This is a genomic window from Volucribacter psittacicida (assembly GCF_004339025.1).
Classification (GTDB): domain Bacteria; phylum Pseudomonadota; class Gammaproteobacteria; order Enterobacterales; family Pasteurellaceae; genus Volucribacter; species Volucribacter psittacicida.
In genome coordinates this window covers 230,686-288,356 of sequence record NZ_SMFT01000001.1, presented here as the reverse complement: position 1 = coordinate 288,356, position 57,671 = coordinate 230,686, and the positions used below count along the sequence as shown (strand labels likewise).

Sequence of the window (57,671 nt, the reverse complement as noted above, 5' to 3'; positions counted from 1 at the left end):
GATAAAATGAAAATTTTAGCAAACGAAGTAAAAGTTGGACGGCGTATTCAATCAGGAGGTTGTGCCATTCATTGTCAAGATTGTAGTATCAGTCAACTTTGTATCCCTTTCACATTAAATGAACACGAACTTAATCAACTTGATAATATCATTGAACGCAAAAAACCTATCCAAAAGTCGCAAATTATTTTTAAAGCAGGCGATGAACTTAAATCCTTATATGCCATTCGTTCCGGCACAATAAAATCCTACACAATCAGTGAAAGCGGCGAAGAACAAATTACTTCTTTTCATTTACCTGGTGATTTAGTGGGATTTGATGCCATTATTAATATGCGCCACCCTAGTTTTGCCCAAGCCTTAGAAACCGCTATGGTCTGTGAAATCCCTTTTGATATTCTTGATGATTTATCAGGTAAAATGCCAAAATTACGCCAACAAATTATGCGTTTAATGAGTAATGAAATTAAAAGTGATCAAGAAATGATTTTATTACTTTCCAAAATGAATGCTGAAGAGCGTCTTGCCGCTTTTATTTTAAACCTATCTAATCGCTACTCAGCTCGTGGTTTTTCAGCGCGTGAATTTCGCTTAACTATGACGCGTGGGGATATTGGTAATTACCTTGGTTTAACCGTTGAAACCATTAGTCGCCTATTAGGACGTTTTCAAAAATCAGGATTGCTAAGTGTACAAGGAAAATATATTACGATCAATAATATGCCCGAACTTATTGAATTAGCTGGAACCACTAAGCCTAAAATAAAAATGGTAAGCTAATTTCTATAAAGCACAATATTCATTATTGTGCTTTTATTTTTTATTGTTATGCTTGTTATTATTCTTAATATCCCCTATGCTATTAACAGTCGTTTTTACGGAGGTTATTATGAAATTTAAAAATATCCTTGTGGTATTAAATCCCGAAAGTGAAAAACAATATGCACTTGCACGTGCTGTACGATTAGCGAAAGAACAAGCCTATTCTAGCCCAATTAAAATTACCCTTTTTCTAGCCGTTTATGATTTTTCCTTTGAAATGACCGCACTTGTTTCTTCTGAAGAACGAGAAGAAATGCACAAAAAAGTCATTCAACAACGCTTAGCTTTAATCGAACCTTATTTGCATAAATATGCCGATCCTATGATCGAATTTAACGCCTCTGTGGTATGGAATAGTAACGAAGCGGAAGCTATCGCCGAGCAAATTGAACAAAAACACTATGATCTGGTAGTGAAATATACCAAGGAGCAAGAAAGTTTAACTTCGCTATTATTTACCCCAATGGACTGGCAATTATTGCGTAAATGCCCTGTACCTATTTTAATGGTAAAAGACGGCGACTGGAAACATCAACGCCGTATTTTGGTCGCAGTGAATGTTGCAGGCGATCAAGAATATCATCAAGCCTTTAATCAAGAATTGGTCAATATCAGCCTTGATTTAGCGGAAAGTTTTGATCGTGGTAATATCCATTTAGTCAGCGCCTACCCTTCCGCTCCTGTTAATATGGCCATTGATTTACCTGAATTTAATACAACGGAATATAATCAGAGTATTCGTGGGCAACATTTAATTAATATGAAAGCCCTACGCCAACAATTTGGTATTGATGAAGATCATACCCATGTGCTTGAAGGCTTCCCAGAAGAAGTTATCCCACAGGTTGCACAAGAAATCGGTGCAGAACTGGTGGTATTAGGTACTATCGGACGTACAGGATTATCCGCAGCGTTCTTGGGAAATACAGCAGAACACGTAATTAGTAAATTAAGCTGTAATTTACTCGCGGTCAAACCAAGTAAAAATGAAGAATAACTTAGCTTATTTAAGATAAACATAAAACTAGGTTAATAACCTAGTTTTTTTGTTGCTGTAGCTCCCTTAATTGCTGAGCAACAAGACGAATAGCCTCGCCACTACTCATTCCCTGCGCCATAAATTGCTGAATTTTTTCCACCGCCTGTTGCTGTTGTTCGTGAGTTAGATTAAGAAGAGAAGATTCATTCATTGTTTTAAGCCTTGTTAATTTAATAAGGGGTAACTATATCAAAGAATAAGTTTTTTGTCGTCATCAAATAAAATAGGAGATAAATATATCTCCTTATACTCTGTATTAAAAGTGAGGTTAAGTTTTAGTATTATTTTTCTTTTAATTTACAATGAGTTATATTCATTTTTACAGTCTATCATAACTGCTAATCTAATACAGCCCCAAATTTTTTAATTTTCCACCGCACTTTATTTATGTCTAACTACGCAGCCCAACGCCTCGACTAATCAAATAATAATCTAAACTATATAACAGTAAAATAAAGAGGCTTAATACCATAATGGCATACATGGGAGTAACATCACTGACGCCGAGAAACCCATAGCGAAAACCGTTAATCATATAAATAATCGGGTTAAATTTAGACACCATTTGCCAAAATTCAGGGAGAAGGGAAATGGAGTAAAACACACCGCCTAAATAAGTGAGTGGGGTTAAGACAAAGGTGGGAATAATGCTAATATCATCAAAAGAGCGAGCAAAGACGGCATTAATTAAACCGCCCAAGGCAAAGGTTGCTGTTGTCATAAATAGGGTGATAAGGAGCATTGACCAAGAATGAATGGTTAAATCTACAAAACATAAGGCAACCAGCGTAACTAACACACTGATACATAATCCTCTTGCCATACCGCCCATCATATAACCTAAAATAATAATATGGGGAGAAACAGGGGCTATGAGTAACTCTTCCACATTTTTAGCAAATTTTGTACTGTAAAAAGAGGACGCCACATTAGCAAATGAATTCGTTAATGAGGACATCATAATTAACCCCGGCACAATAAACTGCATATAGCTAAATCCCCCCATTTCACCAATACGGCTACCAATTAGCTGCCCAAAAATGACGAAATATAGGGTCATGGTAATCACTGGTGGGACTAAGGTTTGCACCCAAATGCGCATAAAACGGCGAATTTCTTTATGTAAAATGGTATAAAATGCTATCCAAGCTAATTTCATTTTATTCTTCCTCTGTAGGCTTTGTTAATGCCATCGTTAAAAATAATTCCTCTAAGCGATTGGCTTTATTTCGCATACTTAATACTTTGATGCCCTGTGCTGAAAACTGGGCAAATAAGCCATTTAATCCTTGTTCTCGTTTCACTTCCACTTCAATGGTATTGCTATCTAATTGTGTCAGGTTATAGCCTTGAATTTGTGGCAAAGGTGTTTTTTCTGCGAGATCTAAAATAAAGGTTTCACTTTCTAATTTAGCTAATAGGGCTTTCATTGAGGTATCCACCACAATCTTACCATGCTGAATAATACCAATGTTACGGCATAACATTTCCGCTTCTTCAAGATAATGGGTCGTTAAAATAATGGTTGTCCCTTGCAAATTCAGCTCTCGCAAAAACGTCCACATTGTACGGCGTAATTCAATATCCACCCCTGCGGTAGGTTCATCTAAAATCAATAATTTAGGATCATGCATTAAGGCTCGAGCAATCATTAAACGGCGTTTCATTCCGCCCGATAAACGCATCGCCTGTTGCTTACGCTTATCCCATAAATCTAATTTTTTCAACCATTTTTCTGCTCGCTCTAAGGCTTCCGCACGAGGAATACCATAATAACCCGCTTGATTAATCAAAATATCAATGACGTTTTCAAATTGGTTAAAATTAAATTCTTGCGGAACAAGTCCGATATGTTTTTTGACCTCCGCCAAGTTATGATCCAAATCATAACCGAACACCTTGACTTGACCGCTGGTTTTATTGACCAAGGAACTGATAATACCGATTGTGGTAGATTTCCCAGCACCATTATGTCCCAATAAGGCATAAAAATCGCCTTGTTCAACGCTGAGATTAATTCCATGCAGGGCTTGGAAACCATTTTTATATTGTTTTGTTAATTGTTTAATTTCTAATGCTTTCATAACATCTACAAAATAAAATTGTGATAATAAAAAATATTGCCTATACTTAATCGGCAAAAAATTATAGCAAACACAGGTAAAATATGAAAAAAATTGACGCATTATTTGAAAATAACTACCGTTGGGCAATGCAAATGAAAGAGGAAAACTCTGATTATTTTGAACGCCTTGCCAATAAACAAAAACCCAATTATTTATGGATTGGTTGTTCCGATAGCCGTGTCCCTGCCGAAAAGCTAACCAATCTTGGCCCTGGGGAACTCTTTGTGCATCGTAATGTGGCGAATCAAGTTATTCATACGGATTTAAATTGTTTATCTGTGGTGCAATATGCTGTTGATGTACTTAATATTGAACATATCATTATTTGTGGGCATACTAATTGCGGCGGTATTCATGCTGCTATGGCAAATAAAGATTTAGGTCTAATCAATAACTGGTTATTACATATTCGTGATCTTTGGTATAAACATAGCCATTTGTTAGGAAAAGTCCCTGCAGAATATCGTGCGGATGTACTGACCAAAATTAATGTGGCGGAACAAGTATATAATCTAGGGAGTTCTTCCATTATTCAATCCGCTTGGCGTAATGGAAAAACCCTATCCTTGCATGGTTGGGTTTATGATGTGAATGATGGTTTGTTAATGGATCAAGGTGTAAGCGCTACCAGTCGAGAAAGTTTGGAAATTTCCTATCGTAATACCATTGCAAAATTAATGACGGATATTACCGCACTTTATCCGCAACCTAAGTAATCATACAAAAAGGGAATGAAGCCTCATTCCCTTTTATTATGCTTATGTTTTCAATTAAAAAATCAATGATGCTAAAAAAACAATCATCGCTAATGCGAAAACCACTGTTAGCATTGAATAACCAAAAGTACCCATAATCATTACCTCTTAAAGTGAAATATTTCGCCAAACTTTACCAAATTTTTGGCTAAAAAGCCATTAATTTGTGTTAAACAAGAGCAAACAAGCAAATTATTTCACTACCTAATCAGCATATTGTATGCCATAATTAATCATTTTATACAGCATTCCATACGATAATAACAAAGACTAAATTGGAGAAAATATGGCAACCATTAAAGATGTCGCCAAAATGGCTGGGGTATCCACCACGACAGTATCCCACGTCATTAACAAAACCCGCTTTGTCGCCGAAGACACCGCAAAACAAGTGCTTGATGCCATAGAAAAATTAAATTATTCCCCCAGTGCGGTGGCTCGTAGCTTAAAAATTAATACCACAAAATCCATTGGTATGATTGTTACCACCAGTGAAGCCCCTTATTTTGCCGAAATTATTCATGCCGTAGAAGAACATTGTTATCGCCAAGGCTATTCATTATTTCTCTGCAATACTCAAAACGAACCTGAAAAAATTAAAAACCATTTAGCCATGTTGATTCAAAAACGGGTTGATGGCGTTTTAATTATGTGCTCCGAGTACAATCCAGACTCTTTAGATCTCTTTAGCCAGTTTAGCCAATTACCTATGGTAGTGATGGATTGGGGATTAGATAATGGCAAAACCGATGTTATCCAAGATAACAGTTTTGAAGGCGGCTATCTCGCCACTAAATATCTCATTGAGCATGGGCATACAAACATTGGGATCATTGCTGGAAACTTACATAAAGTTACCGCACAAACCCGTTATCAAGGCTTTATCAAAGCCATGCAAGAAGCCCAATTAACCATTAATCCTGATTGGATAATGGAAGGCTCTTTTGAGCCTGAAGATGGTTACGAATGTATGAATAAAATCCTAAACCAAACCACCTTACCCACCGCAGTATTCTGTTGTAATGATGTTATGGCATTAGGCGCAATTTCTGCCATTACTGAACGTGGTTTATCTGTACCTAAAGATATTTCAATTATTGGTTACGACAATATTCACGCTTCACGCTTTTACGCTCCCCCACTCACCACCATTCATCAATCTAAAACCCGTTTAGGGGCAAAAGCCATTGAGTTATTATTGGCAAGAATCCGAGGTGAAGCCACTCAGCCTACGACCATTGAAATGTATCCTGAATTGGTTGTACGTCAATCTGTACGCCATATATAGTCGTCCCACTTTAAATATAAAAAGCTAAACCTATTACTCTAATATTTTGCTTTTATAAAAAATACGTTAAAATTAACAAACCTAGTATCTACTAGGTTTTTTATTAATCTTTTATTTAGGAGAAAAGCTATGGGCTGGATTGCCGCAATTATTATAGGTGCTTTAATTGGTTGGATCGCTGAAAAAGTAATGAAAAGCGATATGGGCTTATGTATGAACATCGTAATTGGTATCATTGGTTCATCATTAGGCCGCTGGATTTTTGGTGATTTATTAGGCATTGGTTCTGCCCACGCCGCAGGACAATTAAATATCGCCGGTTTACTCTTTGGGGTAGCGGGTGCCTGTATTCTTATTGTTATTTTGCGTTATCTTAATATTATGAAAAAATAATGAGATAACCACAAAAAGTGCGGTGAAATTGACCGCACTTTTTTATTATCTATTTTAGTAAATATTCTATTCCTACATAATTATAGTTGTCCACTTTAAAATGATACAGTGTTACTACGTCTCTCTATACTACTCGTACTGTCTTCGATGTACCTTACTCATTTTAAATTGAAACAAATATAGAATCGTTATAATTAAAACTGTCATAATCAACCCCACCAACTAAATTTCTTAAAGTACCATTAAATAATTAACTTTATTTTAACTTATTGTTATTTTTATCAGATTTCATAGAAATTTTTCACCAAATTTCAAATAAAAATAGATCTAAAACAACTATTCACTATTTTTTTATTTAATAAATTAAATGATATTTGCGTCCTTTCTCCATTTTTGTTATATCTACTATCAGTTATCTATTTTTTACTTTATGAGGGTATTTCCTATGATTGAACAGTACTCAGCAATGCGAAACAATATCAATATGCTTGGGCATTTTCTTGGCGAGACCATTAGTGATGCACAGGGTAGTGATATTCTTGATTTAATTGAAAATATTCGTGTACTATCACGTAATTCACGCAATGGTGATGATCAAGCCAGAAATCAGTTGCTTGATACCTTAGAAAATATCTCTAATGATAATATCATTCCTGTTGCACGTGCCTTTAGTCAATTTCTTAATTTGACCAATATTGCCGAGCAATATCAGGGCATTTCTCGTCATCATCAAGATAAAAATGCGTCAGATCGTTCTATTTCTGCTTTATTTCAGCGATTAAAATCCCAAAATCTCTCTCAACAGCAACTGTTAGACACCGTTGAGAAATTACTTATTGAGCTGGTTTTAACCGCTCATCCTACGGAAGTCACTCGCCGTTCTTTGGTGCATAAACATGTGGAAATTAATAAATGTTTAAGCAAGTTAGATCATGATGATTTGACTGAAAAAGAGCGTAAACAAATTGAAAGCCGTTTATTACAACTTATTGCTTTAGCTTGGCATACCAATGAAATTCGTACTCAACGTCCAACCCCGTTTGAAGAAGCAAAATGGGGATTTGCGTTTATTGAAAATAGCCTGTGGCAAGCTGTGCCGGCATTTTTGCGTCAATTAAATGAAAATATGGTAGAGCATTTTGATCTACAATTACCTGTTGAATTAACGCCTGTGCGTTTTTCTTCTTGGATTGGTGGCGATCGTGATGGTAATCCTTATGTAACCCATCAAGTGACTGAAAAAGTATTATATTTAGCACGTTGGAAAGCTGCCGATCTCTTTTTAAAAGATATTCAAGCCTTAACGGAAGAATTGTCTATTGTGGAATGTACCCCTGAATTTAGACAGAAATATGGCGATCATATTGAACCTTATCGAGTGTTAGCAAAAGAATTGCGTAGTAAATTAATCAATACCTTAGCTTATTACAATGATTTACTGTCCGATCGTAAACCGAGTGTTGATGAAAGTACGATTATTCGTTATGACGAGCAACTTTGGCAACCGCTTTATGATTGTTATCAATCTTTATTAGCTTGTGGTATGCGTATTATTGCTAATGGTTTATTATTGGACTGTTTACGCCGTATTCGTTGTTTTGGTGTTACCCTTTCTCGCTTGGATATTCGTCAAGAAAGTACAAGGCACACTGATGCTATCGCTGAAATCACTCGCTATATTGGTTTGGGCGATTATGCACAATGGACAGAAGAGGATAAACAAGCCTTTTTAATCAAAGAGTTAAATTCTCGCCGTCCGCTTATTCCTTTAGATTGGACTCCTTCAGAGGAAACCAAAGAGATATTGGATACCTGTAAGGTCATTGCCAATCAACCAGAGGGAGTTATTTCTTGTTATATTATTTCTATGGCTCGCACTGCATCCGATGTACTTGCTGTCCATCTTCTATTAAAAGAAATGGGGGTACCTTACCATTTACCTGTGGTGCCATTATTTGAAACCCTTGATGACTTAGAAGCCTCAGAGCAAGTGATGACCCAATTATTTAATATTGGTTGGTATCGTGGGGTTATTAATAATAAACAAATGGTGATGATTGGTTATTCCGATTCCGCTAAAGATGCAGGTATGATGGCAGCGTCTTGGGCGCAATATCAAGCACAAGAATCTTTAGTTAATTTATGTGAACAGCTTGGCGTAGAATTAACCTTATTCCATGGACGTGGCGGTACTATTGGACGTGGAGGTGCACCTGCCCATGCCGCATTATTATCGCAACCACCTCGTTCGCTTAAAAATGGTTTACGGGTAACGGAGCAAGGCGAGATGATTCGCTTTAAACTCGGTTTGCCTGATGTTGCTGTAGAAAGCCTTGATTTTTATGCTAGCGCCATTTTAGAGGCAAACTTATTGCCACCGCCTGAACCAAAAGGCGAATGGCGTGAGCTTATGCACGAACTTTCTCAATCCTCTTGTCAGATTTATCGTGGTGTGGTGCGTGGAGATAAAGATTTTGTGCCTTATTTCCGTAGTGCTACCCCTGAGCAAGAATTATCTAAGCTCCCTTTAGGCTCTCGTCCTGCGAAACGTAATCCAAATGGTGGCGTCGAAAGCCTGCGAGCCATTCCTTGGATCTTTGCTTGGATGCAAAACCGTTTAATGTTGCCAGCTTGGTTAGGGGCTGGGGCTTCTTTACAGCGTGCCATTAGCGAGGGTAAAGGTGAAATTTTAGAAGATATGTGTAAAAATTGGCCTTTCTTCTCCACCCGTATTGGTATGTTAGAAATGGTTTATAGTAAAGCCGATACTTGGTTAGCTGAACATTATGATCAACGTCTTGTGAAACCTGAATTATGGTATTTAGGCAAACATTTACGAGAACAACTCAATGCGGATATAAAAACGGTATTGTCTTTGTCTCACGAAGATAATTTAATGACAGATTCACCTTGGATCGCAGAATCTATTGCACTACGCAATATCTATACTGATCCATTAAATATTCTGCAAGTGGAATTATTATACCGTTTACGCAAACAAGGGGATAAACCTAATCCTGATTTAGAACAAGCCTTAATGATTACCATTGCAGGCATTGCCGCAGGTATGCGTAATACAGGTTAATTTCTTGATTTAACGTAAAAAAGACTAGCCAGATACCCTTATTGGGGTATCTGGCTTTTGTTTATAAAACAACCAATCCTTAAGCAATCATCATAATTTTCCATAAATCTTGCAAAAACCCACCGACAAGTGATCAAAACTAAAGTACAATATGCCCATTTACATCACAATCTAGGATCGCTTATGGTGACGAAAAAAAATAGCAAAAATTCCCTTGATTTTGAGCAAACCTTAACACAATTAGAAAATATTGTTATGCGTTTAGAAAATGGTAATCTTAGTTTAGAAGAGTCTTTAGCTGAATTTGAACAAGGTATTGCCCTAGCCAAACAAGGACAACAACGTCTTGCCCAAGCAGAACAACGTATTCAAATTTTATTACAGAAAAATGATAACGCCGAACTCAGCGATTATCAATCGGAACAATAATTCACTAATAAGCGATTTATGGCTAAATATGTATCAATTTAATCAAGATCTACAACAATTACAGCAACGCATTAATCATTTTCTTCATCAACAAGTCAATAATGTGAGCCCCTCTCATTTATTAGATGCAATGAAATATGGTTTATTACTCGGTGGTAAACGTATTCGCCCATTTCTTGTTTATGCCACTGGGCGTATGCTCAATGCTGAAATGCAACATCTTGATTATGCTGCCGCTGCCATTGAAGCAATTCATGCTTATTCCCTTATTCATGATGATTTACCCGCAATGGATAACGATGAATTACGGCGTGGCCAACCCACTTGTCATATTGCCTTTGGTGAAGCCTCGGCGATTTTAGCTGGCGATGCGCTGCAATCCTTTGCCTTTGAATTAATTAGCCATATTCCTACTTTATCTGCCCAACAACAAATTAAGTTAATCCAACAACTTTCCGTAGCTTCAGGTATAAAAGGAATGTGTTTAGGACAAAGTTTAGATTTAATGGCGGAACATAAACAGATTACCTTAGAAGAACTAGAACGTATCCATCGCAATAAAACAGGGGCATTATTAACTGCCGCAGTGATGATGGGCTTCTATTGTTCGCCTTACTATCAAGATAAACAATTAGCCACACAATTAACCCATTATGCTCAAGGGATAGGCTTAGCTTTTCAAGTGCAAGATGATATTTTAGATATAGAAAGCGATAGCGAAACCTTAGGTAAAACCGCTGGTTCGGATTTAATGGCGGATAAAAGCACTTACCCTAAATTATTAGGTTTAACAGGGGCAAAACATAAAGCCCAACAACTCTATCAACAAGCTATACAAGCACTGGAAAATATTTGTTTTGATACCACCGCACTTCGTGAACTTGCGGCATTTATTATTCATAGAAAACATTAATGTGGGACAACAATAACTATGCAAAAGTATCCTCTTCTTTCTCTCATTGATTCACCAGATGATCTTCGCTTGCTCAGTAAAGATCAACTACCACAAGTTTGCCAAGAACTGCGTGATTACTTGTTAGAATCAGTGAGCCAAACTAGCGGACATCTCGCTTCGGGTCTAGGTACAGTAGAACTTACTGTTGCACTCCATTATGTATTTAAAACGCCTTTTGATCATCTTATTTGGGACGTTGGACATCAAGCATATCCCCATAAAATTCTCACAGGTCGTCGTGATCAAATGCACACCATTCGCCAAAAAAATGGGCTACATCCCTTTCCATGGCGTGAAGAAAGTGAGTTTGATGTGCTTAGTGTTGGGCACTCCTCTACTTCCATTAGTGCTGGGCTAGGACTCGCAGTTGCAGCACAAAAAGAAAATGCAGGACGCAAAACTGTTTGTGTCATCGGTGATGGGGCTATTACAGCAGGTATGGCTTTTGAAGCCTTAAACCACGCAGGTTCATTACATACCGATATGCTCGTTATTCTTAACGATAATGAAATGTCAATTTCAGAAAATGTTGGAGCATTAAATAATTATCTCGCACGTTTATTATCTGGCTCCTTTTACTCCTCTATTCGAGAAGGGGGCAAAAAAATTCTTTCCAATCTCCCCCCAATCAAAGAATTCGTACGCAAAACTGAAGAACATGTAAAAGGTTTTGTTTCGCCTGTTGGCACAATGTTTGAAGAGCTTGGCTTCAATTATATTGGTCCTATTGATGGGCATAACATTGAGGAGCTCATTACCACACTCAGCAATATGCGTACATTAAAAGGTCCGCAATTTCTCCATATTATGACCAAAAAAGGCAAAGGCTATGCCCCAGCCGAACAAGATCCCATTGGTTTTCATGGCGTCCCTAAATTTGATCCCCTCAGTGGCAAATTGCCTAAATCTAGCACAATCCCCACTTATTCAAAAATTTTTGGCGATTGGCTCTGTGAAATGGCAAGTGATGATGAAAAACTTATCGGCATTACCCCTGCAATGCGAGAAGGTTCAGGTATGGTTGAATTTTCTCAACGTTTTCCACAACAGTATTTTGATGTGGCTATTGCCGAACAACACGCCGTCACCTTTGCCGCAGGATTAGCCATTGCAGGCTATCGCCCCATTGTCGCTATCTATTCAACCTTTTTACAACGTGCTTATGATCAAGTGATCCACGATGTTGCCATTCAAAATCTCCCCGTTCTCTTTGCTATCGATCGAGCGGGTATTGTAGGAGCGGACGGACAAACCCATCAAGGGGCATTTGATATTAGTTTTATGCGTTGTATTCCAAACCTCGTCATTATGACCCCAAGTGATGAAAATGAATGTCGACAAATGTTATATACCGGTTATCATTGTGGCAAACCTGCTGCCGTACGTTATCCTCGAGGGAATGCTATCGGTACAACATTAATGCCTTTGCAATCCTTACCTCTAGGAAAATCACGGCTTCTCCGCCAAGGCGAAAAAATTGCATTACTAAATTTTGGTACCTTACTTCCAGCGGTAATGACGGTGGCTGAAAACCTTAATGCCACTGTGGTTGATATGCGATTTGTTAAACCTATTGACGAAACGCAAATTATCGCGCTTAGTCAAACCCATCAGCTTTTAGTCACCGTTGAAGAAAATGCCATTCAAGGCGGCGCAGGAAGTGCGGTCAGTGAGGTGCTAAATAAATTCAAAAAAACCACCGCACTTTTACAACTTGGTTTACCAGATTATTTTATTTCACAAGGTACTCAACAAGAAGTATTAGCGGAATTACAGCTTGATAGCCAAGGAATACAGCAACAAATCCAGCACTTCCTTGATCAGCAATAAATGGAAATAAAGCGAAAAAGGAGAGTAAAAAAATTTATTTTTATTGAACTATTTGCTTAAATCCGAGTCTGAGTTAATGCTAGTGTACTGCATATTGCAGATGTCTTTTTAATCTTATCATTAAGACCTCGCCGATATCTCTCTTTTTGGATATCGGCTTTTTTATTATATAAAATTTTTTAATTAATAGAATTTCTCAAAAACGTATAAAAATAAACAGGCGAAATTAATTCGCCTGTTTATTTTTATGGTTTAGATATTATCCTAAAATAGGAATTATTTTAGTGGCATGGGAACCTTTATCGCCATGTACTACTTCAAAATTAACCTTTTGTCCAGCTTTTAAAGAACGGTATCCTTCCATCTCAATGACTGAATAATGAGCAAAAACATCCACTTCACCACCTTCAACAGAAATAAAACCAAATCCTTTGGCATTATTAAACCATTTAACTGTACCAACTTCCATAATGACCTCTATTGTTTTATTGATTCCTTTTTGTAAAAAACATCATATATCACAACATAATCTCTTTAAATATATTGCTTTATTATTCAATGTTAAATTTACATAAAGAATACTCAACGAATTCACAAGATAAAGCAAGTATAAAATTCTAAAAATGTCGCCTTGATCACAAAAATTTTTAGGTTATGTCCCTCAATATCTCTAAGCGTTCCAATTTTTAGAGAAAACTCGCACCTTTAGCCATTTTTATTTATACTTATTTAACATTAAATCTGAAATTAAAAGAGGTTATTATGAAAATTTCTGTTATTGGTGCAGGGGCTGTTGGTGTAGAAATCTGTAGTTTTATATTACATATGGGGCAATGCCGAGAGTTAGTGTTAGTTGATTTAAATAAACAGCGTTGTCAAGGTGAGCAAATTGACTTTAACCATATGAGTGCATTGACCTTTGCAAAAAATACTAAGGTGATTTCTGGCGAATATGCCGATACAGAAAATAGCGATATTATTGTTATTACTGCTGGCGCTCAAATTCAAGTTGGGCAAGATCGTTTATCTTTAGCACAAATTAACGCTCAAATTGGTGTAGAAATTGCTCAGCAATTAGAACATTATTCACCACAAGCGATTCTTATTGTTGTGACTAATCCTTGTGATATCGTCGCACATTTTATTGCTTGTAACACAAATTACCCTCGTCAACGTACTATTAGTTCGGGTTGTGTAATAGATAGTGCGAGATTAATGCGCCTTGTTGCAGATAAAGTGCGGTTAGATCCTAAGAATATTTTTGGTTTTATTCTGGGTGAACATGGTGCCAATAGTATTCTTCCTTGGAGCTTAATGAATATAGCGGGGCAAAAAGTGGAAGATTATTGTCGTAATAATGGCTTTGATCCTATTGATCCCGAACAACTTTTAGATGAAGTAAAGCAAGAAGGATTAAAAGTATTTGCGCTAAAATTAAATACCAATCATGGGATTGCGGCAAGTGTATTTCGTATTATTCGCGCGATTTCTGTTAATGAACATTCTGTTCTTCCTGTTGGTACGTTATTAAATGGCGAGTATGATATTCATAATATCACTTTAAGTGTTCCAGTAATTATAAATAGCCAAGGCATTGGCGCTATTCCTAAATATAATTTTACTGAAAATGAGCTTTTGCAATTACAACAAAGTGCTAAAAATTTAAGAAAAATTGTAGAAGATGTGGCGTTGAAAACGGGGCTTAATGCCAATGGTAAATAATAAGTATTAACCAACAAAAATAGAAAAAACCAGTAAGAAAGTGCGGTGCGTTTTCAAAAAATTTCCTAAAACTCACCGCACTTTTAATGAGATAAAATCATCAAACTAAATATTCTCAATTTCTAGATCTTGGGCGAGATAGTTTTCGTATTGTTGGAGAATATCGGCGATAAGCCCATTTTTTGATAAATATTGTATTTCATAGGCGGACTCATTAATATTGGTTTTCGCTAATATTTGATAACGTTTTTCTTGTTCATAATTGATGCTTTTTTCTAGTTCTAATTTATATTCAAATTGTTGCTCATTTTGTAATTGTACAATAAATAAAATATAAGGATTTATCTGTTCAAAATCCGTTTCTAAATGTACATTTAATTCATAAATGCCAATTAATTCTTGGCGTAATTCTCGCATTGCTGGCAATGCGATATGTTTTAGGTAAGTCATAGCGTCTTGCTTATTATGTTGAGTCAGCAATTCTGTTAATTGTCCTCGCCAATCTTCATTTCGCCAATGTTGGCTATTATGCTCGCTGTTGTGATAATAATAATCTAAACGTAGGCCTTTTAATAAGCTCATTGCCATAACGATCATTAATAATGCAAAAGGCAAAGAAAAAATAAGCATGGTAGCTTGTAATGCCTCTGTTCCTCCAATTTCAAATAGAATAAAGGTTACCGTTGCTAAAATCGCTCCCCACATTATGGCTTGCCAGCGAGGTGCAACAAGGCTTTTATCTTTTGAGGAAATGTTATTGAGAATATAAATACCAAAATCAATGGTGGTAATAAAAAATAGGCTAATAACAGCAAGAGCAATAAATTGTGAAAGGGTTGATAGGGGTAAATAAGATAAAAAAGCAAATAATAATTTACCTGATTGATCGATAAAATCTTTTAATTGCCCCTGAGCAATATATTCATTGATCCATATAACGCCATTACCAAATACGGTAAACCATAAAATAAAAAATAAACTTGGCACGACTAAAATGCCAAAGATAAATTCCCTTACTGTTCTTCCTTTAGAAATCCTTGCAATAAAAATGCCAAAAGCGGGCGCCCAAGAAAACCACCACGCCCAATAGAGAATTGTCCATTGTTTGAACCATTCTATGTTTTCGGGTTGGTAAACATAAGTACGAAAGCCAACATTGACAAAACTACTAAGATAATAGCCAATATTTTCTGTGAAAGCGGACAATAAATAAGCTGTTGGCCCAACTAGTAAAACAAAAAGCATTAATAATAAAGCCAAGACTAAGTTAAGTTCACTGACTAAACGCAAGCCGTTGGCAAGGCGTTTCATTGACACCAATAGGGCAATGATAAAAACACCGGCCAATATCACTTGGGTGGTCAGTCTTCCCTCTGGGAAAGCCATGGTTAAGCGGATCGCACTATAAGCTAAGGTGCAGATAATGCCAAATAAGCTGGTGCAAAGCCCAAGAATATCAATCATATCCCCTAACTTGCCGTCAATTTTTTGTTTAAAAAAAGGATAAAAGCAAGAGCGTAAAGAAAGCGGTAATTTATAGCGAAAACCAAAATAGGCAATGGCTAAGGCGATCACGCCATAAATTGCCCAAGCATTGACGCTCCAATGGAAGATACTTTGAAAAACTGCATTGCGTTCTAATTGTTTATGGCTAAGGGGATCTAAAAAATGGGATAGAGGTTCCGCTACGCCGAGAAAAACGATACCAATTCCCATTCCTGCAGTAAATAATAATGCGAACCAAGATCCTAAGGAAAATTCAGGCTCATCATCATTGTCCCCCAGTTTTATATCGCCATAACGGGTTAAAGCAAGAAAAATAAGGAAGAAGATAAATCCTGCACTGGTTAATACATAAAACCAACCAAATTGAGTAAAAATAAACTCTCTTATCCAAGCAAGATATTGCAAGGCTTGTTGCGGTTGCCAAACCACTAAACCAATAATTATGCCGCAAAAACATAAACTGGTTAGCACTACATTGAGATTAAAAATAGAAGAGGGAAATCGGCGCATAATGATTTTGATAAGTTTATTTTTATTCAATTTTTATCCATAAAAAAGCACTTGGTGCTATAGCACCAAGTGTCTCTATAAGATTTTGCCTACTCAGCAAGCTCTGTTTGTTCGTGAGCCATTAATTCTTGGCCTACATCATCAAGCAAGGTGAGATAACGTTCATATTGGCGTAATATGTCGGCAATAAGTTCATTGCGTGTCATATATTGTACGTCATAACCTGTCCGCCCATCAAAGAAGTAGGTGATTGGCTGATAGGTGGTTGCGTGCTGAATATGTGGTAAATGTTCATCATTAATTAATTGCTCAGATACCTCATAACTTACCGATTTTATGCCATACATAAAATCACGCATTGATTCTTTTTTGATAATAATTTCAACGCTAGGTTCTTCCTGCTCAAAATTATGCACCACCTCTACATTAAGGTTATGTACCCCAATTAACTCTTGTCTTAATTCACGCATTGCCGGCAACGCAGTATGTTTTAAGAATTTTAAAATATCTTTTTCTTGCGTCTGATTAAGCATTTGGTTTAGGCGTTCTTTCCATTTGTCGCCTGTCCAATAAATACTGGTTGGTGTTACTTTTGCGTCAAAATATTTCTTATCTGCACTTAGCCCTTTCCATAAGCTAAAGCACATAATCAACATTAAGAAAGCAAACGGAAGTGCGGTAATTAAGGTCATTGTTTGTAATGCCCCTAAGCCCCCTAAGCCCATTAATACGATTGCCACAATCGACATTAAAACGCCCCACATAATGGCTTGCCAACGTGGAGAAGTAAGGCTTTTATCACGAGAAGCGATATTATTTAATACATAAATGCCTGAATCCGCCGAAGTAATAAAGAATAAGGCAATAATAACAAGAGCAGAAAGGCCTGTGATTGTTGAGAATGGTAAATAATCTAAATATTTAAATAATAGTTTTTCTGGTGCGGAAATTAACTCGTGTAAGGCACCATTAGCGATATTGGTATCAATCCAGATTGCACTATTACCAAAAACAGTAAACCAAAGTATGGAAAATAAACTTGGCACTGCTAATACGCCAAAAATAAACTCACGAATGGTTCTACCACGAGAAATACGGGCAATAAATAAGCCAACAAAAGGCGCCCAAGAACACCACCAAGCCCAGTAAAGGATTGTCCAGCCTGTAAACCAACCTGTATTTTCGGATTCATAAATATAGGTTTTAAAACTTAGTCCAATTAAGCTACTTAAATAAGTCCCTAAATTATCACTAAATGAAGACAACAAATATAATGTTGGCCCAGCAATTAATACAAATAACATTAATAAAAAGGCTAAACTTAAGTTAATTTCACTTAATAATTTTACCCCTTTACCAACCCCACTAATAGCAGAGAAAACCGCCAAGCTCATAACAATGGCAATAATCACGATTTTTAACGTAAAGCTATTATCGGAAATTAACCCCATTTGTTCTAGCCCCGCACCAAGCTGAGAGGCACCAAAACCAAGCGTAGTAATAATACCGAATAATGTGGCGACCAATGCCAAAATATCAATCATATCGCCTAATTTACCATTGATACGATCCTTTAATAACGGATAGAAACAAGATCTTAAGGCTAAAGGCAATTTATAACGGAAAGTAAAATAAGCCAGCGCCAACGCGATAACACCATAAACAGACCAAGCATGTATGCCCCAATGGAAGAAAGTATGTAATAAGGCTTCTTGCTGTTTATGTTCGGCACTGCCCGTAGTAATAGAAGAGAAATAATGGGTCAACGGCTCGGCGACACCAAAGAACATCAACCCTACCCCCATACCGGCGGCGAATAACATAGCGAGCCAAGAGAGAAAAGAAAATTCCGGCTCATCTTCATTCATACCTAATTTAATATTACCTAAGTTACTGATCGACAAAATAAATAAGAAACTTAAGAAGATTGAAAAGGCAATAATATAAAACCAGCTAAAATTAGCAAAAATACCTGATTTAATGCTATCTAATATGATTTGGCTATCCTGTGGTAAGCCTACCGTTAAAACAACAAGCAATACCACAATCGATAACGTTACCGAAATCACAAAAGGATTAAAAGAGGATTTATTTTGAAAAAACTTTGTAATAAACAAAAAATGCTCCTATTCATTGTTATAGCATTTTATGACTTATATCATAAACGCCACTAAAATCTAAAAATGAATAACCACAAACCTTCTCGTTTGTGGTTCATTAAATGTGGATCTTTATATTTATCGTCAAATAGAATAATAAAGATCTTATAGAAAATGTGATTATTCTTGAGAATGTTTCTCAGCGGTTTGCTTCAGTAAAGTCTGCAACTCGCCTTGTTGAAACATTTCTAAAATAATATCACAACCACCGACCAATTCGCCCTCTACCCATAATTGTGGGAAGGTTGGCCAATTCGCATATTTTGGCAACTCAGCACGAATATCAGGGTGTTGCAAAATATCTACATAACCAAAAGGTACTTGGCAATTAATTAATGCTTCTACCGCACGTGCCGAAAAGCCACAAGAAGGAAATTTTGGTGATCCCTTCATATAAATTAAAATAGGGTTTTCACTGATTTGTTGTTTAATTCTTTCTAACGTTTCCATTTTTTACCTCAAGATAAATAATATATGTCCGTAAATGAATATCGGTGCAAAAGTATAGCATAGAGATTGATAATCACAAAAATTACCAGCTTCCCCCAGCACCACCGCCGCCGAAACCGCCTCCACCGAAGCCGCCGCCCGATCCGCCTCCAAAGCCTCCACCACCAAAACCACCGAAATGGTTATGATTTCTTCTGCTTGATGTGCGGTTATGCGTGCTTGAACTAATATAAACTTGATTACCGCCTAACAGCTTAAACAGCCAAAATGCCACAATAAGAGCAAAAATAATCAAGGGCAAAGCCTCAACCAAGCGAGATTCTTGTGCGGGTTCATAAGCCTCGTATTCCCCTTGGCTGGCTGCAATAATCGCCGATAAACCATTAGCAATGCCTTGCGCATATTGATTCTGTTTAAAATAAGGGGTAATTTGCTGACGAATCAGTTGCGATAAAAACGCATCAGGCAATGCCCCTTCAAGCCCCTGTCCTGTTGCAATAAAAATCTTGCGATCATTTTTAGCAATTAACATTAATACGCCATTATTTAATTGCTTTCGCCCTATCCCCCATTTATCGCCAAGTTCAAAAGCATATTGGGCAATATCCATATCGCCGACCGTTGGCAACATTACCACCGCAATCTGTGAACTTGTTTGCTGGCTATATTGTTGCAATGCCTTTTCCAACTGAGCAAGTTCTGTTTGTGATAGGGTATGGGTATAATCATTAACATAACGAAAGGGTTGAGGCGGCGCAGGAAATTGTGCCGCCCCTAATTGAATTGCCCAAAAAATAATGACAAAAACCACCGCACTTTTTTGCCAAAAGGATCTAATCATGAATAATCACCTCATTAGGCAACTCATCAATATCATCAGCTTGAATAGGAAAATACTTCGCTAACTCAGCACCAATCGCCCCTAAAGCCTCAAGAATGCCCTGCGTATATTGCTGTTGTTTGAAATGTGCAATCATTTGCTGATTTACCTTCTGCCAAAAATCATTCCCCACATATTGATGTATTCCCTTATCGCCTAATACACCACACAAATGATCATCAAAAGCTAAATAAACTAATACGCCATTACGCTGTGCCGTTTCCTGCATGTTTAATTGGTCAAATAACACCAAAGTGCGGTCTAAAACAGAAGTATTTTTTGCTATCTTACGTTCAATATAAACCCGCAACTCAGCAGAAGTCTTTTGTTCTATTTCCCCAATTTTCTGCTCAATCAAGGACTTATCAATGGGAATAGGCTTACGAAATAATGGCATATTAGCGAACCTTTTTCACACTTAGTTAAAACTTACCACAGGTGCATTCTCAGCCCCTTCACTGGATTTAAAATAAGGTTTTTCTTTAAAACCAAATAACATTGCCACCAATTTTGTTGGAAATTGACGCACTTTTTGATTATAAAGGCGAGCCGCTGCATTAAAATCATTACGGGCTTTATTAATACGGTTTTCTGTCCCTTCTAATTGTGCCTGTAAATTCATAAAACCTTGATTAGCTTGAAGTTCAGGATAACGTTCCACCGTTACCAATAAACGAGATAAGGCTGATCCTACCTGATTTTGACTTTGTTGGAATTCTGCTAATTGTTGCTCTGTCATATTAGCAGGATCGATTTTTGTTTGTGACGCATTGGCTCGCGCCTCAATCACTTGCGTTAAGGTTTCTTTCTCAAAATTTGCCTGCCCCTTAACCGTATTGACTAAATTAGGAATTAAATCCGCTCGACGCTGATAAGAAGATTCCACATTTGCCCAAACCGAATCAATTTCCTCCTCAGCTTGCACCAAATTATTATAACTTCCCATCACAGTAAAAACTGCTACAATAACAACCAAAGCAATCACTAGCCATTTTTTCATTATTAATACCTCTAATAAATGTCATTTTGATAAAGAACTGCGAACTATATCACAAAATCATTGAATTTATCTCTCAGTTTAACAATTTATTTGATAGATTATATAAACATTTTTATCACAAACGGAGAAACACCTATGAAACATCTCAAACAAACCTTTATTGTCGCCAGCTGTGTCGCCTTATTAACCGCCTGTGCGAATAGCGAACAACGTGCCGAAGCACAATTACAAAACCAAGCCGCACTTGGCATTGTTTGGTTACAACAATCCGGCGAATATCAAGCCTTAGCCCATCAAGCCTTTAATGCTGCGAAAGTTGCCTATGATCAAGCTAAGGTGAGCAAAGGCAAGAAAAAAGCTGTTGCAATCGATCTTGATGAAACCCTTATTGATAATAGCCCTTACGCTGGCTGGCAAATCAAAAATGGACAACCTTTTACAGGCGAAACTTGGACAAAATGGGTAGATGCCCGCCAATCTGGCGCTATTCCAGGCGCAGTTGAATTCGTCAATTATGTTAATGCCACAGGGGGAACTGTCTTTTTCGTCTCAAATCGCCGTGATGACGTAGAAAAAGCAGGCACGATTGATGATATGCACCGTCTCGGTTTCAGTAATGTTAATGAGCACACGCTTTATTTGAAAAAAGACAAGTCAAATAAAACACCACGCTTTGAACAAATTGAACAACAAGGTTATGACATCGTCCTCTACATTGGCGATAACCTTAATGACTTTGGCGATGCCACATACCGCAAATCCAACGCAGAAAGACGTGATTTCGTTCAGCATAACGCCAATCTCTTTGGTAAAAAATTCATCATATTACCTAATCCAAACTACGGGGATTGGGAAGGCGGTCTAGATCCAAACTACTTTAAAGGCGATAGCCAAAACAAACTCAATATTCGTCATAATGCCATCAAGGCTTGGAGTGGGGAGTAAACCTTTTAAGACCAGCCTTACAGAGCTGGTCTATCTCATAGAAATTTAATTTGATCAAAATCAAACCTTACCAAACTATCCTTTTTTTCCGTTGAAAACTTTATCGCAATAACCTAGTATTATAGTCAAGTATTTATATGAGGAAATTTTCAATGAGCCTAGATCTTATTTGCTATAAAAAAATGCCTGTTTGGACTAAACAGACCTTGCCTAAAATGTTTCAAGAAAAACATAATACTAAGGTCGGTACTTGGGGAAAAGTGACGGTTTTACAGGGAAAATTAAAGTTTTATGTACTAACGGAAGATGGCGATGTGCTTAGTGAGCATATTTTTACTGCCGATCAAGATACGCCTTTTGTGGAGCCACAGCTTTGGCATCGTGTTGAGGCGTTATCTGATGATTTGCAATGTTATTTGGAATTTTATTGCCAAAAAGCAGATTATTTTAGTAAAAAATATAATATGACCGCCACCCATTCTGAAGTGAGAAATGCAGCGGATTTATTTAAGGCTAATAGCCAAGTGCTAGATTTAGGTTGCGGACAGGGGCGAAATAGCTTGTATCTTGCGTTACTTGGTCATCAGGTTACCGCTTTGGATCATAATCCGAATAGCATTGCTTTTTTACAGCAAACTGCTGAAAAAGAAAATCTTGCGATTCAGACCGCACTTTACGATATAAACCTTGCTAATATTCAGCAACAATATGATGTGATTATTTCTACTGTGGTATTGATGTTCTTAGATCGCCATGCCATTCCTCAAATCATTGCTAATATGCAAGACCATACTAAATCTGGTGGTTATAATTTGATTGTAGCCGCTATGTCCACTGAGGAAGTGCCTTGTCCTTTACCTTTTTCTTTTACCTTTGCGGAAAATGAATTGAAAAATTATTATCAGGGCTGGGAATTGGTTAAATATAATGAAAATATGGGTGAATTGCATAAAACCGATGAACAAGGTAATCGTATCAAAATGAAATTTGCCACATTATTAGCCAGAAAACCTTAATTGATTTTAGCCCCAATTTGGGGCTAATTTATAGCCGTCCCACTTTAAAATAATACTGTGTTGGCACGCCTCGCCGTACTATTTGTACTGTCTTCGGCGTACCGCCTTGTCTTATTTTAAATTGAAACGACTATATTCTTATTTCACCAAACGTTGTGGGCGAATAACGTTATATTGATCAATGGTGGCGACACCGAGAAATTGTTGGCTAGCTTGTGCAAATAATCTTACTTGCCCTTGTAACTGTTGAGGATTGTCAAATTTTATCCGTTGCCCAAAGCCAATGGCTTTGCTTTGTTGTTCATCAAGTTGTAAAGCAGGTAAACTGGCTACTGCGGTATCCATCGGTAATAAATATTGATCTAACTCGGTTAATGGCTTTTCTGTTGCCATTTGCTGTAAATCTTGCCAGCTTAACATAGCCTGATGAGGATAATCCGCTACGGCAGTACGGCGTAACATAGTAACATGAGCCCCACAAGCCAAATATTCCCCCAGATCATCAACCAAAGTGCGAATATAAGTGCCTTTTGAACAATGCACAGATAAGGTTAAATAGGGTGCTTGATAATCCACTAATTCTAAAGCAAAAATATGAATTGGGCGAGCTTCGCGTTCCACAGTGATGCCCGCTCTCGCATATTCATATAAAGGTTTACCTTGATGTTTCAAGGCTGAAAACATAGTAGGTACCTGCATTATTTCGCCACGAAATTGGTCAAGTGCGGTCAAAATTTGCGTTAAATTAACAGTAACTGGGCGAGTAGATACTATTTGCCCTTCAGCATCTGAGGTATCCGTCCTTTCGCCAAGTTTAGCCGTAACTAAGTAACGTTTATCCGCATCAAGTAAAAACTGGCTAAATTTCGTTGCCTCGCCAAAACAGATGGGCAACATACCTGTTGCCAAAGGATCTAGCGCTCCTGTATGCCCTGCTTTGTTTGCTTGAAACAAACGCTTTACTTTTTGCATAATGTCATTAGAACTCATACCCTGTGGTTTATCTAATAGAAAAATTCCATCAAGATCGCGCCCTCGTTTACTTGGTCTCGCCACTATTCTTCCTCTTGATGACGCTGTTTATCTTCACGCACCACTTGGCTGACCAAATTAGACATTTTCATTCCCTCAATCAGAGAATTGTCATAAATAAAGCGTAGTTCAGGCACAATGCGTAAACGCATTGCTTTTGCGAGTAAGCTACGCACATAAGGCGCGGCTTTTTCTAAGGCTTTTAAGCCCTCTTGCACCGCTTGCTGATCTTCATCAAATAAGAATGTGACAAAGACTTTTGCATAAGCCAAATCGCTAGAAACATCAACATCAGATACTGTAACCATACCAATACGTGGATCTTTCACTTCACGCTGTAAAATGACGGCGATTTCTTTTTGTAGCTCTTGTGCAACACGATCAGAACGTTTAAATTCTCTTGCCATACTTATTCTCCCTAATTAGATCAAAAAATAATGTGAAAAAACACCGCACTTTATACTTATCTAAAGTGCGGATAATCACTAGATACTGCGTTTTACTTCAACCACTTCAAAGACTTCGATTTGATCGCCGACTTTCACATCGTTGTAGTTTTTCACGCCAACACCACATTCCATACCGCTACGGACTTCGTTGACATCATCTTTGAAACGGCGTAGAGATTCTAGCTCCCCTTCAAAAATCACCACATTATCACGCAATACACGAATAGGGTTGTTACGTTTAATTACCCCTTCGGTTACCATACAACCTGCGATGGCACCAAATTTCGGCGAGCGGAAAACATCACGCACTTCGGCTAAACCAATGATTTCCTGCTTAAATTCAGGAGCAAGCATACCGCTCATTGCCGCTTTAATTTCATTTAATAGCTCATAAATGATGGAATAATAACGTAAATCAATATTTTCATTTTCAATCACACGGCGTGCAGAAGCATCAGCACGCACATTAAAGCCGAGAATAATAGCGTTAGAGGCAGCCGCTAATGTGGCATCGGTTTCGGTAATTCCACCTACCCCTGAACCAACCACGCTCACTTTCACTTCGGAAGTGGAAAGCTCTTGTAAAGCCTGTACAATCGCTTCTACCGAGCCTTGTACATCGGCTTTAACAATCACATTTAATTCCGCAACATCGCCCTCAGTCATATTACTAAACATATTCTCAAGTTTCGCTTTTTGCTGACGAGCAAGTTTCACTTCTCGGAATTTACCTTGACGATATAAGGCAACTTCTCGTGCTTTTTTCTCATCACGAACCACTGTCGCCTCATCACCAGCAGCGGGTACACCCGATAAACCTAGCACCTCAACAGGGATAGATGGGCCAGCGGATTGAATATCTTTACCATTTTCATCACGCATCGCACGCACACGTCCATATTCAAACCCACAAAGCACAATATCGCCACGATTTAGCGTACCAGATTGCACAAGAATCGTAGCAACTGGACCACGTCCTTTATCTAAGTAGGATTCAATCACAACTCCACTTGCCATGCCTTCTTTCACTGCGGTTAATTCGAGTACCTCAGATTGTAATAAAATTGCTTCTAATAAATCATCAACCCCAGTCCCTTTTTTGGCAGAAACATAGACAAACTGGGTATCACCACCAAATTTCTCAGCGACAACATCATGTTGCAGTAATTCTGTTTCCACTCGTTCTGGATTTGCCTCAGGCTTATCAATTTTATTCACTGCAACCACAATAGGCACACCTGCCGCTTTAGCGTGTTGAATCGCCTCAATAGTTTGTGGCATCACACCATCATCAGCCGCCACCACAAGTACCACAATATCCGTTGCTTTTGCACCACGAGCACGCATAGAGGTAAATGCCGCATGCCCTGGGGTATCCAAGAAGGTAATCATCTTGCCATCATCGGTTTCCACATGATAAGCACCAATATGCTGAGTAATTCCCCCAGCTTCGCCGGCGGCGACTTTTGCTTTACGAATATAGTCAAGCAATGAGGTTTTACCATGGTCAACGTGTCCCATAATGGTTACCACAGGGGCACGCGTAACCAATTCAGCATTGGTATCACGATCGCTCATTAAGGCTTCCTCTAATTCATTTTCTTTACGAACAATGACTTTATGTCCCATTTCTTCCGCTACAACCTGAGCAGTTTCTTGATCGATCACTTGGTTAATGGTTACCATTTCCCCCATTTTCATCATGGTTTTAATGATTTCAGTGGCTTTCACCGCCATTTTATTGGCTAATTCTGCCACTGTAATGGTTTCCCCAATCACCACATCATTTTTCACACTTTGTACAGGTTTTGTGAAAGCCTGCTGTAATGCAGAACCTTTTTTACCCTGTTTTCCTTTCGCACGATGATCTTTGTGATTACGGCGATTAGCCTCACGCTCATTTTTATTACCGCTTTCTTCTTCACGTCCACCTTTTTTCGCTTTAACGACTTTCTTGCCTCGCCCACGATTTTCATTACGGCGTTGCTCTTCATTTTCAGCCTCTAAGGCATAACTTGAGGTGAGATTATAATCCGCATAATCATCATCATTATCTTGATTTTCTTCATCAGCAAAATCGGCATAGCGTTTTGCCTCTTCCGTGGCTTTACGGGCTTGCTCTTCCATTTTTTGGCGAGCTAGCTCATCAGCTTTACGGCGTAACTCGGCTTCTTCTTCCTTACGTTTTTGCTTGGCTTGATCTTGCGGTTTAGCCTCTGCTTTAGCGGCTTTTTCTTGCTTAGCTTGTGCTTTTTTCGCCTGTTCCGCTTTTTCTTTTGCTTGCTGTTTCGCCAATTCTTCTGCCGCTTTTTTCTCAGCTTCTAATTTAGCTTTAGCCTCCGCTTGACGCTTGGCTTCTTCTTTGGCCCGTTGTTCGGCTTCTTGTTTCGCTTTTGCTTCCGCTTCTAAACGAGCTTTTTCTTCTTCTGCGGCTTTAGTATTAACAACACGTTTTTTGCGTACCTCAACTTGGACTTCTTTACTCTTACCCGTTGCACCTTGCACTTTTAACGTACTACGTTGTTTACGTTGTAAAGTTAATTTTTTCGGTGTTGTTGTTTTTTGTCCACCTAACGCCGCTAATAATTTCGCTTCTTCATCAGCGGTTACTTCTGATTCTACCGTTTTTTGAATGCCTGCATCAGCGAACTGTTTTAATAATTGTTCAACTGGCGTATGAATTTCCTCTGCCAGCTGGGTTATTTTTTTATCACTCATAACTTATTCAATCCTTACGCTTCGTTTCCAAACCAACAAATTTGACGAGCCGCCATAATTAGCTCAGCCGCTTGCTCCTCGCTTAGCTCTTCAATATCCGCTAAATCATCAACGCTTTGCTCTGCCAATTCTTCTAAGGTTGTAATGTTTTTACTTGCCAATTTAACTGCGAGATGTCTATTCATACCCGCTAAATTTAATAAGGCTTCTTCTGCATTGGCTTGCGATAAAACCTCTTGTTCTGCTAAAGCAATAGTGGTTAACGCATTTTTCGCTCTAGTACGCAACTCCTCAGCCAACTCCTCATCTAAATCCTCGATGTCCAGCAATTCTTCCACTGGAATATAAGCGAGTTGTTCTAGGCTGGTAAAGCCTTCCTCAACCAATAACTCCGCAAACTCTTCATCAATCTCTAAATATTCTGCGAATAAATCCACTGATTTACGGCTTTCTGCTTGATGTTTATTTTTCAATTCTTGGCTTGTCATCACATTTAATGTCCAGCCCGTTAATTGAGTGGCTAAACGTACATTTTGCCCATTACGTCCAATGGCTTGTGCTAAAGCCTCTTCTTCCACCGCAATATCCATTGAATGGCTATCTTCATCAACCACAATAGAACTCACATCAGCAGGTGCCATAGCATTAATCACAAACTGAGCAGGATTATCGTCCCATAACACAATATCTACACGCTCGCCACCAAGCTCATTGGTAATCGCTTGCACACGAGAACCACGCATACCCACGCAAGCACCAACAGGATCAATGCGTTTATCATTACTTTTTACCGCAATTTTAGCTCGTGAACCTGGATCCCGCGCCGCACCACGAATCTCAATGAGCTCTTCGCCGATTTCCGGCACTTCTAAACGGAAAAGCTCCACCAACATTTCGGGTTTCGCACGTGTTACAAATAATTGAGCCCCTTTTGATTCAGGATTGACCTTATATAACACACCACGCACACGATCGCCCGGACGGAAATTCTCTCTCGGTAATAAATCTTCACGCAAAATAACCGCCTCAGCTTGATTACCTAAATCAAGCACCACATTATCACGACTGACTTTTTTAACCGTACCAATAATCAATTCCCCTTCCTGCGAACGGAATTGCTCAACAATCTTATTGCGTTCTGCTTCACGAATTTTGCTACTAATAACCTGACGAGCGGTTTGCATAGTAATACGATCAAAAGCAATAGAATCAATTTGATCTTCCACATAATCGCCCACTTGCACATCAGGATTATCAAATTGTGCCGCCTCCAAGGTAATTTCTTTGGTTGGATTATTGACTTCCTCTACCACTAACCAACGGCGGAATGTATCAAATTCCCCCGTTTTTTTGTCAATCACAACACGAACATCAATTTCCTGCTCATACTTCTTTTTCGTAGAAATGGCTAAAGCGCTTTCTAAGGCTTCAAAAATTTTCTCACGCGGTAATAATTTCTCGTTTGATACCGCTTCAGCGGCTAATAAAATCTCTTTACTCATAGTCTTTGTTACCTCTGTTAAACAGATAAAATCTCAATTAAAATTTAGGCACAATATTGGCTTTCTGAATATTACTAAAAATAAAATGTTGTTCTTGTCCTTCCACCAATAATTTAATCGTATCGCCTTCAACAGCTTGTAATATTCCTTGCCACTTACGGCGATCACCCATAGCAATACGCAAATGAATCAGCACTTCCTGCCCCACAAAACGTTGAAAATGTGCCAAAGTAAACAAAGGACGATCTAACCCTGGAGAAGATACTTCAAGATTATATTTATCCGCGATAGGATCTTCTACATCTAACACCGCACTTACTTGACGACTTACGTCAGCACAATCATCAATGGTCACGCCACCTTCTTTATCAATAAATAATCTGACCGTTAAATAACGCCCCATACGTTGACACTCAATACCAACTAACTCAAATCCTAAGTCTTCAACACTCGGCGTTAATAACGCTTGTAAATTTTGTTCTAGGGTTGCCAACAGAGCCTCCTATTTTCAGATATAAAAAAAGGGCTTATCGCCCACTTTATTGTTGCCAAATTGTTATAGCCGTTCCACTTTAAAATAATACTGTATTGGCACACCTCGCCGTACTCGTTTGTACTGTCTTCGGCATGCCGCCTTGTGTTATTTTAAATTGAAACGACTATACATAAAAAAAGCCCAACAGGGCTATTCTTATTTAAAAGTGGTTGCGGGGGCTGGATTTGAACCAACGACCTTCGGGTTATGAGCCCGACGAGCTACCAAGCTGCTCCACCCCGCGTCCGAAAGAAATATGGACGGTATTATACAGATTTCATACAAAATAACAAGCCTTATAAAAAATAAATTAAAAACAGACCGCACTTTGTTTATTTCAAATCAGAAAATTTAAAAAACTGTGATCGAAAATACCCTAATACCCCAATAACCCCCAACAAATCCGATCCTGCAATAGGTTTAAAAGGGCGTAATAAGTAATATAGCCAACTAAATTTTGCCATAAATTTTAAGGTATCTTGCCAAAGATAAGGTTCGCTAGCTTGTTGGTAATGGTTTACTGTTTGCACAATATCTTGATGTGATAAATATTTAGAGCGATAAAGGCTATGAATAAACACTAAAATATCTCGCCGTATGCGATAGTTCAGGTTTGTTTTTTTGGTCGTGGCTTCCAAATCAATAAATTTGACCTTACCATTTTGCCAAGCAATATCCCGTAAAGCGGGACGTCCATGAGTAAGTCCCTGTTTATGTAATTGGGCTAATGCTATGGCACTATCCGCCAAAATCGCCATTTTTTGTTGATGAGAAAGCTGAGGATCTTCAAGCCATAAATTTATGGTTCGTCCTGCATCTTCCAAGACTAAAAAATTTGGGTTAGCATAAACCAATTTAGGTACACCTATCTCTCCTCTAATTTGTGTTTCCAACATTTGTAAATTTGCGATTTCTCGCTGAAAGGCCTGCTGGGGATTTGGCTTTAATAATCTTAACCAACCCTGTAACTTTTCTGGTTGTTTAAGCCAATAGCGTTTTCCTTGATAGTCAAATTGACAAATTCTTTGTCCTTTATGTTTGCTATAAATGCCTTGTACATATTGCTCAAATACATTGTGGTTATTTGACATTTTCTTCTCTTTTACTCCAACAAAAAAGTGCAGAAAGGCACCGCACTTTATAAATTTATCGCCACTGTAATTTGAAATAAAACAAGGCGTACTAATAACGCCTTATGATTAAAAAATGGCTATATAAAATAATACAAATAATTATCGGCTTATTAAACTCAACTTCGCTACTCTATCCTGTGATAATTGACAATCCATTGTATAATATTGATTACCATTTAAACGTAACTCTGCCAATAAACGATCGGCACTTTTTGCTTTATTGTCAGAACTGCGGAATACACGATTGGTTTGTGCCACTTGTTTAATTTTATCAATACATAAATAATTCAAGCGTTGTTCTTTGGCGACACGTGCAATATTACGATCCGCTTTGTTATAAGCAAAACGTTTGGATAAATTATTTGCGTAACTTTGTAAACTTTGAGCCTTTTCATCTAATGTCGTTAAATCAACCAGATTGCCCTTTAAATCCACCGCTCTGATTAATTGTCCTGTGCTGTTAAATTCATATAACCCTGTCACATCTTGTACCGCAAATAATTTTCCATTGCGATAAAATAATTTTGTTTCTTCTTTACCATTATAAGCATTAATCAAAACAGGTTGATTATCTAAATAGGTAACATATTTTTCTGTATTGTATTGATATTCGAATGAAGGCGATTGTGAGGCTTGTTGTTCTAATTGTGATAAACTGCGGGCTAATTCATTATCCGCCACTTTGCTCGCCACTTTAGCCGATGAAACCTCTGCGCCACTATTAAGCTGGCTACAAGCCGTTAAGAATAAAGTTGAGGCAAGGAAAGTGCCTTGTATGACGTTCGCTAAACGGATTTTCATATTTGCTCCTTAAGGTTGATTTTATAACATAAAAAATAACAAGGCTTGATTATAGCATTTTTTATGCTATTTTACAGAAATCATCATTCATCTTAGGATATTTATGTTGCGTTATTTAAAACTGCTTGTATTCACCTTGCTGGTTTATTCTTCCTTTGCACAAGCCTCATTATTTAGCCTTAGCCAAGGGCAAATTAATCAATATTTGCAGGATAAAGTGCAAATTGATGATAAATTTCGTTTACCCAGTTTGTTAGATATTGATTATGTGATCAATAATATCAAGGCTGAAATTGGGCAAAATGATCCTAATCGTGTTGAGTTATCTGCGGATTTACAAGGTCTTTTTAAACTGGTTAATGAGCAATTTAAAGGAAAAATTCATTTAGTCATTGATACCATTCCCACTTATGATGCCGACAAAGGGGCTATTTATTTAAGGGATATTCGTGTGTTGCGTTGGTCAGGCGAGCCTGATCAATATATGAATCAATTACAAACCATTATGCCCTTATTAAGCAAAAGTTTAGCGATGTTATTGAATCATCAACCTATTTATCAGCTTGATGAATCCGATCCAAAACAATTTATGCTTAAACAACTTGCCAAAGGAATTCGTGTAGAAAAAGGGCGGTTGGTATTAGAAGGCAATCTTTTATAATCACGATTAAACGATGAATCTAGCTAAAATAAAACGGGCGATTAATCATCAATTTCGCCGTCAAATTAACCAGAGAAATCAGCAAAGTTTACAAAATCAAGGCTTTTCTTTGTTATCCAGTAACTGTACTGGCGGCCTTATTTTGCACGATTTAGCCCAGCCTTTTTTATCGCCTTTTGTCAATCTTTATATTACGCCGAAAGACTTTATTCGTTATTTGCAAAATATTGAGTATTATCAACAGGCTAAATTACAGTTTATTGAACCTAAAAGACCTTATCCCGTAGCGTTGCTTGAGGAGATTACTCTGCATTTTATGCATTATACTTCGCCTGAGCAAGCGGAACAAAAATGGCAAGAACGAACAAAACGGATTAACCTAAATAATGTCTTTATTATGATGACGGATCGTGATGGTTGTGACTATACGGATCTCCTCGCCTTTGAGCAATTACCCTTTGCCAATAAAGTAGTATTTACCCATCGCCCCTACCCTGAACTGTCCTCTACCTATTATATTCGTGGTTTTGAAAAACAGGGACAAGTGGGAGATTTATTTGCTTATACAGGTTGGTTTGGGCATAAATATTATGATCAGTTTGATTATATCAACTGGTTTAATCAGCGAAATAAATCATAAAAAAGCCAGAAAAACACCTGATTTTTTAACAAAAAAAGCATACAATGAGCCGTCTTTGTCCGTAATGATACTGATAATATAGTCGTCTCAATTTAAAATAATATGACGTTGGTACACCTTATCTTATTTTAAATTGAAACCACTATAAAAAGTGCGGTCAATTATTTCATTATTTTTTATAGGAAACGAGTATGACTCAAGAGTATTTAGATTTTGAATTACCTATCGCCGAATTAGAGGCAAAAATTGAATCACTACGCTCAGTAGCAAGCGAAGATAGCAAAATTAATCTTGATGAAGAAATTGCACGCTTACAGAAAAAAAGCAAAGAATTAACCAAAAAAACCTTTGCGGATCTTGATGCGTGGCAAATTTCTCGTATGGCTCGCCACCCTAACCGCCCTTATACCCTTGATTATATTCAACATATTTTTACCGAATTTGAAGAGTTAGCAGGCGATCGTGCTTTTGCTGATGATAAAGCCATTGTGGGCGGATTAGCTCGTTTAGATGGACGCCCTGTTATGGTTATCGGTCATCAAAAAGGGCGTACGGTTAAAGATAAAGTTAAACGCAATTTTGGTATGCCAGCTCCTGAGGGCTATCGCAAAGCCTTACGCTTAATGCAAATGGCAGAACGTTTTAAGTTACCGATTATTACCTTTATTGATACGCCCGGGGCTTATCCCGGTGTAGGTGCTGAGGAGCGAGGTCAATCGGAAGCCATTGCCCGCAATTTACGAGAAATGTCCACCTTAACTGTGCCTATTATTTGTACGGTAATTGGCGAAGGCGGTTCTGGTGGTGCTTTAGCCATTGGCGTAGGCGATAAAGTCAATATGTTGCAATATAGCACCTATTCCGTTATTTCTCCTGAGGGCTGTGCCTCCATTTTATGGAAAAGTGCGGATAAAGCCTCAACTGCTGCTGAAGTTATGGGATTAACCGCCGATCGCTTAAAACAATTAAATTTAATTGACAATATTGTGCCAGAACCCTTAGGTGGTGCACATCGTGATTATGAAGCCATGGCAAAAAATCTGAAAAAACGCCTTTTAGCGGATTTAGCCGATCTTGAGGTATTAGATCAAGAAAACCTCTTAGATCGCCGTTATCAACGCCTAATGAATTATGGTTACTGCTAATCAAACTAAGGATTTTTTATGAAAAATGTATTATCTATCCAATCCCATGTGGTTTATGGTTATGCGGGCAATAAATCAGCTATTTTTCCGATGCAGTTATTGGGCATTGATGCTTGGGCTTTGAACACTGTACAATTTTCCAACCATACCCAATATGGTCAATGGACAGGTATGGTTATGCCCAAAGAGCAAATTGGCGAAATTGTGGCAGGCATTGATGCCATAGGCGAATTGCACAAATGCGATGCCATACTTTCTGGCTACATTGGTTCAGCAGAGCAAGTGGCTGAAATTGTCAATGCTGTTAATAAAATTAAAGCCATTAATCCGCAAGCCATTTACCTTTGCGATCCTGTTATGGGACACCCTGATAAAGGTTGTATTGTGGCGGAGGGCGTTAAAGAGGGGTTATGTGATATAGCCCTTGCCGCTGCGGATATTACCACACCCAATTTGGTGGAGTTACGAGAGCTTTCTGGTTTAAAAGTAGAAAATTTTGCACAAGCTATTGAGGCAGTCAAAGCCATTTTAGCCAAAGGCGTAAAAAAAGTGTTGGTAAAACATTTAAGCAAAGTAGGACAAGATCCGAGCCAATTTGAAATGTTACTCGCTAATCAACAAGGTATTTGGCACATTAGTCGCCCTCTACATAGATTTACCAAAGAACCTGTGGGCGTAGGCGACTTAACGGCGAGCGTATTTTTAGCCAATTTGCTTAATGGCAAATCTGATTTGGAAGCCTTTGAGCATACGGCTAATGCGGTCAATGATGTCATGCAAATTACCCACAATCTGAATGCTTATGAATTACAACTGATCGAAGCTCGCCACGTTATCGCCAATCCTGTTAGTCAATATAAGGCGGAGAAAATTGCTTAATCAATGACCAAAGAAAAACAAGATAGTTTACAAGGTTGTCTAATCGGGCTTGCTTGTGGTGATGCCGTTGGCACAACCTTAGAATTTTGTCCTCGTCATCGAATTAAACGGGGTGTTCAGGATATGGTTGGTGGCGGAAAATTCCGTTTAGCCGCTGGAAAGTGGACGGATGATACCTCAATGGCACTTTGTTTAGCCGAAAGTTTATTAGTCTCAAAAGGGTTTAATCTTAATAATCAATTAGAATATTATTGCCGTTGGGCTTTTGAGGGATATAATTCTTCACTTTCTTATGGCTTTGGTTTAGGACAAACTACCGTTTATTCGTTATGTCATTTTCGCCGTACAGGACAAGCCATTACAACACCAACAAAAGATGGCAATGGGGCATTAATGCGACTTGCCCCCATTGCGGTTTTTTACCATAACAATTTAACCCAATGTATTCACTATGCAGAACAAAGTGTCAAAGCGACTCATCTCTCCGCCGATTGTTTTTCTGCCAACCGATATTTTGCCGAAGTATTGTATAACATATTTCAAGGGGAACGTGATAAAGATCTGTTATTTGCTCATTTTCAACCTTATACTTGGTCTAAGCCAATGGGGCGATTATTTAACGTTGAGTTTAAAAACAAAAATAGCGATCAAATAAGCAGTTCAGGCTATGTGATAGATACATTAGAAGCTGCGATATGGGCGTTCTATCATAGTGATAATTTCGAACAAACTATTCTCAAAGCAGCAAATTTAGGCGAGGATGCGGATACCGTCGCTGCCGTTGCAGGACAAATAGCAGGGGCTTTTTATGGGCTTTCTCAGATTCCTAAAAAATGGCAACAAAAGTTATTTCAATATGAGCGTATTTTAACCCTTGCAAACCAATTAATCGCAAATGCACCGCTTGATTTAGCGGAATAAAACCTTATCTAATACATATTCATCAATTAAATCATAGGAAAAATTATGTCAAACCCATTATTACAAGATCATCAACTTCCCGCTTTTTCGCAAATTAAACCCGAGCATATCAAACCTGCCATTGAGCAATTAATTCAAGATTGTCGTGCGACCACAGAAAAATTATTAGAAAACGCACCGCACTTTAGCTGGGATAATTTTTGCCAGCCCTTAGCGGAAGTCAATGATCGGCTAAGCAAAGCCTGGTCGCCAGTGAGTCATCTTAATTCCGTAAAAAATAGCCCTGAATTACGTGAGGCTTATCAAGCCTGTTTGCCGTTATTATCCGAATACGGTACTTGGGTAGGGCAACATCAAGGTTTATATAATGCCTATTTACAACTCAAAAACAGCCCAGAATTTACCCAGTTAAGTCTGGCACAGCAAACGGCTATTAACAATAGCTTGCGTGATTTTAAATTGTCGGGCATTTCCTTGCCTGCCGACAAACAACAGCGTTATGGCGAAATCGTGGCACGTTTATCCGAATTAAGCTCGCAATTTAGTAACAATGTGCTAGATGCCACAATGGGCTGGGAAAAAATTATCAGTGATAAATCCGAATTAGCGGGCTTACCTGAATCCGCTCTTGAAGCGGCTCAACAATCGGCACAGAGCAAAGGCATTGAGGGCTATCGCTTTACCTTAGAATTTCCAAGTTATTTGCCTGTAATGACCTATTGTGAAAACCGTGAGTTGCGTGAAGAAATGTATCGCGCTTTCGTTACCCGAGCATCTGAGCAAGGCCCAAATGCGGGCAAATGGGATAACAGTACCATTATGGAAGAAATTCTCAATTTACGGGTAGAATTAGCCAAACTCTTGGATTTTTCCACTTATACGGAATTATCCCTTGCCACCAAAATGGCAGAAAATCCACAACAAGTATTAGATTTTCTCGATAATTTGGCGAGCCGTTCCAAAGCTCAAGGACAAAAAGAATTGGCGGATTTACAAGCCTTTTGTCAGGCTGAATATGGCGTAAATGAGCTTGCACCTTGGGATATTAGCTTTTATAGCGAAAAGCAAAAACAAGCCCTCTATGCCATTAATGATGAAGAATTACGCCCTTATTTCCCAGAACAACGAGTATTAAATGGGCTATTTGAAGTCATTCAACGTATTTTTAATATTCGTGCGGTAGAACGTTTTGATGTGGATACTTACCACCCTGATGTGCGTTTCTTTGATCTGATTGATGCCCAAGATCAAGTACGAGGCAGTTTTTATTTAGATTTATATGCTCGTGAAAATAAACGTGGTGGTGCTTGGATGGACGATTGTGTAGGTCGCCGGCGTAAATTAGACGGCTCACTACAACGCCCAGTGGCTTACTTAACCTGTAATTTCAATAAACCCGTAGGCGACAAACCTGCACTATTCACCCACGATGAAGTGACTACCCTATTCCACGAATTTGGGCATGGTATTCATCATATGCTGACCTTAATTGATGTGCCTGATGTAGCTGGCATTAATGGTGTGCCTTGGGATGCAGTGGAATTACCAAGCCAATTCTTGGAAAATTGGTGCTGGGAAGAACAAGCCCTTGCTTTTATTTCGGGGCATTATCAAACCAACGAACCTCTGCCGACAGAAAAATTAGCCCAATTACTCAAGGCTAAAAATTTCCAAGCCGCAATGTTTGTGTTACGCCAACTCGAATTTGGTTTATTTGATTTCCGCTTACATCATCATTATCAAGCCAATCAACCCAACCAAATTTTGACAACCCTTAATCAAGTAAAACAAGATGTCGCGGTTATCAAAGGGGTAGAATGGGCAAGAACTCCTCATAGCTTTAGCCATATTTTTTCAGGTGGCTACGCCGCAGGTTATTATAGTTACCTCTGGGCAGAAGTGTTATCCGCCGATGCTTATTCACGCTTTGAACAAGAGGGAATTTTTAACCCTGTTACAGGGCAATCTTTCCTTGATGAAATCTTAACCAAAGGCGGTTCTGAGCCACCAATGACCTTGTTTAAACGCTTCCGAGGACGTGAACCTCAGCTTGATGCGTTGTTAAGACATAAAGGTATCAGCCAATAAATTTTATGTTAAAATCCCTTTAATTCCATTAGAGGGATTTTTTATTCTTGCTCAATATAGGAGGCATTATGCAATGGTTATCCACATGGTCAACTTGGCATTGGCTTATTCTAGGCTTTATTTTACTGATTGGCGAAATCATTATTCCCGGTATATTTCTCCTTTGGTGGGGATTAGCCGCTTTGACCTTAGCTGGCGTAGTCTTTCTCGTCCCCCAATTAAGTTTACCCACCGCCTTTATCCTTTATGCCATACTCGCCATAGCCCTGAGTCTGATGTGGTGGAAAATCCAGCATAGAAAAGATAAACAGGATCAATCACAAACCCATCTTAATCAACGGGATCATTTTATGCTAAACAAAATCGGTATTGTACAAAGCATACAAGCCAATGACATAGGGCGAGGACATTTCGGCGATACCACTTGGCGAATCAAAGGTCAACACCTGCAACAAGGGGACAGCATTAAAGTTATCAATGTAGAAGGCATTACCCTGTTAGTGCAGAAACTTGAGGAACAACAATGAACCATTTAATTATTATTGCACACCCAAATAAACAAAGTTTTAACCATGCCATTTTACAAAGCGTGCAAGAAAGCAGTAAACAATTACAGGTTGAAACCCAAATTCGTGATCTTTATCAGCTTGATTTCAATCCTATTTTAAATTGGCAAGAATTAACGGCTAGCTACCAAAATATCCTACCAACAGAAATTCAGCATGAACAACAATTTATCCTTAATGCCGATTTAATTACCTTAATTTACCCCTTATGGTGGATGGGCTTTCCTGCTATTTTAAAAGGCTATTTAGATCGTGTTCTCAGCCATGGTTTCGCCTATAAAACTGAGGGAGGCATTTCGCAAGGCTTATTACAAGGCAAAAAAATGCAACAATTTATTACCCTAGGCAGTAATCTCGCACAGTATCAAACCTTAGGTTGGGATAAATCCCTTGATGATTGCTTAATCAATGGCTTATTTAATTATTGTGGTATTCAAGATATTAATTACCAATTATTTGGCGATATTCATTTAATTAATCAATCACAACGCCAAGCCATCTTACAGCAAGTAAAAGAAAAGACGACTCAAAATATTGTGGCGATGCAGACTCAAAGTTGATAAAAAAGTGCGGTAAAAATTACCGCACTTTTTCTCCAGATTAATTAGCATTAAACATGATTAGCACAACCACAATGATGATGGGTAAAATCTAATACCATACGCCCCTGAATTTTCCCCTCGTGCATTTCTTGGAAAATAGCGCCAACATCTTCTAATGGGCGAGTTTGCACCACTGGCACAACTAAACCTCTTGCCCCAAACTCAAAGGCTTCCGCTAAATCTTGTCGTGTCCCCACTAAAGATCCAATGACCCGAATACCATCTAACACAATGCGAGGAATGGATAAATCCATGGTATCCACAGGCAACGCCACTGCAACCACCGTTCCCCCCGCTCTAACCGCATTAACCGCACTATTAAATGCAACCTTAGCTACAGCAGTCACCACAGCGGCATGTGCACCACCTTCGGTAATTTCAATAATTCGTTGTTCTGCATTTTCTTTCGCTGAATTAATTACCACATCCGCACCAGATTGTTGTGCTAAAGCCAATTTATCATCATTCACATCAATGGCAATCACTTTCGCACCAAACACTTTTTTCGCATATTGAACGGATAAATTACCTAATCCTCCAGCACCATATAACGCAATCCATTGTCCTGAACGCACTTCTGATACCTTAATGGCTTTATAGGTGGTCACTCCCGCACAAGTAATACTACTTGCCTGAGTAGGATCAAGCCCATCGGGCACTTTAACCGCATAATTTGCCGCAACAACACAATATTCCGCCATACCACCATCAACGGTATATCCTGCATTTTTCACCGAGCGACATAAGGTTTCCCGCCCTGATACACAATACTCACAATGATTACAACTTTCATATAACCAAGCAACACTCACACGATCACCCACTTTTAACGTGGTAACATCATCGGCAACTTGTTGCACAATGCCAATTCCCTCGTGTCCAAGTATCCGTCCAGGATATTTACCATAATCGCCTGCTGCAACATGTAGATCCGTATGACAAACGCCACAATATTCCATTTTTACTAATGCTTGTCCTGTACCCACAGAAGGAATCTCTTTCTCAATCACTTCAACACCAGAACAATTCGTATTAACCACTGCTGCTTTCATTTTCATTGTTAAGCCCTCCATTTGAAATATCATACTTTGCTTTCATACTGATCTATAGTCCTTTCAATTTAAAGTGGAACGACTATATTCCATAATTTGAAAGCATTTTCAGCTTATCTTGCTCCAAATGAAAACTCAACAATTACTTGCGCAAAATACCTTATTTTTATTAAATTTGTGACATTGTGCAAATTATTAACATAACGATAACGAAAGCAAAACAAAAAAGTGCGGTAATTTTGACCGCACTTTTATTATCTCAATATTACTTATCAAACAACTTATTATGCTTTTGTTGTAATAATTGAAAATCCTCAGAAAAGATTAATGCTTGTTCTGCTCGTTGTAATGTTCATTACTGTGATGGCTATATGCCACATGAGCCAGGTTTTACCAGCAAAAATCGGTTAAATTGAATATGTATTAACACTTCCCTAAAAACCTAAATAAAAAGAAAAATATGAATAATTATGTTATCATAATGGCTAAGTCAATAAGGAGAAAATGATGATTTCTGAAGCTGAAAAAAAAGTTAGAAAAGAAGCCGTTGAATATGCAAAAGCGAGTGTAGAATTAGAGGGGATCACTCTATCTAAAGGATTGCTAGATATTTCTGATAAATATGTTCAAGGTTTATTAACTAGAGAAGAATTTACAAGAGAATATATTATGGCGGTAAAAGCAGGGATATGATATGGCTAAAAGCTATTCTGAAGAAGAAATAAAGGATAAATTATCATTTATCCGTTTATCAGAATTAAGCGAAAATCCTATAAAAGGGAATTTTGACATAGCGCATCTAAAAGAAATTCATCAATATATCTTTCAAGATAGCCCTAATATAGCTGGTAAATTTAGATCCGAAATTAAAGATCCTAATAAATTATGGCATAAGGTGCGCTCTTATGCGAGCTTCGGAAATATAACCGTTTTTTATAGCCGAATGGATAGCCAAAGTATCAAAGAAATTGAAGATACATTAAATACTATCAATATAAACCATTTAAAAACGTTAAATAAAAACGTATTCGTTAAGAATATTACTAATCTTTATAGTAAACTGGATTATATTCACCCATTTTCTGACGGTAATAGCCGAACATTACGGGAATTTACTCGACTTCTTGCTAAAGAAACAGGGTTTAAATTAGATTGGTCTAAATTTACTCGAACAGAAATATACTTAGCAAGAGATTTTGAAGTAAATACAATAAATTTAGCAAGAAATTCTGATCCTACACAACAAACAGCATTAAAAGATGAAATAAATGCCATTCATTACCATAAAGACTATAAGACTTTAGAAGAAGTTATAAATTATTCATTGTCCAAATTAAGATATTAAATTATAAAGAACTATAGCCATTCCACTTTAAAATAATACTGTGTTAGTTCGCCGTACTCGTTGTACTGTCTTCGGTGTGCCGCCCTATCTTATTTTAAATTGAAACGACTATAATTATTAAAATCACATATTAAAAATATGCGGTAATTTTGACCGCACTTTTATTATCTCAATATTACTTATCAAACAACTTATTATGCTTTTGTTGTAATAATTGAAAATCCTCAGAAAAGGTTAATGCTTGTTCTGCTCGTTGCAAAGAAGAGATAGCCAGTTGTAAAGCCGCCTCACGCACCTGTTGTTCTGGTGCATTTTGCCAAATGATGGCTAAATTTTTTTGTAATAAAAGATTAACCTCTAATAGCTCTACGCCATCACGAGCAATAGGGGCGAAACCACTTTTAATCCAATCTGACGCATCTAAAGGTTTAATGGCTAATCGATCATAATTTACGCTGCTTTGTTTTTGTTCAGGTCGCGTAATCAAAATACGCATCATAATATTCATTACCGCAATGGCTGTACCCGGATCATTTGCCACTGGTGGTAAGGCTTTTTGTGCCGACTCCGCTAACACAATAAATCCCCATTCAGGATCTTCCTCATAATGACGAGAGCCTGCCAATACAAAATATTGTGCTAATTGATCTAATTGTTTCTTATCTTTAGGTGCATTTTCCACCGACATTAAAGGCATATTGGGCGAAATTAACTCTCCAGGTCTTACCTTAATCGCTATATAACAATCTTGTTTTTCCGCATAACGTTGTAAGGATAACATATCAATATGGGTTAGATACCCTACTTCACTGGCATAAACAATACTCCCTTGTTCACTACTATTCCCCACCCAATTTGCTCCCATGCTAGGATTAAGACGATAATGTTGTAAGGCATTTTCTGCCGCACAATGAATTTTTTCTAAAGTATTTTTCATTCCGCCTAAATGGGAAATAGTGGCTACCCAGCGAATTAAGGTAATAATTAAATAAAGCAAAACCAGCAAAGTACTAACAAAAAGCACAAAGCGTCCATTTTGCCCATAAAATCCCATACCTAATACGGTTTTTGCAATAATGGCATAAATAAATGCTGAAATAAAACTGGCTATCGCCATACGGGTATTATCATCGCCCATAACCAATTCCGTTGCCCGCGGTGTTGTTCCCCCTGAGGCGGATGCAAAAGCCGATACCATAATGGATAATGAAAAGGTACTTACCGCTAGCATACTTGACGCAATAATCCCCAATAAACCATCTAAGGTATCCTGTTGCACTTCTGGTAATACATTTTCATCAATAAAAAAATTCACTGATTTAGCAGCAAAGGCAAAAATAATAGCTAATAAAGCCCCAAGCGTGGGGGTTATCCACAACGTATTCCCCGGCTTTTTTAATGCCAATAACAAACGATAAAACATTCATATTCTCCTATAAAAATCTGGCAAGCTATTATAGTGATTTCAACCAAAAATCACTATATCCTATATCATCATTTCAATTTAAAATAGAATGACGATATTAGCGCTACTTCACTTTCCTCACTAAATCTTGCCTAAAAACTTATTTATCAACTAAAAATAAGTTTTGATAATAATTATTATCTAGGCTATAATCTCGCTCACTGTTAATCATTTCATACTCAAAACAAGGAAACATAATGAAAAAAGGCATTCATCCTGAAAATTACCGTACAGTGTTATTTTATGACTCTAGTGCTCAAACGGGCTTTTTAATCCGTTCTTGTGCAAGAACAACCAATACCATGAAATGGACTGATGGCAAGGAATATCCTGTTTATATGTGTGATACTTCTTCGGCTTCTCACCCTTTCTATACAGGTAAAACCCGTCAAATTGCTAACGAAGGACGTGCAAGTGAATTTGCTCATCGCTATGGTAAATTTGGTGCATTAAAATCAAAATAACTCACTAAATTCTCATTAAAAAATAAGGAAAAACCATGCAAGTCTTATCTTCTTTAAAAAGTGCTAAAACACGCCACCCAGGCTGTAAAATTGTTCGCCGTCATGGTGTCGTTTATGTCATCTGCAAAGAAAATCCTCGTTTTAAAGCACGCCAAGGCGGTAAAAAACGTAAATAATGTTTAAATCCTCTTATTAAAGAGGATTTTTTCTCCCTCTTTTTTATCCTCAAATTTCTGCTATATTAACGCTTTTAATTCACATCTAAGGAACTGTTCTTTATGCAAACATTATTAAAACTCACTCATTTTTTCAGTAAAACCTTTGCTTTATGGGCTTTAGTCGCCGCAATTCTTGCATTTTATTTTCCCGATACCTTTAAATTAATCGCGCCTTATATTCCTTACCTATTGGGCATTGTTATGTTTGGTATGGGGATTACGCTAACCTTTGCTGACTTTGGTGAAGTGGTTAAACATCCTAAAGCGGTATTTATTGGTGTTGCAGGGCAATTTATTATTATGCCAGCCTTGGCTTATGCCTTAGCAAAAGGATTTAATTTGCCTGCCGAATTAGCCATTGGTGTAATCTTAGTGGGATCTTGCCCGGGCGGCACCTCTTCTAATGTGATGACCTATTTAGCCAAAGGTAATACAGCATTATCCATTGCTTGTACCACGATTTCTACCTTGCTCGCCCCTATTTTAACGCCAATCATTTTCTATGCTTTAGCCAGCCAATGGTTAGAAATCAATGCAGCAGCAATGTTTATATCTGTGCTTAAAATGGTGTTATTACCGATTTTCTTAGGCCTAATTGTGCGGGCATTATTTAAAAATAAAATTGCGGAAATCAGCCAAACAATGCCCCTCCTTTCAGTCATCGCCATTGTATTAATTCTGGCAGCCGTTGTCGCAGCGAGCAAAGATCGCATTGTTGAATCTGGTTTACTAATTTTTGCTATCGTCGTGTTACATAATAGCCTAGGTTATTTAATCGGTTTCTTGGTGGCTAAACTTGTTAAACTTGATAATTACGATAGTAAAGCTATTGCTATTGAGGTTGGTATGCAAAACTCTGGACTTGGTGCTGCTCTAGCTGCCGCTCACTTCAACCCTATCGCCGCCGTACCAAGTGCGTTATTTAGTTTCTGGCATAATGTTTCAGGTTCATTACTGGCAAATTTCTTTGCGAATCTTAAAAATAAATAATTGGTGATAAATCAATTAAAATTTTTAAATAAAAAGTGCGGTTAATTTTTGGGATTTTTTACTGTTCAGAGGACAGATAAAGTAATGCTAGATCTCTAATTTATTGATATTTAATCCTATGTTCTGTCCGCTGATCCAACCCAAATATGTCTAAGTTTGGTGTAATAGACAAAATGGTTGCTAATAATAATTTTCTCAAATTGTTAGCAACTCTTTTTATTTAAAATGTCCTTTATAAACATGATCTTATGCTTTCTATTTAATCCATTATGACTAATTAATTTACACTTAGGTTGACTAAATAAACCTTCTAACCGATTTGTTGTTTTTTCAATATTTAATTCCATGTACTTTCAAAGGTAAATAAATATCTTTCATCATATTTAATGCTCGCTAATGCCTCTTAATCCTTTATCTTTATAAAGAAAATAACTTTTTTGCATTTCTATGAGCGTTCATTCAAATAATCTTGATGTTTTAAATACCAATAATACAAACGACGAAAAAATCATGTTTTGGCTTTCTTTCAGCGTTTTCACAATGATTTTTAATTCCTTTCCTGCCTGAGATTGATGTTTTCTTCTTAATTTTCTCATCACCATTGCCACAAGATGAAAATTGTACATTTTAATAGGCGTATCTAAAGAAAGTGGTATCTATAATAATATTTAAATAAGTTGACGAGAGGAAAATTAAAGTTTCTCGGGGCTTTATCAATATATCTTTGAATTGTTTTAACAGAAAATTGATATTTAATGACAAGCACTTTATACGTCTGTTTTCCCTGAGAATAATGAAATCAAATTGCGGTGAGATTTAATTTGTTTTAAAAGATAAAAGTTTTATTATGATGATTATATTTATAGCTTTGAATAGTATTTTTCTTTCCATGTTTGTAGATTGAATTATTTTGACAATATGGAAAATTTTTGGGGCTGAAGTAGATTAGCCCCTTAATTAATCATAATGGATTAAGCAGAAATCGTAAGATTATGTTTATAAAGGATTTTTTAAATAAAAAGAGCTGCTAACAATTTGAGAAAATTATTATTAGCAACTATTTTGTCCATTACACCATAAAGCAGCTATAATACCAAAACTGACCGCACTTTAATACAACATTAATTTCTTTTAACTTATTTCAAACTTTCAAAGATTTTCTCTGCTAAATTTCGTGATATTCCTGGTACTGAAGCGATTTCATCAATACTTGCCTTTTTCACGCCTTGCATACCGCCTAAATATTTAAGCAGTGCTTGTCGCCGTTTCGCCCCTACGCCTGCAATATTTTCTAAATGACTTTGCAAAAATTGCGTTTGTCGTTTCTTGCGGTGTCCGCTAATCGCATGATGATGGCTTTCATCTCGAATATGTTGAATAAGGTGTAAAGCAAGGCTATCTGCGGGTAGATTAATTTCACGTTCTTGTTTACTGATAATTAAGGTTTCTAATCCTGCTTTACGATCAACACCTTTCGCTACGCCAATTAAGTGCGGTCGTTTTTTATCCCATTTTACTTGTAGTTGCGAAAAAAACTGTAAAGCACGATTTAATTGCCCTTTTCCGCCGTCAATAAAAATGACATCAGGAATTTTATCTGGCTCTAATTCTTTGTCATAACGTTTTTTTAATACTTGCTCCATGGCGGCATAATCATCACCTGCTTGGATACCTTCAATATTAAAACGGCGATAATCTGACTTTAATGGTCCTTCTTGGTTAAACACGACACAAGAGGCAACAGTTTGATTACCCATCGTATGGCTAATATCAAAACATTCCATACGCTGAATATTGTCAATATTCAATAACTGTTGCAAGGCTTGATAGCGTTGTGTCATTAAAGAGGCTTGTTTTAATTGGGTAACTAATGTCGCTTTGACATTCATTTGAGCGAGCTGTAAATATTTGCTTTTATTGCCTCTCACATTATCTTGGATACTGACTTTATGCCCCGCTTGCTCTGTTAATAATTGTTCTAACATCGCTTTTTCGGGCAGCTTATGATCCACAATTACTGTGTGAGGAATGCTTCGTCCTTGATCCCCTTGGAGATAGAATTGCCCCACAAATGTTGCCGTAAGCTCTGCCAAATCTGTATTCACTGGCACTTTAGGAAAATAACTTCGATTTCCCAAAATTTTGCCATGGCGAATAAATAACACTTGCACACAAGCAATACCATGTTGGTAAGCCATGGCTAAAATATCCATATCATCTAGTCGTTCATTTGCCACAAATTGTTTTTCAATCACAGCTCGTACTGCTTGAATTTGATCACGAATACGGGCGGCTTGTTCAAATTGCAGGGCTTGGCTGGCTTGCTCCATTTTACTGATTAGATGTTCTAAGACCTGTTGATCTTTGCCTTGTAAAAATAAACGAGCAAAATTCACTTGCTGAGCATATTCTTCATCGCTTACATAACCTGCCACACAAGGAGCGGCACAGCGTCCAATTTGATATTGTAAGCAAGGGCGAGAGCGGTTGTTATACACCGCATTTTCACATTGCCTAACAGGAAATAATTTTTGCAATAAGGAGAGGGTTTCTCTCACTGCCCCAGCATGAGGATAAGGCCCAAAATACTCTCCTGCAATCTTTTTACTGCCTCGATAAGCGGTAATGCGTGGGTGGCGTTCTTTTGTTAATAAAATATAGGGATAAGATTTATCATCTCGTAACAACACATTATAACGAGGTTGATAGGCTTTAATAAAATTATGCTCCAGTAGCAGAGCTTCCGTTTCTGATGAGGTAATGGTGACATCAATATGACGAATGGCGGCTACTAAGGCTTCCGTTTTTTTACTGGCTAAATTGGAGCGAAAATAACTGGATAAACGTTTTTTTAAGTCTTTTGCTTTTCCGACATAAATGACCTGTTGTTTATCGTCATACATACGATAAACACCAGGCTCGTGAGTAACATTTTTTAGAAAAGATTTGGCGTCAAATAACATAAATGAGGCTTATACTGATCGATTCTCAGCCAAAATAGACCGCACTTTTGCTAAATCTTCTGGCGTATCAACGCCAACGGCTGGCTCAGCCAGAGCAAGCTCGGCATGAATTTTCTCACCATACCATAACACGCGTAATTGCTCTAAAGATTCAATCTGTTCTAAGGCTGTTGGCTGCCATTGGACATATTGTTTAATAAAGCCTGCACGATAAGCATAAAGCCCGATATGACGCAAATAATGCTCTGGGACTAACGAAAGTTTGTGATCAGCTTGGCTTAATTGAGCAAAATCATCACGATTCCAAGGAATCGCCGCTCGAGAGAAATATAATACATAGCCCTTATGATCCATCACTAATTTCACCACATTAGGGTTAAATAATTCTTCTGCCTGTTGGATTTTAACCGCTAAAGTCGCCATATTTACCTGAAATTTTTCTAAATTTTGCGCCACTTGCTGAATAATAACTGGCGGAATGAGGGGTTCATCGCCCTGCACATTCACAACAATTTCATCTTCAGGTAAATGACATTTTTCAACCACTTCTGCTAAGCGTTCTGTACCTGAATTATGTTTAGCTGAAGTCAAGCATACTTCACATAAATCCTGTACTGCCTCGGCAACCTGTTGATGATCCGTTGCCACAATAATTCGTTTTGCCCCTGATAATTTTGCTTTTTCCACCACATGAGCGATCATAGGTTTACCCACAATATCAGCTAAGGGTTTACCCGGTAAACGACTTGAGGCATAACGTGCAGGGATAACGACGGTAAAAGGTAATGCCATTATTTTTCCTCCTGTTCATTGTCTAAGGAAATCGCTTGCTCCGCTAATAGCACAGGAATCCCCTGTTTTATGGGATAAGCTAAATGCTCAAAGCGACAAATTAATTGCTGATGTTGTTCATCATATTGCAATCGCCCTTGACAACGTGGGCAAGCAATAATCTCAAGTAGTTTACTGTTCATTGATAATCCTTGATTTTTTGTTCAATTTTAGCCAGTAACTTCTGTGTATCCCCCATTAATTGGGTTTCCACTGGCACATACCACCAATTTCCTTGAGCAAAGGCACGACATTTCACCGCATCTTTTTCCGTCATGAATAGAGGAATATGTTTATCTTGTTCAATGAAGTCGCTAAGTTGAAAATGATGATGATCACTAAAGATTTGTTGTCCAACTAGTTCTATACCTAACTCTTGTAACATAGTAAAAAAACGTGTTGGATTGCCTATGCCTGCAATGGCAAAGGCCTGTTTAAAATCAGTGACTAAACGTTTTTCTTGGGTTAATAAATTAATCGCATATTGAGGTTTAAGTTGCATCACAAACTGACTATATACATTAGCTTGTCCATTTGCCACAACAAAATCCACCTGAGTTAAGCGAGAAGGCAATTCTCGTAATGGTCCTGCGGGTAATAAAAAACCGTTGCCTATCCCTAATTGGCTATCCATAACCACAATTTCAATATCCCGTTGCAAGGCATAATGTTGTAAACCATCATCGCTAATAATCACATCTAACGCAAACTGTTGCGTGAGTAATTCAATACTTTGTTGGCGATTAGGGGAAATACAAATTGGTACGCCCGTACGCTGAGCCAATAAAACGGGTTCATCGCCAAATAAATCAGGCGATGAATCAGGCTCAACTAACGCTGGAAACCTTTTGGTTTTAGCGCCATAACCTCGAGAAATAATTCCTACTCGATAGCCGCGTTGTTGTAAATGCTTTACTAGCCAAATGGTTAAAGGGGTTTTTCCATTTCCCCCTACCGAAAGGTTGCCCACAATAACCACCGCCAATTTAGCACGATAAGAAGAAAAAAAGCCATAGCGAAATAATTGACGGCGAATCACTGTAATTAGCCAAAATAATCCCGCAAAGGGCAATAATAACCAAGCTAAACGCTGACGAGAATACCAAAATTTCATTATGCTTTTTCACCAAATTGCATTTGATGTAGCTGACGATACAAGCCATTCATTGCTAGCAAGGCTTGATGATTACCTCGCTCTTTTATCTCGCCATGTTCAATTACCAGAATTTCATCGGCTTTTTCAATGGTTGATAAACGGTGTGCAATCACAAGTACTGTGCGATTTTGCTGAATTTGTTCTAATGCCGCTTGAATAGCACGTTCCGATTCCGTATCTAATGCCGAAGTGGCTTCATCAAGAATTAAGACTGCCGCATCACGCAATAATGCCCTTGCAATGGCTAAACGCTGGCGTTGCCCCCCAGATAAGCTCGCCCCATTTTCGCCAATAACGGTATCTAACCCCTCTGGCAATTTTTCAATAAATTCCATAGCGTGAGCTGCTTTGGCAGCGTTAATAATATCTTCACGACAATATTTATCCGTGGCAGCATAAGCAATATTATTCGCAATTGTATCATTAAATAAATGTACCTGTTGTGAAACCACAGCACAATGAGAACGTAAATTTGCGAGGCGATAATCTTGAATATTCACGCCATCTAATAAGATTTCCCCTTGTTGCACATCATAAAATCGAGGTAATAAATTAGCGATAGTAGATTTACCTGAACCCGAACGCCCCACTAAAGCAACGGTTTTCCCCGCTTCAATCTCAAAACTTACATTAGACAAAGCAGGAATATTTTTTCCTTCATAGCTAAAACTAACTTGATTAAAACGTACCTGCCCTTTAACCTTTTCCACTTCATATTGCCCAGAATCTTTCTCTATTGGCAAATCTAAAATGGCAAATAATGTTTGGCAAGCCGCCATACCACGTTGAAAAGCCGCATTAACATTGGTTAATGATTTCAATGGTCGCATCATCGCTAACATTGAAGAGAAAACCACCGTAAATGCCCCTGCGGTTAAGTTTTGGCTCATAATTTCAGGCAAGGTAGCAAGATATAAAACTGCCGCTAAAGCAAAAGAGGCAATAATTTGCACCACAGGATCAGAAATGGCATCAGCCACCATCACTTTCATACCTTTACGACGCATATCATTACTCACATGACGAAAACGCTCTTCCTCAATTTGCTGTCCGCCAAAGGATAAGACTTCTTTATGCCCTTTTAGCATTTGTTCAGTGGTTGAGGTTAAGGTACCCATTGAGTTTTGCATATTTTTACCTAAACGGCGAAAATGTTTAGAAACAATACGAATCAAAACGGCAATAATCGGCCCAATAATAAATAAGACAATCGAAAGCTGCCAACTGGTGTAAATCATAACCCCCAATAAAGAGAGAATATAAGCCCCCTCACGCACAATGGTCACTAAAGAATGGGAAGAGGAATTAGCAACCTGCTCAGAATCATAGGTAATTCTTGATAATAAAGATCCTGTGGTATTTTTATCAAAAAAGCTCGCTGGCATATACATTAAATGTTTAAAAATATGACGGCGTATGGTCATCACCACTTTACCCGATACCCAAGCCAAACAATAAGTGGAAATAAAACTGGTAATGCCTCGCAATATGATGAGAAAGACAACGACTACCGCCATCATACGCAAAAAATCCGTTTCTGCTTTACCAAAACCTTCATCAAGTAAGGGTTTTAACATAGAAATCAACCCAGCATCAGTCAGCGCATTGAGTATTAATGCGATCCCTGCTGCCACAATCCCTAATTTAAAGGGTGCAATAATCGGCCATAGACGTTTAAAGGTCTGCCATGTAGAAAAATCATTATCCTGCATAACTACTCATCTTTTACTAATAAATCGCGACATTGTACCTTTATTTACTCGGTTCTCCAATGATTATGCGATACCAAGGGGAAAATTTATCCCTTGCGGTTTTTATTTCAAACCCATCATCATAAAAAAGCAATGAAATTTGCCCATCTCGTGCCGTATTAAAAACCTGTACTTGATAACGCTTTAACCTCTCTATCACTTGTTTATTAGGCAATCGCCAAGGATTCCAACGTCCACTTGAAATTAATGCCACTTTTGGCGTGGTTCGCCCTAATAACAATTCACTGGTTGATGTTTGGCTGCCATGATGTCCCACTTGTAAAATATCTATCGGTTCGCTAATGTGATGAATAAATTCTCGTTCTGCTGCAATATCGGCATCGCCAGTTAATAAAATTTGATAACGCCCATCATCAACCAATAATACACAAGAATCCCGATTCTTTGCTCTTGTAACAGGTTGGGGCGGTGATAAAGCTCGCAAGGTTAATCCTTGCCAATACCAAGTTTTACCTCGATAACACAGATCAATATTTTGTGTTTGGTAAAAAACCGTTGAGGCTTGGATCAAACTTAGGCTAGGAAATGCCTTGAGTAAGCTGGGTACGCCACCTGCGTGATCATTATCATCATGGCTAACGATCAATTTCTCTAATTGGATACCTTGCCGAAATAAATAAGGCAAGATCTCAAGGCTCGCCATATCCCCACCCTGCCAACTTGCCCCACTGTCGTACAAAATAGCTTTATTATTTTTAACCAATAAGGTTGCTTGCCCCTGCCCTACATCAAGGGTTTCTAAACGCCAATGGGGTTTTGTTATTAGATCCTTAAATCCTTGTCCACCACAATATAAAATCAAACAGGCACAGGCGATATACAAATAAGTACGCGTAATGGGGGATAAATAACGTTCTGGCGATAAAGTAAGAGGAAACCTCCGCTTAGTTTGCCAAGGGAGAGCCGCCTTAGGTAAACGCCAAGGATATTGATAAACCCAATAAACACTACTTGCTAATAATAAAGTATAAAGTGCGGTCAAAAATAAACTTATTTTTTGGGATAAATATAACCAACCACCTTGCCAATAAGCTATCATTTGATTAATCAATAACACCAATTCATTTGCCCAATACCAACTCGCAAAAAGCCCTTCAGTAAAGGTAGCAAATAACACTAAGGGGACTAATAATAAACTATAAAAAGGAACAGCAATAAGGTTTGCCCAAAAACTATGGAGAGAAAAACCATTAAAAATCGCAAGTTGAATTGGAGTAAAGAACCAGAATAATCCCAGTTGTAAATGGATAATGCCCCATAAATACTTGCCACGCCACTCATTAAATCCCCTTCCTCGCCATTCAAAAATGCCTAAGGGAAAAAGCTGATACCATAAAATTAAACAAGTTACTGCCCCCACGGATAACCAAAAGCTCGCCGACAAAATCATCATAGGATCGCAAAGCAATAATAACGCTACTGTCCGCAATAACAGTTGCCAAGGGGTACAATAGCCCTTACGCCAACGGAAAAAAAGTAAAATGGATAATGCCACTATCGCACGAAAGGTGGGAATAGAAAACCCTGCCAGCTGTGCATAAAATAAGGCTACCGAAAAGCCAACAATCAACGGCAAGGCGCCCGTAATATAGCGAGTAGGAAAAACAAATTGCAACAACCGACCAAGTAGAAAACCAACGCCCATAGCAATGCCAATATGCAAACCTGAAATCGCAATTAAATGTGCCGTATTGGTTTGTTGATAATGTTGCCAAGTAGTACGATCTAACCAAGCTCGTTCGCCAAACGCCAAAGCTAATAATAAACCTTGCTCAGACAAGTTTTGCGTTTGTTGTAAAGCACGATATAAACGACGCTCTCGCCAAGAAAAATCTTCCGCAATTTTGACCGCACTTTTTACCCTTGCTTGCAAACTTATTCCCTTTGCCAATGCCCATTGCTGGCGATCAAAACCTTGCTGATTTAGACGTGAAGAAAGTGGACGCAATAATAATTCCCCTTGCCAAATCTCGCCGATTTTAGGTTGGCTCTCTGCCACTTGCCATAACACATCAATACGCCGCACAGGAAAGGTTTCTGAAAATATCGTTTCAATCACTAACCGCTGATATTGTTGTTGATGTAATATTTCCACAATTTTGAAGGATTGCAATGATTTAGGGGGGAATTGATCCACCTGCTTGGCTTGCTGTAAAAGCGACCAAGCCTGACCATGTAAGAGTAAAATTAATCCCCAAAATAACAATGCTTCACGCCATTTTCTCCGCCATAACATCAGCAATAAAAGCAAAATTTCCCATAGAGGAAATAACCCTATTTCTGGTAACCATAACAAAGCAAAGGCCAATAAAATGGTTATCATTGCCCATTTATCGAGTGGATTTCTTAACAATGACATAAACATTTACAATCCGCAGACACAATGCCTCGTCATAAAACAAAACAGTACAGCGAGTTGTGCCAAGGCGGTATTATTTTTAAAGTAGGACGACGATAAAACAAGATATGCTTAATCATTATTTAATCAAAGCCTTAATCAGAAAAAATGGAAGATTGCTCGCAAAAAGAAAAAATTTAATAGAAAAATTCAGTGTTAATTTGCGATTTTCGTTTGCTAAAAAAATAAAATTCTGTTATTTATATTGCCCCGCAAAATACTGAAGTATTTAATTTAATATACTGTTGCTTAAATAAGCAAAAATGGAGCCGAGTTAGGGTATATTGTTGTTACTTAGTCGGTATTTTGAGATTTTATTTAACTGTCACTATAAATAGGAATTAAGTGATCAATAACAGCGTAAGCCTGATGTGGACACATTCTTATTTAGGAGAAAACATAATGACTAAGACAAAATCATCTCTCAGTCTATTGTCCTTGGCGGGCGTAGAACCTTATAAAGAAAAGAAAAATGAAGAATATATGAATGAGGCACAATTAGCTCATTTTGAGAAAATTCTTCAAGCATGGCACGAACAAATTATGGAAGAAGCAGAACGTACTGTCGCCCATATGCGTGATGAAGCCTCTAATTTCCCTGATCCTGCGGATCGTGCAACCCAAGAAGAGGAATTCAGCTTAGAGCTAAGAACGCGAGACAGAGAACGTAAACTGCTGAAAAAAATTGAACGCACGCTGAAAAAAATTGAAACGGGCGATTTTGGCTATTGTGAATCTTGTGGGATAGAAATTGGTATCCGTCGCTTAGAAGCACGTCCAACAGCAGATTTATGCATTGATTGCAAAACCTTAGCTGAGATTCGTGAAAAACAAATGGTAGGTTAATTTATCTTGCCTTTAAAATAACAAAATCCCACAAAAGCCTTTGTGGGATTTTTAATATTAATCATTATCTCTTATATTTAAGCAGCAACCATTACCATAGCTGGGCGAATAACTCGACCATTTAACAGATAACCTTTTTGCAATACGCTGGTAATCTGATTAGCTTCAAACCCTTCTGTTGGCTGCATTGAAATAGCTTGATGTAAATCTGGATTAAAGACTTCCCCCTCAACGCCCACAGGCTCAACGCCGAAACGACTTAAGGTTGTGAGTAAATCTTTAAGGGTTAACTCTACCCCATCAAATAAGGCTTTAACCCCCTCTTCTGGTTGTTCTGCAATATTCGTTTGTGTTGCTATAGCACGCTCAAGATTATCCACGGTGTTAATAATATCTTTAGCAAATTTCTCTAAAGCAAATTTATGGGCTTTCTCAACATCTTGTTCTGTACGGCGGCGAATATTATCAATTTCAGCACGAGTTCTCAGTAGAATATCTTGTTCTTTCTTAGCACAATCTGCTAACTGGGCTTCTAATTCCTGTACTCGCTCAATAGCTTGTGCTAACGGATCGCCTTGCTCATTTTGCACATTTTCTTGCGTTTCAGGCTCACAAGTCTCTACACGAGATTGTTCTTCATTTTCTAATTCTACTTGTTTTTCTTGTTCAGACATAAGTACTCCATTATAAAATCAGTCATAATTCCCGCCTATTGTAGCAAAAAATTTCTATTTGCGTGAACTAGACAGATAAACATATCATCAGTTATAGCACATTAAATATAGCCGTCCCACTTTAAACTAATATAGCCTTACCTCATTTTAAATTGAAACGACTATACAAAATAACACAACATCAATATCACAAGCTATTTATGTTGCATTCAACGGGCTGTATTGTAATATAGTGGTCAAATTGATTTATTCAAGAGATACAGCTTAGGCATGATGATAACAACGAATTTCCCAGCACCTGATCACGAGCATTCACATAGTCCATTTACTACTATAGGTTTAGTGGGGAAACCACGCAATCTTTCCTTGCAACTTCATCGTAACCTTTTACAATGGCTAATAGATAAAGGCTATGAAGTTATTGTAGAGCAAGAAGTGGGAGAAAAATTAAATTTAAATCCAACCTATATTGCCAGTTTAGAAGAAATAGGACAACGTGCTGAACTCGCTATTGTCATTGGTGGTGATGGCAATATGCTTGGTAACGCAAGGGTATTATCTAAATATGATATTTCATTAATTGGTATTAATCGAGGCAATTTAGGTTTTTTAACTGATATTGATCCTAAACAAACTTATGAACAACTCCAAGCCTGCTTAAATGGCGAATATGTCGTAGAAGAACGTTTTTTATTAGAGGCTTATATTGAACATAACGGCGAAATGATTAATGTGGGCAATGCTGTTAATGAAGTGGTTTTACACCCAAGCCAAATTGCTCGTATGATTGATTTTCACGTTTATATTGATGATAAATTTGCCTTTTCACAGCGTTCAGATGGTTTAATTATCGCCACCCCTACAGGCTCAACGGCGTATTCCTTATCCGCAGGTGGACCAATACTCAATCCACAACTTAACGCCATTTCACTTGTGCCAATGTACCCACATACCCTCTCATCTCGCCCTCTTGTTATTGATGGTAATAGCAAAATTTCTATGCGATTTGCCGATTATAATGAATCAGGTATTGAACTTAGCTGCGATAGTCAAGTCGCTGTACCTTTTTCCAGTAATGATATTGTTACCGTTGTTAAAAGCCCACATAAATTACGCCTACTACATTTAAAAAATTATAATTATTACAATGTATTAAGAAGCAAACTTGGCTGGTTAAAAAAGTTATTCTAAAAAATTAGCAAAAACCTCTTTACTGTATAAAATAACAATATATAATGACATTTATACAGTAAAGGAGGTTTTCTTATGCTAACACAACTTACCATCAACAATTTTGCTATCGTACGTCAATTAAACACAGAATTTCAAGCTGGTATGTCCGCCATTACAGGCGAAACGGGGGCAGGTAAATCCATTGGTATTGATGCCTTAGGATTATGCTTAGGCAACCGTACAGAAATCACTATGCTACGCAATGAAAATGAACGAGCTGAAGTTACCGCCTCTTTTAGTATTCAAGCAAATAGCCAAGCCGCACTATGGCTTAAGCAATATGATTTACAAGATCAAGATAATCCCACAGAATGTATTTTAAGACGCATTATTAACACTGATGGACGTTCCAAAGCCTTTATTAATAATACCCCAGTTCCTGTTTCTCAACTAAAAGAAATTGGGCAATATTTAACCCAAATTAATGGGCAACATTCTTCACAACAACTACTTAAACCCGATTATCAACTGCAATTATTAGATCATTTTTGTGGACATTCCTCTTTATTACAACAAGTACAGCAAGATTATCAACAATGGAAAACCTTACAAGCTGAGCTCCAACAATTACAACAGCAGCGTGCAGAACACGAAGCCCGTAAACAATTATTACAATATCAAGTTAATGAGCTTGATGACTTCAACTTACTTGAAGGTGAATATGAAGAATTAGAAGCGGATCACAAACGTTTATCCAATAGCGAGGAATTAACCCGACTTTCACAATCTCTTGCTATGTTATTAAGTGAAAATGATTCTGTGAATATTGACAGTATGTTATACCGAGCCACTCAATATCTCAGCGAACTAGCGAGCTTAGATGAACGTTATCAAAGTATTGAAAATATGCTGCAAGAAGCCCTCATTCAAGTACAAGAGGCAAGTAGTGAAATTAGCCATCTTTCTAATGATCTAGAACAAGATCCCGAATTATTACAACATATTGAGCAACGTATGGGACAAGCGATTCAACTTGCACGCAAGCATTATGTACAACCAGAAAATCTCACTCAACATCATCAACAGCTCAAACAAGAACTTGAGAAATTAGGCGATTTTTCTGATCAAGAACAACAATTACAAGCTCAAGTCAAACAAACTTATGATACGCTTTTGACCAACGCAGAAAAACTTTACCAGAGTCGCTGCCAAGGGGCTTCTAAATTGGCTCAACAAGTCACCAAATCAATCAAACATTTAGCCATGGAAAACGCTGAGTTTTTTATTGAAGTGAATCATCACGCCAGTAAAATCTCTCAAAAAGGTGCTGATAGCATTATGTTTACCTTACGCAGTAACTTAGGTCAACCTATTCAGCCATTGGCTAAAATTGCATCTGGTGGTGAGCTTTCTCGTATTGCCTTAGCAATCCAAGTATTAACCGCCGATAATTCCTCGATTCCAACCTTAATCTTCGATGAAATTGATGTAGGGATCAGTGGAGCGACCGCTAGTGTCGTAGGCAAATTATTGCGCAAATTAGGCGAAAAATGCCAAGTGATCTGTGTAACCCATTTACCACAAGTGGCAAGCCACGCCCATCAACAATTTAGCGTAGAAAAATCCGTAGTAGATGAAAAAACAGAAACAAAAATGACCGCACTTTCTAGCTCACAACGGGTAAAAGCCTTAGCTCGTTTATTAGCTGGCAGTAAAAAAATTAGCGACAGTGCCTTAGCCAA

54 protein-coding genes and 1 tRNA gene (1 of these 55 running past the window's edge) are annotated in these 57,671 nt (G+C 37.9%); 28 read left to right on the top strand and 27 right to left on the bottom strand.

The features are described from left to right. Positions 1 to 6: 6 nt before the first annotated feature. Both EV694_RS01330 and uspE read left to right on the top strand, forming a co-directional pair. Positions 7 to 780 carry an FNR family transcription factor gene (locus tag EV694_RS01330; protein ID WP_132688157.1) on the top strand — a complete coding sequence of 258 codons (774 nt, stop codon included), beginning with the start codon at positions 7 to 9 and terminating at the stop codon, positions 778 to 780. A gap of 109 nt (positions 781 to 889) precedes the next feature. Then, positions 890 to 1,819 carry a universal stress protein UspE gene (uspE, locus tag EV694_RS01325; protein ID WP_132688154.1) on the top strand — a complete coding sequence of 310 codons (930 nt, stop codon included), beginning with the start codon at positions 890 to 892 and terminating at the stop codon, positions 1,817 to 1,819. A gap of 40 nt (positions 1,820 to 1,859) precedes the next feature. Here the strand turns inward: uspE and EV694_RS01320 are convergent, their stop codons facing one another. From EV694_RS01320 to EV694_RS01310, 3 genes are all read right to left on the bottom strand, one after another. Then, positions 1,860 to 2,012 carry a YoaH family protein gene (locus EV694_RS01320; RefSeq protein ID WP_132688152.1) on the bottom strand — a complete coding sequence of 51 codons (153 nt, stop codon included), beginning with the start codon at positions 2,010 to 2,012 and terminating at the stop codon, positions 1,860 to 1,862. A gap of 240 nt (positions 2,013 to 2,252) precedes the next feature. Further along, complete coding sequence (locus EV694_RS01315; protein ID WP_132688149.1) at positions 2,253 to 3,020, bottom strand: ABC transporter permease; 768 nt, start codon at positions 3,018 to 3,020, stop codon at positions 2,253 to 2,255. Position 3,021: 1 nt separating this feature from the next. Further along, positions 3,022 to 3,945 carry an ABC transporter ATP-binding protein gene (locus EV694_RS01310; RefSeq protein ID WP_132688146.1) on the bottom strand — a complete coding sequence of 308 codons (924 nt, stop codon included), beginning with the start codon at positions 3,943 to 3,945 and terminating at the stop codon, positions 3,022 to 3,024. An 83-nt stretch (positions 3,946 to 4,028) separates the two neighbouring features. Here EV694_RS01310 and can point away from each other — a divergent pair, with 83 nt between their 5' ends. The 7 genes from can (at position 4,029) to dxs (ending at position 12,722) form a co-directional block, all read left to right on the top strand. Next, positions 4,029 to 4,703: a carbonate dehydratase gene (gene can, locus EV694_RS01305; RefSeq protein WP_132688143.1), complete on the top strand. Its 675-nt coding sequence runs from the start codon at positions 4,029 to 4,031 to the stop codon at positions 4,701 to 4,703. Positions 4,704 to 5,028: 325 nt separating this feature from the next. Then, positions 5,029 to 6,030 carry an HTH-type transcriptional repressor PurR gene (purR, locus tag EV694_RS01300; protein WP_132688140.1) on the top strand — a complete coding sequence of 334 codons (1,002 nt, stop codon included), beginning with the start codon at positions 5,029 to 5,031 and terminating at the stop codon, positions 6,028 to 6,030. 129 nt (positions 6,031 to 6,159) lie between these two features. Then, positions 6,160 to 6,423 carry a GlsB/YeaQ/YmgE family stress response membrane protein gene (locus EV694_RS01295; RefSeq protein ID WP_132688137.1) on the top strand — a complete coding sequence of 88 codons (264 nt, stop codon included), beginning with the start codon at positions 6,160 to 6,162 and terminating at the stop codon, positions 6,421 to 6,423. Between the two features lie 445 nt (positions 6,424 to 6,868). After that, positions 6,869 to 9,508, top strand: a complete 2,640-nt coding sequence (gene ppc, locus EV694_RS01290) for a phosphoenolpyruvate carboxylase (protein ID WP_132688133.1) — start codon at positions 6,869 to 6,871, stop codon at positions 9,506 to 9,508. Positions 9,509 to 9,691: 183 nt separating this feature from the next. Continuing rightward, entirely contained in the window at positions 9,692 to 9,937 is a 246-nt protein-coding gene (gene xseB, locus EV694_RS01285) for an exodeoxyribonuclease VII small subunit (protein ID WP_132688130.1), read from the top strand. Between the two features lie 28 nt (positions 9,938 to 9,965). Then, a complete protein-coding gene (gene ispA, locus EV694_RS01280) occupies positions 9,966 to 10,850 on the top strand; it encodes a (2E,6E)-farnesyl diphosphate synthase (RefSeq protein ID WP_132688127.1) in 885 nt (294 codons plus the stop codon). A gap of 18 nt (positions 10,851 to 10,868) precedes the next feature. Beyond that, complete coding sequence (dxs, locus tag EV694_RS01275) at positions 10,869 to 12,722, top strand: 1-deoxy-D-xylulose-5-phosphate synthase (RefSeq protein WP_132688124.1); 1,854 nt, start codon at positions 10,869 to 10,871, stop codon at positions 12,720 to 12,722. 259 nt (positions 12,723 to 12,981) lie between these two features. Here the strand turns inward: dxs and cspD are convergent, their stop codons facing one another. Further along, positions 12,982 to 13,191 (bottom strand): cold shock domain-containing protein CspD, encoded by a 210-nt coding sequence (gene cspD, locus EV694_RS01270; protein ID WP_132688121.1) that lies wholly within the window; start codon positions 13,189 to 13,191, stop codon positions 12,982 to 12,984. A gap of 293 nt (positions 13,192 to 13,484) precedes the next feature. Here cspD and EV694_RS01265 point away from each other — a divergent pair, with 293 nt between their 5' ends. After that, a complete protein-coding gene (locus EV694_RS01265; protein WP_132688118.1) occupies positions 13,485 to 14,444 on the top strand; it encodes a lactate/malate family dehydrogenase in 960 nt (319 codons plus the stop codon). A 105-nt stretch (positions 14,445 to 14,549) separates the two neighbouring features. Here the strand turns inward: EV694_RS01265 and EV694_RS01260 are convergent, their stop codons facing one another. From EV694_RS01260 to EV694_RS01235, 6 genes are all read right to left on the bottom strand, one after another. After that, a complete protein-coding gene (locus EV694_RS01260; RefSeq protein ID WP_243645945.1) occupies positions 14,550 to 16,490 on the bottom strand; it encodes a BCCT family transporter in 1,941 nt (646 codons plus the stop codon). A gap of 59 nt (positions 16,491 to 16,549) precedes the next feature. Further along, positions 16,550 to 18,577, bottom strand: coding sequence for a BCCT family transporter (locus tag EV694_RS01255; RefSeq protein WP_132688115.1), 2,028 nt, complete (start codon positions 18,575 to 18,577; stop codon positions 16,550 to 16,552). Between the two features lie 162 nt (positions 18,578 to 18,739). Continuing rightward, complete coding sequence (gene grxD / locus EV694_RS01250) at positions 18,740 to 19,069, bottom strand: Grx4 family monothiol glutaredoxin (protein ID WP_132688112.1); 330 nt, start codon at positions 19,067 to 19,069, stop codon at positions 18,740 to 18,742. 82 nt (positions 19,070 to 19,151) lie between these two features. Then, positions 19,152 to 19,910 (bottom strand): TPM domain-containing protein, encoded by a 759-nt coding sequence (locus tag EV694_RS01245; RefSeq protein WP_132688109.1) that lies wholly within the window; start codon positions 19,908 to 19,910, stop codon positions 19,152 to 19,154. After that, entirely contained in the window at positions 19,903 to 20,346 is a 444-nt protein-coding gene (locus EV694_RS01240; protein ID WP_132688107.1) for a TPM domain-containing protein, read from the bottom strand. Before EV694_RS01240 ends, EV694_RS01245 begins: the two co-directional genes overlap by 8 nt. A 21-nt stretch (positions 20,347 to 20,367) precedes the next feature. Beyond that, a complete protein-coding gene (locus EV694_RS01235) occupies positions 20,368 to 20,949 on the bottom strand; it encodes a LemA family protein (RefSeq protein WP_132688104.1) in 582 nt (193 codons plus the stop codon). 135 nt (positions 20,950 to 21,084) lie between these two features. On the opposite strand from EV694_RS01235, the gene EV694_RS01230 reads away from it, so the two are divergent. Further along, positions 21,085 to 21,894 (top strand): 5'-nucleotidase, lipoprotein e(P4) family, encoded by an 810-nt coding sequence (locus tag EV694_RS01230; protein WP_132688101.1) that lies wholly within the window; start codon positions 21,085 to 21,087, stop codon positions 21,892 to 21,894. Positions 21,895 to 22,046: 152 nt separating this feature from the next. Then, on the top strand, positions 22,047 to 22,910 hold the full coding sequence (gene tehB, locus EV694_RS01225; RefSeq protein ID WP_132688098.1) for an SAM-dependent methyltransferase TehB: 864 nt from the start codon (positions 22,047 to 22,049) through the stop codon (positions 22,908 to 22,910). A 138-nt stretch (positions 22,911 to 23,048) separates the two neighbouring features. Here the strand turns inward: tehB and truB are convergent, their stop codons facing one another. The 8 genes from truB to EV694_RS01185 all read right to left on the bottom strand — a co-directional run bounded on the left by truB (position 23,049) and on the right by EV694_RS01185 (position 31,080). Then, the gene (gene truB, locus EV694_RS01220) at positions 23,049 to 23,966 is read right to left on the bottom strand and encodes a tRNA pseudouridine(55) synthase TruB (RefSeq protein ID WP_132688095.1); all 918 of its coding nucleotides are present in this window, start codon (positions 23,964 to 23,966) and stop codon (positions 23,049 to 23,051) included. Further along, entirely contained in the window at positions 23,966 to 24,349 is a 384-nt protein-coding gene (gene rbfA / locus EV694_RS01215) for a 30S ribosome-binding factor RbfA (protein WP_132688092.1), read from the bottom strand. The genes truB and rbfA overlap by 1 nt, the downstream gene beginning before the upstream one ends. Positions 24,350 to 24,427: 78 nt before the next feature. Continuing rightward, positions 24,428 to 27,109 carry a translation initiation factor IF-2 gene (infB, locus tag EV694_RS01210; protein WP_132688089.1) on the bottom strand — a complete coding sequence of 894 codons (2,682 nt, stop codon included), beginning with the start codon at positions 27,107 to 27,109 and terminating at the stop codon, positions 24,428 to 24,430. A 14-nt stretch (positions 27,110 to 27,123) separates the two neighbouring features. Next, positions 27,124 to 28,611: a transcription termination factor NusA gene (gene nusA, locus EV694_RS01205; RefSeq protein ID WP_132688086.1), complete on the bottom strand. Its 1,488-nt coding sequence runs from the start codon at positions 28,609 to 28,611 to the stop codon at positions 27,124 to 27,126. Positions 28,612 to 28,648: 37 nt separating this feature from the next. Next, entirely contained in the window at positions 28,649 to 29,104 is a 456-nt protein-coding gene (gene rimP / locus EV694_RS01200) for a ribosome maturation factor RimP (protein ID WP_132688083.1), read from the bottom strand. A gap of 209 nt (positions 29,105 to 29,313) precedes the next feature. Then, positions 29,314 to 29,390, bottom strand: a tRNA-Met gene (locus tag EV694_RS01195). An 88-nt stretch (positions 29,391 to 29,478) separates the two neighbouring features. Continuing rightward, a complete protein-coding gene (locus EV694_RS01190) occupies positions 29,479 to 30,237 on the bottom strand; it encodes a BUD32 family EKC/KEOPS complex subunit (protein ID WP_132688080.1) in 759 nt (252 codons plus the stop codon). 141 nt (positions 30,238 to 30,378) lie between these two features. Further along, positions 30,379 to 31,080 (bottom strand): hypothetical protein, encoded by a 702-nt coding sequence (locus EV694_RS01185; protein WP_132688077.1) that lies wholly within the window; start codon positions 31,078 to 31,080, stop codon positions 30,379 to 30,381. A 103-nt stretch (positions 31,081 to 31,183) separates the two neighbouring features. On the opposite strand from EV694_RS01185, the gene EV694_RS01180 reads away from it, so the two are divergent. The 8 genes from EV694_RS01180 (at position 31,184) to EV694_RS01145 (ending at position 38,540) form a co-directional block, all read left to right on the top strand. After that, positions 31,184 to 31,741, top strand: coding sequence for a YceB family lipoprotein (locus EV694_RS01180; RefSeq protein WP_243645943.1), 558 nt, complete (start codon positions 31,184 to 31,186; stop codon positions 31,739 to 31,741). A gap of 13 nt (positions 31,742 to 31,754) precedes the next feature. Then, complete coding sequence (locus EV694_RS01175) at positions 31,755 to 32,381, top strand: DUF1919 domain-containing protein (RefSeq protein ID WP_132688074.1); 627 nt, start codon at positions 31,755 to 31,757, stop codon at positions 32,379 to 32,381. A 191-nt stretch (positions 32,382 to 32,572) separates the two neighbouring features. Continuing rightward, on the top strand, positions 32,573 to 33,526 hold the full coding sequence (gene accA, locus EV694_RS01170; protein ID WP_132688071.1) for an acetyl-CoA carboxylase carboxyl transferase subunit alpha: 954 nt from the start codon (positions 32,573 to 32,575) through the stop codon (positions 33,524 to 33,526). Between the two features lie 18 nt (positions 33,527 to 33,544). Further along, a complete protein-coding gene (gene pdxY / locus EV694_RS01165) occupies positions 33,545 to 34,405 on the top strand; it encodes a pyridoxal kinase PdxY (protein ID WP_132688068.1) in 861 nt (286 codons plus the stop codon). Positions 34,406 to 34,408: 3 nt separating this feature from the next. Further along, a complete protein-coding gene (locus EV694_RS01160) occupies positions 34,409 to 35,326 on the top strand; it encodes an ADP-ribosylglycohydrolase family protein (RefSeq protein WP_132688065.1) in 918 nt (305 codons plus the stop codon). A gap of 45 nt (positions 35,327 to 35,371) precedes the next feature. Beyond that, on the top strand, positions 35,372 to 37,414 hold the full coding sequence (gene prlC, locus EV694_RS01155; RefSeq protein ID WP_132688061.1) for an oligopeptidase A: 2,043 nt from the start codon (positions 35,372 to 35,374) through the stop codon (positions 37,412 to 37,414). Between the two features lie 68 nt (positions 37,415 to 37,482). Then, positions 37,483 to 37,941 (top strand): NfeD family protein, encoded by a 459-nt coding sequence (locus EV694_RS01150; RefSeq protein ID WP_132688058.1) that lies wholly within the window; start codon positions 37,483 to 37,485, stop codon positions 37,939 to 37,941. Continuing rightward, complete coding sequence (locus tag EV694_RS01145; RefSeq protein WP_132688055.1) at positions 37,938 to 38,540, top strand: NAD(P)H-dependent oxidoreductase; 603 nt, start codon at positions 37,938 to 37,940, stop codon at positions 38,538 to 38,540. Before EV694_RS01150 ends, EV694_RS01145 begins: the two co-directional genes overlap by 4 nt. A 50-nt stretch (positions 38,541 to 38,590) precedes the next feature. On the opposite strand, the gene adhP is transcribed toward EV694_RS01145, so the two are convergent. Beyond that, the gene (gene adhP, locus EV694_RS01140; protein ID WP_132688052.1) at positions 38,591 to 39,640 is read right to left on the bottom strand and encodes an alcohol dehydrogenase AdhP; all 1,050 of its coding nucleotides are present in this window, start codon (positions 39,638 to 39,640) and stop codon (positions 38,591 to 38,593) included. Positions 39,641 to 40,138: 498 nt separating this feature from the next. Between adhP and EV694_RS01135 the strand changes: the two genes are divergently transcribed. Both EV694_RS01135 and EV694_RS01130 read left to right on the top strand, forming a co-directional pair. Then, positions 40,139 to 40,327 carry an antitoxin VbhA family protein gene (locus EV694_RS01135; RefSeq protein WP_243645942.1) on the top strand — a complete coding sequence of 63 codons (189 nt, stop codon included), beginning with the start codon at positions 40,139 to 40,141 and terminating at the stop codon, positions 40,325 to 40,327. A 1-nt stretch (position 40,328) separates the two neighbouring features. After that, positions 40,329 to 40,979: a Fic family protein gene (locus EV694_RS01130; RefSeq protein ID WP_132688049.1), complete on the top strand. Its 651-nt coding sequence runs from the start codon at positions 40,329 to 40,331 to the stop codon at positions 40,977 to 40,979. A gap of 175 nt (positions 40,980 to 41,154) precedes the next feature. Here the strand turns inward: EV694_RS01130 and EV694_RS01125 are convergent, their stop codons facing one another. Next, positions 41,155 to 42,402, bottom strand: a complete 1,248-nt coding sequence (locus EV694_RS01125; protein ID WP_132688046.1) for a DUF2254 domain-containing protein — start codon at positions 42,400 to 42,402, stop codon at positions 41,155 to 41,157. Positions 42,403 to 42,641: 239 nt separating this feature from the next. On the opposite strand from EV694_RS01125, the gene EV694_RS01120 reads away from it, so the two are divergent. The 3 genes from EV694_RS01120 (at position 42,642) to EV694_RS01110 (ending at position 44,116) form a co-directional block, all read left to right on the top strand. Further along, on the top strand, positions 42,642 to 42,908 hold the full coding sequence (locus EV694_RS01120) for a type B 50S ribosomal protein L31 (protein ID WP_132688043.1): 267 nt from the start codon (positions 42,642 to 42,644) through the stop codon (positions 42,906 to 42,908). 35 nt (positions 42,909 to 42,943) lie between these two features. After that, on the top strand, positions 42,944 to 43,084 hold the full coding sequence (ykgO, locus tag EV694_RS01115; protein ID WP_132688040.1) for a type B 50S ribosomal protein L36: 141 nt from the start codon (positions 42,944 to 42,946) through the stop codon (positions 43,082 to 43,084). A 102-nt stretch (positions 43,085 to 43,186) separates the two neighbouring features. Further along, complete coding sequence (locus EV694_RS01110; protein WP_132688037.1) at positions 43,187 to 44,116, top strand: bile acid:sodium symporter family protein; 930 nt, start codon at positions 43,187 to 43,189, stop codon at positions 44,114 to 44,116. 1,136 nt (positions 44,117 to 45,252) lie between these two features. Here EV694_RS01110 and uvrC read toward each other — a convergent pair. The 6 genes from uvrC to EV694_RS01070 are packed head-to-tail and all read right to left on the bottom strand — an operon-like array spanning position 45,253 to position 53,197. Beyond that, positions 45,253 to 47,079 (bottom strand): excinuclease ABC subunit UvrC, encoded by a 1,827-nt coding sequence (gene uvrC, locus EV694_RS01095; protein ID WP_132688034.1) that lies wholly within the window; start codon positions 47,077 to 47,079, stop codon positions 45,253 to 45,255. A 9-nt stretch (positions 47,080 to 47,088) separates the two neighbouring features. Beyond that, positions 47,089 to 47,871 carry a 3-deoxy-manno-octulosonate cytidylyltransferase gene (gene kdsB, locus EV694_RS01090; protein ID WP_132688031.1) on the bottom strand — a complete coding sequence of 261 codons (783 nt, stop codon included), beginning with the start codon at positions 47,869 to 47,871 and terminating at the stop codon, positions 47,089 to 47,091. Further along, positions 47,871 to 48,053, bottom strand: a complete 183-nt coding sequence (locus EV694_RS01085) for a Trm112 family protein (RefSeq protein ID WP_132688028.1) — start codon at positions 48,051 to 48,053, stop codon at positions 47,871 to 47,873. Before EV694_RS01085 ends, kdsB begins: the two co-directional genes overlap by 1 nt. Beyond that, positions 48,050 to 49,024: a tetraacyldisaccharide 4'-kinase gene (lpxK, locus tag EV694_RS01080; protein ID WP_132688025.1), complete on the bottom strand. Its 975-nt coding sequence runs from the start codon at positions 49,022 to 49,024 to the stop codon at positions 48,050 to 48,052. The genes EV694_RS01085 and lpxK overlap by 4 nt, the downstream gene beginning before the upstream one ends. After that, positions 49,024 to 50,778 carry a lipid A ABC transporter ATP-binding protein/permease MsbA gene (msbA, locus tag EV694_RS01075; protein ID WP_132688022.1) on the bottom strand — a complete coding sequence of 585 codons (1,755 nt, stop codon included), beginning with the start codon at positions 50,776 to 50,778 and terminating at the stop codon, positions 49,024 to 49,026. Before msbA ends, lpxK begins: the two co-directional genes overlap by 1 nt. Positions 50,779 to 50,818: 40 nt before the next feature. Further along, a complete protein-coding gene (locus EV694_RS01070; RefSeq protein ID WP_424580033.1) occupies positions 50,819 to 53,197 on the bottom strand; it encodes a DNA internalization-related competence protein ComEC/Rec2 in 2,379 nt (792 codons plus the stop codon). Positions 53,198 to 53,638: 441 nt separating this feature from the next. On the opposite strand from EV694_RS01070, the gene dksA reads away from it, so the two are divergent. Beyond that, positions 53,639 to 54,082 (top strand): RNA polymerase-binding protein DksA, encoded by a 444-nt coding sequence (gene dksA, locus EV694_RS01065; protein WP_132688019.1) that lies wholly within the window; start codon positions 53,639 to 53,641, stop codon positions 54,080 to 54,082. A 77-nt stretch (positions 54,083 to 54,159) separates the two neighbouring features. On the opposite strand, the gene grpE is transcribed toward dksA, so the two are convergent. Beyond that, complete coding sequence (gene grpE, locus EV694_RS01060) at positions 54,160 to 54,756, bottom strand: nucleotide exchange factor GrpE (RefSeq protein ID WP_132688016.1); 597 nt, start codon at positions 54,754 to 54,756, stop codon at positions 54,160 to 54,162. Positions 54,757 to 55,029: 273 nt separating this feature from the next. Here grpE and EV694_RS01055 point away from each other — a divergent pair, with 273 nt between their 5' ends. Then, positions 55,030 to 55,947 carry an NAD(+) kinase gene (locus EV694_RS01055; RefSeq protein ID WP_132689165.1) on the top strand — a complete coding sequence of 306 codons (918 nt, stop codon included), beginning with the start codon at positions 55,030 to 55,032 and terminating at the stop codon, positions 55,945 to 55,947. A gap of 75 nt (positions 55,948 to 56,022) precedes the next feature. Beyond that, on the top strand, positions 56,023 to 57,671 hold the 5' portion of the coding sequence (recN, locus tag EV694_RS01050; RefSeq protein WP_132688013.1) for a DNA repair protein RecN. The gene runs 31 nt beyond the window's last position; only the first 1,649 of its 1,680 coding nucleotides appear in the window; its start codon is at positions 56,023 to 56,025; its stop codon lies beyond the right edge, outside the window.

Bases quoted from the DNA above. Each gene is read 5' to 3' on its own strand.
- EV694_RS01310 (WP_132688146.1), bottom strand. From the start codon at position 3,945: ATGAAAGCATTAGAAATTAAACAATTAACAAAACAATATAAAAATGGT.
- lpxK (WP_132688025.1), bottom strand. From the start codon at position 49,024: ATGAAATTTTGGTATTCTCGTCAGCGTTTAGCTTGGTTATTATTGCCC.
- purR (WP_132688140.1), top strand. From the start codon at position 5,029: ATGGCAACCATTAAAGATGTCGCCAAAATGGCTGGGGTATCCACCACG.
- xseB (WP_132688130.1), top strand. From the start codon at position 9,692: ATGGTGACGAAAAAAAATAGCAAAAATTCCCTTGATTTTGAGCAAACC.
- EV694_RS01175 (WP_132688074.1), top strand. From the start codon at position 31,755: ATGAATCTAGCTAAAATAAAACGGGCGATTAATCATCAATTTCGCCGT.
- tehB (WP_132688098.1), top strand. From the start codon at position 22,047: ATGAGCCTAGATCTTATTTGCTATAAAAAAATGCCTGTTTGGACTAAA.
- grpE (WP_132688016.1), bottom strand. From the start codon at position 54,756: ATGTCTGAACAAGAAAAACAAGTAGAATTAGAAAATGAAGAACAATCT.
- EV694_RS01125 (WP_132688046.1), bottom strand. From the start codon at position 42,402: ATGTTTTATCGTTTGTTATTGGCATTAAAAAAGCCGGGGAATACGTTG.
- EV694_RS01265 (WP_132688118.1), top strand. From the start codon at position 13,485: ATGAAAATTTCTGTTATTGGTGCAGGGGCTGTTGGTGTAGAAATCTGT.
- EV694_RS01295 (WP_132688137.1), top strand. From the start codon at position 6,160: ATGGGCTGGATTGCCGCAATTATTATAGGTGCTTTAATTGGTTGGATC.
- nusA (WP_132688086.1), bottom strand. From the start codon at position 28,611: ATGAGTAAAGAGATTTTATTAGCCGCTGAAGCGGTATCAAACGAGAAA.
- uspE (WP_132688154.1), top strand. From the start codon at position 890: ATGAAATTTAAAAATATCCTTGTGGTATTAAATCCCGAAAGTGAAAAA.
- EV694_RS01180 (WP_243645943.1), top strand. From the start codon at position 31,184: ATGTTGCGTTATTTAAAACTGCTTGTATTCACCTTGCTGGTTTATTCT.
- accA (WP_132688071.1), top strand. From the start codon at position 32,573: ATGACTCAAGAGTATTTAGATTTTGAATTACCTATCGCCGAATTAGAG.
- prlC (WP_132688061.1), top strand. From the start codon at position 35,372: ATGTCAAACCCATTATTACAAGATCATCAACTTCCCGCTTTTTCGCAA.
- EV694_RS01055 (WP_132689165.1), top strand. From the start codon at position 55,030: ATGATAACAACGAATTTCCCAGCACCTGATCACGAGCATTCACATAGT.
- EV694_RS01145 (WP_132688055.1), top strand. From the start codon at position 37,938: ATGAACCATTTAATTATTATTGCACACCCAAATAAACAAAGTTTTAAC.
- kdsB (WP_132688031.1), bottom strand. From the start codon at position 47,871: ATGGCATTACCTTTTACCGTCGTTATCCCTGCACGTTATGCCTCAAGT.
- EV694_RS01315 (WP_132688149.1), bottom strand. From the start codon at position 3,020: ATGAAATTAGCTTGGATAGCATTTTATACCATTTTACATAAAGAAATT.
- EV694_RS01120 (WP_132688043.1), top strand. From the start codon at position 42,642: ATGAAAAAAGGCATTCATCCTGAAAATTACCGTACAGTGTTATTTTAT.
- EV694_RS01135 (WP_243645942.1), top strand. From the start codon at position 40,139: ATGATGATTTCTGAAGCTGAAAAAAAAGTTAGAAAAGAAGCCGTTGAA.
- infB (WP_132688089.1), bottom strand. From the start codon at position 27,109: ATGAGTGATAAAAAAATAACCCAGCTGGCAGAGGAAATTCATACGCCA.
- EV694_RS01320 (WP_132688152.1), bottom strand. From the start codon at position 2,012: ATGAATGAATCTTCTCTTCTTAATCTAACTCACGAACAACAGCAACAG.
- EV694_RS01235 (WP_132688104.1), bottom strand. From the start codon at position 20,949: ATGAAAAAATGGCTAGTGATTGCTTTGGTTGTTATTGTAGCAGTTTTT.
- EV694_RS01110 (WP_132688037.1), top strand. From the start codon at position 43,187: ATGCAAACATTATTAAAACTCACTCATTTTTTCAGTAAAACCTTTGCT.
- dksA (WP_132688019.1), top strand. From the start codon at position 53,639: ATGACTAAGACAAAATCATCTCTCAGTCTATTGTCCTTGGCGGGCGTA.
- uvrC (WP_132688034.1), bottom strand. From the start codon at position 47,079: ATGTTATTTGACGCCAAATCTTTTCTAAAAAATGTTACTCACGAGCCT.
- EV694_RS01185 (WP_132688077.1), bottom strand. From the start codon at position 31,080: ATGAAAATCCGTTTAGCGAACGTCATACAAGGCACTTTCCTTGCCTCA.
- EV694_RS01240 (WP_132688107.1), bottom strand. From the start codon at position 20,346: ATGCCATTATTTCGTAAGCCTATTCCCATTGATAAGTCCTTGATTGAG.
- EV694_RS01190 (WP_132688080.1), bottom strand. From the start codon at position 30,237: ATGTCAAATAACCACAATGTATTTGAGCAATATGTACAAGGCATTTAT.
- ykgO (WP_132688040.1), top strand. From the start codon at position 42,944: ATGCAAGTCTTATCTTCTTTAAAAAGTGCTAAAACACGCCACCCAGGC.
- EV694_RS01130 (WP_132688049.1), top strand. From the start codon at position 40,329: ATGGCTAAAAGCTATTCTGAAGAAGAAATAAAGGATAAATTATCATTT.
- can (WP_132688143.1), top strand. From the start codon at position 4,029: ATGAAAAAAATTGACGCATTATTTGAAAATAACTACCGTTGGGCAATG.
- cspD (WP_132688121.1), bottom strand. From the start codon at position 13,191: ATGGAAGTTGGTACAGTTAAATGGTTTAATAATGCCAAAGGATTTGGT.
- EV694_RS01245 (WP_132688109.1), bottom strand. From the start codon at position 19,910: ATGATTAGATCCTTTTGGCAAAAAAGTGCGGTGGTTTTTGTCATTATT.
- pdxY (WP_132688068.1), top strand. From the start codon at position 33,545: ATGAAAAATGTATTATCTATCCAATCCCATGTGGTTTATGGTTATGCG.
- dxs (WP_132688124.1), top strand. From the start codon at position 10,869: ATGCAAAAGTATCCTCTTCTTTCTCTCATTGATTCACCAGATGATCTT.
- ppc (WP_132688133.1), top strand. From the start codon at position 6,869: ATGATTGAACAGTACTCAGCAATGCGAAACAATATCAATATGCTTGGG.
- EV694_RS01070 (WP_424580033.1), bottom strand. From the start codon at position 53,197: ATGTCATTGTTAAGAAATCCACTCGATAAATGGGCAATGATAACCATT.
- EV694_RS01160 (WP_132688065.1), top strand. From the start codon at position 34,409: ATGACCAAAGAAAAACAAGATAGTTTACAAGGTTGTCTAATCGGGCTT.
- msbA (WP_132688022.1), bottom strand. From the start codon at position 50,778: ATGCAGGATAATGATTTTTCTACATGGCAGACCTTTAAACGTCTATGG.
- rbfA (WP_132688092.1), bottom strand. From the start codon at position 24,349: ATGGCAAGAGAATTTAAACGTTCTGATCGTGTTGCACAAGAGCTACAA.
- ispA (WP_132688127.1), top strand. From the start codon at position 9,966: ATGTATCAATTTAATCAAGATCTACAACAATTACAGCAACGCATTAAT.
- EV694_RS01150 (WP_132688058.1), top strand. From the start codon at position 37,483: ATGCAATGGTTATCCACATGGTCAACTTGGCATTGGCTTATTCTAGGC.
- EV694_RS01330 (WP_132688157.1), top strand. From the start codon at position 7: ATGAAAATTTTAGCAAACGAAGTAAAAGTTGGACGGCGTATTCAATCA.
- EV694_RS01230 (WP_132688101.1), top strand. From the start codon at position 21,085: ATGAAACATCTCAAACAAACCTTTATTGTCGCCAGCTGTGTCGCCTTA.
- EV694_RS01085 (WP_132688028.1), bottom strand. From the start codon at position 48,053: ATGAACAGTAAACTACTTGAGATTATTGCTTGCCCACGTTGTCAAGGG.
- grxD (WP_132688112.1), bottom strand. From the start codon at position 19,069: ATGGAAACGTTAGAAAGAATTAAACAACAAATCAGTGAAAACCCTATT.
- adhP (WP_132688052.1), bottom strand. From the start codon at position 39,640: ATGAAAATGAAAGCAGCAGTGGTTAATACGAATTGTTCTGGTGTTGAA.